The sequence below is a fragment of the Nocardia sp. NPDC041819 genome, assembly GCF_055590505.1.
Genome location: NZ_JBVJAP010000020.1, coordinates 1 through 55671, shown reverse-complemented (window position 1 = coordinate 55671; position 55671 = coordinate 1). Strand labels below are relative to the sequence as shown.

52 protein-coding genes and 1 tRNA gene (1 of these 53 only partly in view) are annotated in these 55671 nt (G+C 69.0%); 26 read left to right on the top strand and 27 right to left on the bottom strand.

Annotated elements, in window-relative coordinates; genetic code table 11:
* Together ACZ6DL_RS33950 and leuA are read right to left on the bottom strand one after the other, a co-directional pair.
* On the bottom strand, positions 1 to 1274 hold the 5' portion of the coding sequence (locus tag ACZ6DL_RS33950) for a MinD/ParA family ATP-binding protein (protein ID WP_466057334.1). Its footprint begins 355 nt before the window's first position; 1274 of the gene's 1629 nt are visible here — the first part of the coding sequence; its start codon is at positions 1272 to 1274; its stop codon lies beyond the left edge, outside the window.
* 262 nt (positions 1275 to 1536) lie between these two features.
* Complete coding sequence (gene leuA / locus ACZ6DL_RS33945; RefSeq protein ID WP_466057332.1) at positions 1537 to 3330, bottom strand: 2-isopropylmalate synthase; 1794 nt, start codon at positions 3328 to 3330, stop codon at positions 1537 to 1539.
* Positions 3331 to 3599: 269 nt separating this feature from the next.
* Between leuA and ACZ6DL_RS33940 the strand changes: the two genes are divergently transcribed.
* From ACZ6DL_RS33940 to ACZ6DL_RS33925, 4 genes are all read left to right on the top strand, one after another.
* Positions 3600 to 4367 carry a sulfite exporter TauE/SafE family protein gene (locus tag ACZ6DL_RS33940; RefSeq protein ID WP_466057330.1) on the top strand — a complete coding sequence of 256 codons (768 nt, stop codon included), beginning with the start codon at positions 3600 to 3602 and terminating at the stop codon, positions 4365 to 4367.
* Positions 4368 to 4476: 109 nt separating this feature from the next.
* Positions 4477 to 6105, top strand: a complete 1629-nt coding sequence (locus ACZ6DL_RS33935) for an alpha/beta hydrolase (protein ID WP_466057328.1) — start codon at positions 4477 to 4479, stop codon at positions 6103 to 6105.
* A gap of 76 nt (positions 6106 to 6181) precedes the next feature.
* Positions 6182 to 7801, top strand: coding sequence for a GMC oxidoreductase (locus ACZ6DL_RS33930; protein WP_466057326.1), 1620 nt, complete (start codon positions 6182 to 6184; stop codon positions 7799 to 7801).
* A gap of 122 nt (positions 7802 to 7923) precedes the next feature.
* A complete protein-coding gene (locus tag ACZ6DL_RS33925; protein ID WP_466057324.1) occupies positions 7924 to 8799 on the top strand; it encodes an ion transporter in 876 nt (291 codons plus the stop codon).
* Here the strand turns inward: ACZ6DL_RS33925 and ACZ6DL_RS33920 are convergent.
* Both ACZ6DL_RS33920 and ACZ6DL_RS33915 read right to left on the bottom strand, forming a co-directional pair.
* Positions 8777 to 9988, bottom strand: a complete 1212-nt coding sequence (locus ACZ6DL_RS33920) for a low temperature requirement protein A (RefSeq protein WP_466057322.1) — start codon at positions 9986 to 9988, stop codon at positions 8777 to 8779. The genes ACZ6DL_RS33925 and ACZ6DL_RS33920 overlap by 23 nt on opposite strands.
* A gap of 83 nt (positions 9989 to 10071) precedes the next feature.
* Positions 10072 to 10530: an SRPBCC family protein gene (locus ACZ6DL_RS33915; RefSeq protein WP_040864430.1), complete on the bottom strand. Its 459-nt coding sequence runs from the start codon at positions 10528 to 10530 to the stop codon at positions 10072 to 10074.
* A 252-nt stretch (positions 10531 to 10782) separates the two neighbouring features.
* On the opposite strand from ACZ6DL_RS33915, the gene ACZ6DL_RS33910 reads away from it, so the two are divergent.
* A complete protein-coding gene (locus ACZ6DL_RS33910) occupies positions 10783 to 11130 on the top strand; it encodes a sporulation protein (protein ID WP_466057319.1) in 348 nt (115 codons plus the stop codon).
* Between the two features lie 84 nt (positions 11131 to 11214).
* On the opposite strand, the gene ACZ6DL_RS33905 is transcribed toward ACZ6DL_RS33910, so the two are convergent.
* The gene (locus ACZ6DL_RS33905) at positions 11215 to 11406 is read right to left on the bottom strand and encodes a DUF1918 domain-containing protein (protein ID WP_040864432.1); all 192 of its coding nucleotides are present in this window, start codon (positions 11404 to 11406) and stop codon (positions 11215 to 11217) included.
* Positions 11407 to 11470: 64 nt separating this feature from the next.
* Positions 11471 to 12064: a TetR/AcrR family transcriptional regulator gene (locus ACZ6DL_RS33900; protein ID WP_466057317.1), complete on the bottom strand. Its 594-nt coding sequence runs from the start codon at positions 12062 to 12064 to the stop codon at positions 11471 to 11473.
* Between the two features lie 55 nt (positions 12065 to 12119).
* On the opposite strand from ACZ6DL_RS33900, the gene ACZ6DL_RS33895 reads away from it, so the two are divergent.
* The gene (locus tag ACZ6DL_RS33895; protein WP_466057315.1) at positions 12120 to 12695 is read left to right on the top strand and encodes a dihydrofolate reductase family protein; all 576 of its coding nucleotides are present in this window, start codon (positions 12120 to 12122) and stop codon (positions 12693 to 12695) included.
* A 30-nt stretch (positions 12696 to 12725) separates the two neighbouring features.
* On the top strand, positions 12726 to 13301 hold the full coding sequence (locus tag ACZ6DL_RS33890; protein ID WP_466057313.1) for a dihydrofolate reductase family protein: 576 nt from the start codon (positions 12726 to 12728) through the stop codon (positions 13299 to 13301).
* Between the two features lie 94 nt (positions 13302 to 13395).
* On the opposite strand, the gene ACZ6DL_RS33885 is transcribed toward ACZ6DL_RS33890, so the two are convergent.
* The gene (locus ACZ6DL_RS33885; RefSeq protein WP_466057311.1) at positions 13396 to 13809 is read right to left on the bottom strand and encodes a secondary thiamine-phosphate synthase enzyme YjbQ; all 414 of its coding nucleotides are present in this window, start codon (positions 13807 to 13809) and stop codon (positions 13396 to 13398) included.
* A 163-nt stretch (positions 13810 to 13972) separates the two neighbouring features.
* Between ACZ6DL_RS33885 and ACZ6DL_RS33880 the strand changes: the two genes are divergently transcribed.
* Positions 13973 to 15238, top strand: coding sequence for an aspartate kinase (locus ACZ6DL_RS33880; protein ID WP_466057309.1), 1266 nt, complete (start codon positions 13973 to 13975; stop codon positions 15236 to 15238).
* Between the two features lie 3 nt (positions 15239 to 15241).
* Positions 15242 to 16276 carry an aspartate-semialdehyde dehydrogenase gene (locus tag ACZ6DL_RS33875; protein ID WP_062972283.1) on the top strand — a complete coding sequence of 345 codons (1035 nt, stop codon included), beginning with the start codon at positions 15242 to 15244 and terminating at the stop codon, positions 16274 to 16276.
* A gap of 60 nt (positions 16277 to 16336) precedes the next feature.
* Here the strand turns inward: ACZ6DL_RS33875 and ACZ6DL_RS33870 are convergent, their stop codons facing one another.
* The gene (locus tag ACZ6DL_RS33870; protein WP_466057307.1) at positions 16337 to 16900 is read right to left on the bottom strand and encodes a TetR/AcrR family transcriptional regulator; all 564 of its coding nucleotides are present in this window, start codon (positions 16898 to 16900) and stop codon (positions 16337 to 16339) included.
* 84 nt (positions 16901 to 16984) lie between these two features.
* On the opposite strand from ACZ6DL_RS33870, the gene ACZ6DL_RS33865 reads away from it, so the two are divergent.
* The gene (locus tag ACZ6DL_RS33865; RefSeq protein WP_466057305.1) at positions 16985 to 17407 is read left to right on the top strand and encodes a nuclear transport factor 2 family protein; all 423 of its coding nucleotides are present in this window, start codon (positions 16985 to 16987) and stop codon (positions 17405 to 17407) included.
* Positions 17408 to 17532: 125 nt separating this feature from the next.
* Positions 17533 to 18456, top strand: a complete 924-nt coding sequence (locus ACZ6DL_RS33860; protein ID WP_357043574.1) for an aminotransferase class IV — start codon at positions 17533 to 17535, stop codon at positions 18454 to 18456.
* Positions 18457 to 18469: 13 nt separating this feature from the next.
* Here the strand turns inward: ACZ6DL_RS33860 and ACZ6DL_RS33855 are convergent, their stop codons facing one another.
* Both ACZ6DL_RS33855 and ACZ6DL_RS33850 read right to left on the bottom strand, forming a co-directional pair.
* Positions 18470 to 19819 carry a serine hydrolase domain-containing protein gene (locus ACZ6DL_RS33855; RefSeq protein ID WP_466057302.1) on the bottom strand — a complete coding sequence of 450 codons (1350 nt, stop codon included), beginning with the start codon at positions 19817 to 19819 and terminating at the stop codon, positions 18470 to 18472.
* A 244-nt stretch (positions 19820 to 20063) separates the two neighbouring features.
* Positions 20064 to 21305: an APC family permease gene (locus ACZ6DL_RS33850; protein ID WP_466057300.1), complete on the bottom strand. Its 1242-nt coding sequence runs from the start codon at positions 21303 to 21305 to the stop codon at positions 20064 to 20066.
* A gap of 574 nt (positions 21306 to 21879) precedes the next feature.
* Between ACZ6DL_RS33850 and ACZ6DL_RS33845 the strand changes: the two genes are divergently transcribed.
* From ACZ6DL_RS33845 to bla, 3 genes are all read left to right on the top strand, one after another.
* Positions 21880 to 22305, top strand: a complete 426-nt coding sequence (locus ACZ6DL_RS33845) for a Fur family transcriptional regulator (protein WP_466057298.1) — start codon at positions 21880 to 21882, stop codon at positions 22303 to 22305.
* 63 nt (positions 22306 to 22368) lie between these two features.
* Positions 22369 to 23841: a catalase gene (locus ACZ6DL_RS33840; protein WP_466057296.1), complete on the top strand. Its 1473-nt coding sequence runs from the start codon at positions 22369 to 22371 to the stop codon at positions 23839 to 23841.
* A 103-nt stretch (positions 23842 to 23944) separates the two neighbouring features.
* The gene (gene bla / locus ACZ6DL_RS33835; RefSeq protein WP_466057294.1) at positions 23945 to 24859 is read left to right on the top strand and encodes a class A beta-lactamase; all 915 of its coding nucleotides are present in this window, start codon (positions 23945 to 23947) and stop codon (positions 24857 to 24859) included.
* A 125-nt stretch (positions 24860 to 24984) separates the two neighbouring features.
* Here the strand turns inward: bla and ACZ6DL_RS33830 are convergent, their stop codons facing one another.
* Complete coding sequence (locus ACZ6DL_RS33830) at positions 24985 to 25122, bottom strand: hypothetical protein (RefSeq protein ID WP_466057292.1); 138 nt, start codon at positions 25120 to 25122, stop codon at positions 24985 to 24987.
* Positions 25123 to 25541: 419 nt separating this feature from the next.
* On the opposite strand from ACZ6DL_RS33830, the gene ACZ6DL_RS33825 reads away from it, so the two are divergent.
* Both ACZ6DL_RS33825 and ACZ6DL_RS33820 read left to right on the top strand, forming a co-directional pair.
* Entirely contained in the window at positions 25542 to 26768 is a 1227-nt protein-coding gene (locus ACZ6DL_RS33825; RefSeq protein WP_466057290.1) for a cytochrome P450, read from the top strand.
* A gap of 42 nt (positions 26769 to 26810) precedes the next feature.
* Entirely contained in the window at positions 26811 to 27401 is a 591-nt protein-coding gene (locus ACZ6DL_RS33820; RefSeq protein ID WP_466057288.1) for a TetR/AcrR family transcriptional regulator, read from the top strand.
* Positions 27402 to 27467: 66 nt separating this feature from the next.
* On the opposite strand, the gene ACZ6DL_RS33815 is transcribed toward ACZ6DL_RS33820, so the two are convergent.
* From ACZ6DL_RS33815 to ACZ6DL_RS33800, 4 genes are all read right to left on the bottom strand, one after another.
* Complete coding sequence (locus ACZ6DL_RS33815) at positions 27468 to 28697, bottom strand: FAD-dependent monooxygenase (RefSeq protein ID WP_466057286.1); 1230 nt, start codon at positions 28695 to 28697, stop codon at positions 27468 to 27470.
* A gap of 160 nt (positions 28698 to 28857) precedes the next feature.
* On the bottom strand, positions 28858 to 30585 hold the full coding sequence (gene atzF, locus ACZ6DL_RS33810) for an allophanate hydrolase (protein WP_466057284.1): 1728 nt from the start codon (positions 30583 to 30585) through the stop codon (positions 28858 to 28860).
* Positions 30586 to 34134, bottom strand: a complete 3549-nt coding sequence (gene uca, locus ACZ6DL_RS33805; RefSeq protein WP_466057408.1) for an urea carboxylase — start codon at positions 34132 to 34134, stop codon at positions 30586 to 30588. It lies immediately after the preceding gene.
* Between the two features lie 72 nt (positions 34135 to 34206).
* The gene (locus ACZ6DL_RS33800) at positions 34207 to 34914 is read right to left on the bottom strand and encodes a GntR family transcriptional regulator (RefSeq protein WP_466057282.1); all 708 of its coding nucleotides are present in this window, start codon (positions 34912 to 34914) and stop codon (positions 34207 to 34209) included.
* Positions 34915 to 35118: 204 nt separating this feature from the next.
* Here ACZ6DL_RS33800 and ACZ6DL_RS33795 point away from each other — a divergent pair, with 204 nt between their 5' ends.
* Entirely contained in the window at positions 35119 to 35577 is a 459-nt protein-coding gene (locus tag ACZ6DL_RS33795) for a hypothetical protein (protein WP_466057280.1), read from the top strand.
* A 43-nt stretch (positions 35578 to 35620) separates the two neighbouring features.
* Here the strand turns inward: ACZ6DL_RS33795 and ACZ6DL_RS33790 are convergent, their stop codons facing one another.
* The 4 genes from ACZ6DL_RS33790 to ACZ6DL_RS33775 form a co-directional block, all read right to left on the bottom strand.
* A complete protein-coding gene (locus ACZ6DL_RS33790; protein ID WP_466057278.1) occupies positions 35621 to 36343 on the bottom strand; it encodes an SDR family NAD(P)-dependent oxidoreductase in 723 nt (240 codons plus the stop codon).
* A gap of 478 nt (positions 36344 to 36821) precedes the next feature.
* Positions 36822 to 36895, bottom strand: a tRNA-Pro gene (locus ACZ6DL_RS33785).
* Positions 36896 to 36955: 60 nt separating this feature from the next.
* Positions 36956 to 38323 (bottom strand): DUF8017 domain-containing protein, encoded by a 1368-nt coding sequence (locus ACZ6DL_RS33780; RefSeq protein WP_466057276.1) that lies wholly within the window; start codon positions 38321 to 38323, stop codon positions 36956 to 36958.
* Positions 38324 to 38634: 311 nt separating this feature from the next.
* Complete coding sequence (locus ACZ6DL_RS33775) at positions 38635 to 39597, bottom strand: metallophosphoesterase (RefSeq protein WP_062972244.1); 963 nt, start codon at positions 39595 to 39597, stop codon at positions 38635 to 38637.
* 132 nt (positions 39598 to 39729) lie between these two features.
* Between ACZ6DL_RS33775 and ACZ6DL_RS33770 the strand changes: the two genes are divergently transcribed.
* Positions 39730 to 40194: a GatB/YqeY domain-containing protein gene (locus tag ACZ6DL_RS33770; RefSeq protein ID WP_393240492.1), complete on the top strand. Its 465-nt coding sequence runs from the start codon at positions 39730 to 39732 to the stop codon at positions 40192 to 40194.
* Positions 40195 to 40249: 55 nt separating this feature from the next.
* Here ACZ6DL_RS33770 and ACZ6DL_RS33765 read toward each other — a convergent pair whose 3' ends face one another.
* Positions 40250 to 42619: a penicillin-binding protein gene (locus tag ACZ6DL_RS33765; protein ID WP_393240489.1), complete on the bottom strand. Its 2370-nt coding sequence runs from the start codon at positions 42617 to 42619 to the stop codon at positions 40250 to 40252.
* Between the two features lie 367 nt (positions 42620 to 42986).
* On the opposite strand from ACZ6DL_RS33765, the gene ACZ6DL_RS33760 reads away from it, so the two are divergent.
* On the top strand, positions 42987 to 43310 hold the full coding sequence (locus tag ACZ6DL_RS33760; RefSeq protein ID WP_014981178.1) for a WhiB family transcriptional regulator: 324 nt from the start codon (positions 42987 to 42989) through the stop codon (positions 43308 to 43310).
* 94 nt (positions 43311 to 43404) lie between these two features.
* On the opposite strand, the gene bagB is transcribed toward ACZ6DL_RS33760, so the two are convergent.
* Together bagB and bagA are read right to left on the bottom strand one after the other, a co-directional pair.
* Positions 43405 to 44544, bottom strand: a complete 1140-nt coding sequence (gene bagB / locus ACZ6DL_RS33755) for an ATPase BagB (RefSeq protein ID WP_466057272.1) — start codon at positions 44542 to 44544, stop codon at positions 43405 to 43407.
* Positions 44541 to 45578, bottom strand: coding sequence for an ATPase BagA (gene bagA / locus ACZ6DL_RS33750; protein WP_466057270.1), 1038 nt, complete (start codon positions 45576 to 45578; stop codon positions 44541 to 44543). The genes bagB and bagA overlap by 4 nt, the downstream gene beginning before the upstream one ends.
* A gap of 784 nt (positions 45579 to 46362) precedes the next feature.
* Here bagA and ACZ6DL_RS33745 point away from each other — a divergent pair.
* The 3 genes from ACZ6DL_RS33745 to ACZ6DL_RS33735 are packed head-to-tail and all read left to right on the top strand — an operon-like array spanning position 46363 to position 47831.
* Positions 46363 to 46524: a DUF4177 domain-containing protein gene (locus tag ACZ6DL_RS33745; protein ID WP_085994820.1), complete on the top strand. Its 162-nt coding sequence runs from the start codon at positions 46363 to 46365 to the stop codon at positions 46522 to 46524.
* A gap of 17 nt (positions 46525 to 46541) precedes the next feature.
* Complete coding sequence (locus tag ACZ6DL_RS33740) at positions 46542 to 47000, top strand: RidA family protein (protein WP_466057268.1); 459 nt, start codon at positions 46542 to 46544, stop codon at positions 46998 to 47000.
* A gap of 39 nt (positions 47001 to 47039) precedes the next feature.
* Complete coding sequence (locus ACZ6DL_RS33735) at positions 47040 to 47831, top strand: MBL fold metallo-hydrolase (protein WP_466057266.1); 792 nt, start codon at positions 47040 to 47042, stop codon at positions 47829 to 47831.
* 65 nt (positions 47832 to 47896) lie between these two features.
* Here the strand turns inward: ACZ6DL_RS33735 and ACZ6DL_RS33730 are convergent, their stop codons facing one another.
* The gene (locus tag ACZ6DL_RS33730; protein WP_039794544.1) at positions 47897 to 48571 is read right to left on the bottom strand and encodes a Crp/Fnr family transcriptional regulator; all 675 of its coding nucleotides are present in this window, start codon (positions 48569 to 48571) and stop codon (positions 47897 to 47899) included.
* A gap of 132 nt (positions 48572 to 48703) precedes the next feature.
* Complete coding sequence (locus tag ACZ6DL_RS33725; protein ID WP_040864458.1) at positions 48704 to 48946, bottom strand: hypothetical protein; 243 nt, start codon at positions 48944 to 48946, stop codon at positions 48704 to 48706.
* 223 nt (positions 48947 to 49169) lie between these two features.
* Between ACZ6DL_RS33725 and nth the strand changes: the two genes are divergently transcribed.
* The 4 genes from nth to ACZ6DL_RS33705 all read left to right on the top strand — a co-directional run bounded on the left by nth (position 49170) and on the right by ACZ6DL_RS33705 (position 52504).
* A complete protein-coding gene (gene nth, locus ACZ6DL_RS33720) occupies positions 49170 to 49871 on the top strand; it encodes an endonuclease III (RefSeq protein ID WP_466057406.1) in 702 nt (233 codons plus the stop codon).
* A 50-nt stretch (positions 49872 to 49921) separates the two neighbouring features.
* Entirely contained in the window at positions 49922 to 50512 is a 591-nt protein-coding gene (locus ACZ6DL_RS33715; RefSeq protein ID WP_466057263.1) for a TlpA family protein disulfide reductase, read from the top strand.
* Between the two features lie 97 nt (positions 50513 to 50609).
* Positions 50610 to 51314 (top strand): NUDIX hydrolase, encoded by a 705-nt coding sequence (locus ACZ6DL_RS33710; RefSeq protein ID WP_393240672.1) that lies wholly within the window; start codon positions 50610 to 50612, stop codon positions 51312 to 51314.
* A complete protein-coding gene (locus tag ACZ6DL_RS33705; RefSeq protein ID WP_062978082.1) occupies positions 51311 to 52504 on the top strand; it encodes a MarP family serine protease in 1194 nt (397 codons plus the stop codon). Before ACZ6DL_RS33710 ends, ACZ6DL_RS33705 begins: the two co-directional genes overlap by 4 nt.
* A gap of 53 nt (positions 52505 to 52557) precedes the next feature.
* On the opposite strand, the gene ACZ6DL_RS33700 is transcribed toward ACZ6DL_RS33705, so the two are convergent.
* The 3 genes from ACZ6DL_RS33700 to nhaA are packed head-to-tail and all read right to left on the bottom strand — an operon-like array spanning position 52558 to position 55374.
* Positions 52558 to 53493: an alpha/beta fold hydrolase gene (locus ACZ6DL_RS33700; protein WP_466057260.1), complete on the bottom strand. Its 936-nt coding sequence runs from the start codon at positions 53491 to 53493 to the stop codon at positions 52558 to 52560.
* Positions 53494 to 53538: 45 nt separating this feature from the next.
* Positions 53539 to 54045, bottom strand: a complete 507-nt coding sequence (locus ACZ6DL_RS33695; protein ID WP_063052025.1) for a phage holin family protein — start codon at positions 54043 to 54045, stop codon at positions 53539 to 53541.
* Positions 54046 to 54078: 33 nt separating this feature from the next.
* The gene (nhaA, locus tag ACZ6DL_RS33690) at positions 54079 to 55374 is read right to left on the bottom strand and encodes a Na+/H+ antiporter NhaA (RefSeq protein ID WP_466057258.1); all 1296 of its coding nucleotides are present in this window, start codon (positions 55372 to 55374) and stop codon (positions 54079 to 54081) included.
* Positions 55375 to 55671 lie beyond the last annotated feature (297 nt).

The window sequence follows — 55671 nt, the reverse complement described above, 5'->3', positions numbered from 1 at the left end:
GTGACCAGCACCAGCGAACTCGCCATATCCAGCACGCCCGCCATCGCGGAGTGCATCAAGCCGGTGCCGCAGTCGGTCAGGATGATGTTGTAGAACGACTGCAGAATGCCGATCGCTTTGCGGTAGTCCGCTTCGCTGAACGCCTCGGAGACCGCCGGATCCTGTTCACTGGCAAGCACTTCCAAGCGGCTCGGCGCCTGCGAGGTGTGCGCCCGCACGTCGGAGTACCTGGTGATGTGCTGGTCTTCGAGGAGGTTGCGCACGGTGGAGCGGGTTTGCCGCGGCACCCGGTGCGCGAGCGTGCCCAGGTCGGGATTGGCGTCGATCGCGATGACCCGGTCGCCGCGCTGCGAGGCGAAGGTGGAGCCGAGACCGACCGTGGTGGTGGTCTTCCCGACGCCGCCCTTGAGCGAGAGGATCGCGATCCGGTAGTCCCCGCGTACCGGCTGGTTCACCCGGTCGACGAGGTCCTGGTAGACGATGTCGGCCGCCGACTCGCCCGGGTTGATCATGCCGCCGGACGCCTTGTGCACGGCACGGCGCCAACCGCTGCGCGGCGCCCTGCGGGCCCGCCTGAGCAGGTTGAGGTCGTTCACCGAATGCCCCGGCTGGCCGGGCTGCGGCACATGCTGCGGTTGGAACGGCGGTGCGGACAGATGCGGCGGACCGCCCTGCCAGCTCGGCACCTGCGGGTGCCCGAGCGGCGGCGGAGGCGGCGGTTGGTAAGGGGGCGGCGGAGGCTGATGCGTTACCGGCGGGGGCGGCGGCGCCCAGCTGTAGATCGGGCCGCTGGGTTGATCCTGCTGCGGCGCACCGGATTCGGGCTGCGCGGAATCCACCGGAACCCGCCGGACCAAGCCGTCGCCGCCGATCTCCTGGCGGTACTCCCCGTAACCGGGATGGGGTCCGTCGGGAGGTGGGGCTATCGGGTGGCTACCGCTGTGACTCGGCTGCGGCTGAAATGCGCCGGTAGGGAACGGCTCCCCCGGAAACGGCGACGGAGGGGGATACGGGCCCGGGCTCGGCGGGGCGTACGAACCGTAGGGCTCGGCCGGTCCTGCCTGCGGGGGAGCCCAAGCCTGCGCCGGTGCGGCTGCTTGCGGGTAGACCGTGGTCTGCTCCGTCGAGCCTTGCGGCTCCGGCTGTTCGGGCTGTGCGTCCGGCTGGGCAGGCCCATCCGCCACGTCGGATTCCTTCGCTTCCTCGCCGCCGATCGGTTCGGCCGACGGATCGATGGCCGCTGACTCCGCGTCGCTGACTTCGGCCGTATCCACGGAATGACTCTGCAGCCAGGGCGGTGAGGTCGGATTGTGGTCGTTAGTTGTCACGGTTCCCCCATCTGCTCGGGAATTCGAGCAGAGAGCTCGGCGCTTGGAGTGCGAATCCCACGCTAGCACGGGGTTCGCTACGCCGTGTCGCGGTAGGCGTGCCGGACGTGGGGAGCGGCGCGGCCCACAAGCGGTCTGCGCCAGCGGGATCGGGCGCCGCGCGGTGAAACCGTCGCGACGCCCGTCCGAGTCCTTCCGGAATGCGCTGTCAGTGCGCCCGGTTCACCGCCGACACCACCGCGCGCAGCGACGCGGTCGTGATCGAGGTGGCGATGCCGACGCCCCACACCACCCTGTCGCCGATCGCGCACTCCACGTAGGCGGCGGCCTGCGCGTCGTCGCCCGCGGACATCGCGTGCTCGGAGTAGTCCAGCACCTCGACGTCGAAGCCGACCGCGGCGATCGCGTCGACGAACGCCGCCAGCGGCCCGTTGCCCTTGCCGGTGATCTCCTGCTCGACGCCGTCGACCTTCACCACGGCCACGATGGAGTCGACCCCGCCGTCGGTCTCCGACGCGGTGACCTTCTGGCGCATCCGCTCCAGCGGGCGGATCGGGCGCAGGTACTCCTCGTGGAAGACGTCCCACATCTCCTTGGGCGTCACCTCGCCGCCCTCGCCGTCGGTGATCTTCTGGATCGCCTGGGAGAACTCGATCTGCAACCGCCGGGGCAGCGCCAGCCCGTGGTCGGTCTTCATGATGTAGGCGACGCCGCCCTTGCCGGACTGCGAGTTGACCCGAATCACCGCCTCGTAGGTGCGGCCGACGTCCTTCGGGTCGATCGGCAGGTAGGGCACCTCCCAGACGATGTCGTCGACATCCGCCCCGGCGGCGTCGGCCGTGGCCTTCATCGCGTCCAGGCCCTTGTTGATGGCGTCCTGGTGGCTGCCGGAGAACGCGGTGTAGACCAGGTCGCCGCCGTACGGGTGGCGCTCGTGCACCGGCAGCTGGTTGCAGTACTCGACGGTCCGGCGGATCTCATCGATGTCGGAGAAGTTGATCTGCGGGTCGATGCCGCGGGAGAACATGTTCATCCCCAGGGTGACCAGGCAGACATTGCCGGTGCGCTCGCCGTTGCCGAACAGGCAGCCCTCGATCCGGTCGGCGCCCGCTTGGTAGCCCAGCTCGGCGGCGGCCACCGCGGTGCCGCGGTCGTTGTGCGGGTGCAGCGACAGCACGATCGAGTCGCGGCGGGCCAGGTTGCGGCTCATCCACTCGATCGAGTCGGCGTAGACGTTCGGCGTGGCCATCTCCACGGTGGCGGGCAGGTTGATGATCAGCGGCTTGTCCGGCGTCGGCGCGATGATCGCCGAGACCGCGTCGCAGACGTCCTTCGCGTACTCCAGCTCGGTGCCGGTGTAGGACTCCGGGCTGTACTCGTAGCGCCAAGAGGTGTCCGGGTAGCGCTGCTCGATCTCCAGGCACAGCGCGGCGGCGTCGGTGGCGATCTTCTTCACCGCCGCACGGTCGGCGCGGAACACCACCTTCCGCTGCAGGATCGAGGTGGAGTTGTAGAAGTGCACGATGACGCTCTGCGCGCCCGCGCATGCTTCGAACGTGCGTTCGATCAGCTCCGGGCGGCACTGGGTCAGCACCTGGATGGTCACGTCGTCGGGGATCGCGCCGTCCTCGATGATCTCGCGGACGAAGTCGAAATCGGTCTGGCTCGCCGAAGGGAACCCGACCTCGATCTCCTTGTAGCCCATCCGCACCAGCAGGTCGAACATGCGGCGCTTGCGGGCCGGGCTCATCGGGTCGATCAACGCTTGGTTGCCGTCACGCAGGTCGACCGCGCACCAGCCCGGCGCCCGGTCGATGACCCGGTCCGGCCAGGTGCGGTCGGGCAGCGTGATCGGCTCGACCTCCTCGGCGAACGGCCGGTACCGGAACGTGGGCATCGAGGAGTTCTTCTGTTTGTTCCACCCGGGCTGGTCGGCTGGGGCGGGCTTGCTCGGCGCGGTGATGGTGCGCGCGGCGGATACGAATGCGTCAGCAGGGGACATGGGGGTTTCTCCCGAGGATGTCGTTTTTCCCAATGGGCTGGGTCGACCGGCGCGGCAAAACCCCGCGACGGGAGCCGGTCCGATCAGACCCCGTCGCGGCGGTCGAGAAGAAGTGCCCGCTGCATGATGTCCGCGAGTTTACCGTGCCGCAGTTCGGGCGGGAAGGGAGGTCCGTCGTCGGGTGATCCGACGACCCGGCTACCGTTCGGTCCGGCAGTGGACAACGCTTGTACGGGCCCGTGGTCCGGCGGGACGTCGAAGGATTGGCTATGACCTGGCTGGAGCAACTGGCCGTCTTCGGTGCGGGCATCGCGGCGGGCGGCATCAACACCATCGTCGGCTCCGGCACGCTGCTCACGTTTCCCGTTCTGCTGGCGTTCGGCCTTCCTCCGGTGACCGCGAACGTCTCCAACACCATCGGTCTGGTCCCCGGCTCGATCAGCGGTGTGCACGGATATCGCAGGGAACTCGCAGGCCAGCGCGACCGGCTGGTGCGGCTGGGCACCGCGTCGTTGCTCGGCGGCATCACCGGCGCGGTCCTGCTGCTGGTCTTACCGGCCGGCGCGTTCAAGGCGATCGTGCCCATATTGATCATCCTGGCACTGGTGCTGGTGGTCGTGCAGCCGCGATTGGCAGACTGGGTCAAGCGCCGCAGGGAGAACGACGGCGCCCCGGCTCCCTCGCACGGCGGCCCCGTCCTGTTCGCCGCGATCTTCGCCACAGGTGTCTACGGCGGGTACTTCGGAGCCGCCCAAGGCGTGCTGCTGATCGGTTTGCTGGGCGTTTTCGTACACGACGACATCCAGCGCCTCAACGGAGTGAAGAACGCGCTCGCCCTGATCGTGAACGCGGTGTCCGCGCTGATCTTCATCGTCGTGGCGGACGTCGACTGGCGTGCGGCGGTGCTGATCGCGCTCGGCTCGATCATCGGCGGGCAGCTCGGCGCGCGGCTGGGGAGGCGGATGCCGCCGGTCGCGCTGCGCGCGGTCATCGTCGTCGTCGGCGTCATCGCGGTGATCCGCCTGATAGCGTCCTAGGGCGGGGCAGATGGCAACGACGATGCGTACGAACCGGTAGTGCCGCGGAAAATCTCAGGGTCGGATGTCAATCCTCAGGGTGACGACGCCCGCCCGCGCGGGGCACAGGATGAGTGCCGTGCCTAGCTGGAAGATCGTCATCGCCGCCGCGCTCGCCGCCGCACTGCCCGCGGTGAGCGGCTGCGGCGGACCGCCGAGCCGACACGAGTCGGCCGTCGCGGAACTGGCCGCGCAGGCCGACGCGGCGCCGACGCCGCTGCTCGAGTGGGCGCCGTGCGCGGAGCCGAAGCTGAACAGGTTCCAATGCGCGACCGCGCAGGTGCCGGTGGACTACGCCCATCCGGACGGACCGACCCTTGGGCTGGCGGTAGTGCGTCAGCAGGCCACCGACCCACAGCGGCGGATCGGCACGCTGTTCTCCGCCGTCGGCGGTCCCGGTGGGTCGGGGCTGCGTTGGGCGGAGCAAGGGGAACTGCTCGGCGGCGAGCTCGCGCGCCGCTTCGACGTGATCACCTTCGACCAGCGCGGGATCGGCCGCAGCGGACAGGTGCGGTGCTTCGCGGACACCGGACAGCAGCACCGGTTCTGGTCCGGCGCGGTGTTGGCGCCGGTGAATCCGGAGCAGGAGCGTGCGGCCGACACGGCGAGCCGTGAGCTGGCCGCCGGTTGCGCGGCACACGGCGGCGCGCTGCTCGGCCACCTGACCACCGTGGACGCGGCGCGCGACCTGGACCTGCTGCGCCGAGCCGTCGGCGATCCGCAGCTGACCTATGAAGGCGGTTCCTACGCGAGCTACCTGGGCCAGGTGTACGGCGCGCTGTTCGGCGATCGGGTGCGCGCGCTGCACCTGGCGTCGGTGATCGACCCGGACGCGTACACCAATGACACGCGAAGCGCCATCGAGAACCGCGCGGCCGGAACCGAAGAAGTGCTCGGTGAATTCCTGCGGCTGTGCGCGGACGCGGGACGGGAGCGCTGCGCCTTCGCCGCGCCGGGCGGTCATGGCGACGCCGTCGTGAGCGGAGGTGCGGGCGCTCCCGTCCGCCCCGCAGACCTCCGCACCCGCAATGATGCTGTGCTGCAACGTCTTCGCGAGGGTCCCCTCGTGGTGGGGGCCGGAGAGCGGGCGCGGACGGTCACCTATGCCGAGGTGCTGTCGTCGCACGCGCTGTTGCTGTACGACCCGGAACGGGGCTGGCCCGCCCTGGCCGAACTGCTCGTCGAGCTGGAACGCGGATCAGCGGGCAACCCCGACGCGGTGGGCGAGATCCTGTCGGCGACCGCGCAACCGGACGATTTCCTCGACTCTTTCACCGCGATTTCCTGCGCGGACAACAGCTTTCCGCGTGATCCCGGCCAATGGCCCGGCATGGCAAGAGATCTGGCCGGCGTCAGCCCGACCTACGGCGCGTTCTGGTTGTCGTTGCTCCACGCGTGCGCCTTCTGGCCGTCCCCGCCCGAGGGGTATGCCCAGCGGTATACCGGGCCGTGGATCCTGCGATCGGACACCCCGGCCGTGTTGGTCGCCAACCGATTCGACCCGGCCACTCCGCTCAGCGGCGCGCGGCGCGCGCAGCAGGAATTGGTGAACGCGCGGTTGGTCGTCGTCGAGGACGGGTACGGGCACACCCCGCTGAACGAATGCACCCGGAAGCTGCGCGAGCGTTATCTCATCGACCTACAGCTACCCGCACCCGGAGCGACCTGTCGCCCCGATGAGCTGCCGTTCGACCGATAGCAAAAACGGATATCTGTTCACAAAACGGGAATACCGGTAATCTGCGCACGCTAAGCCTGATGATGGAAGGTGACCGGTGCGTAGACGTGCCTTGTTCAAGGCGGCGGGCACCGCCGCCCTGCTCGGTGCTGTGGGGACCATGACGGGGACGAGCACGGCGTCCGCCGACCCGATGTGGGAATCCTTGTTCCGCGCCTGGGTTCCGGAGATCTTCGCTCCGATTCCCGACCCGGCGGAGCACTCGCCGGCGATCGTCATCGGCTCGGGCTTCGGCGCCGCCGTGACCGCGTTGCGCCTGGCCGAGGCCGGGATCGTCACCACCGTGCTGGAACGCGGTTCGCGCTGGCCGAACGACCCGTGGCGGGAGATCTTCACCGGCGACGACCTGCCCGACGGCCGCGGCTTCTGGCACCGCACCCAGTTCACCGGCGTCACCAAGGTGCCGATGCATTTCGCCAGTTTCGGCGGCGTGCTGGACTGCACCGAGTATCCGGGCATCGACGTCTGGCGCGCGGCGGCGGTCGGCGGCGGCTCGGTGATCTTCAGCGGGGCCATGATCGCCCCGCAGCGCCGCTTCTTCGACCACGTCTTCGGTGGCACCGTCGATTACGGCGAGATGGAGCGCGTCTACTACCCGCGCGTGCGGGACATGCTGCGGCTGAGCCCGATGCCCGCGGACATCTACAACTCCTCGCCGTTCACGCATTCCCGTGCCTGGGACGACCAGGTGCGCAAAGCCGGCTACCAGCCGCAGGCGAACGACTCGATCTTCAACTGGGACATCCTGCGCGCCGAACTCGCGGGTGGCGCGAAGCCTTCGGCCACGGCGGCCAGGAGCAACCTGGGCAACTCCAACGGCGCCAAGTTCGACCTGAACCAGAACTACTTGGCCTACGCGCAGGGCACCGGACGGTGCGGGGTCTTCCCCGGCCATCGGGTGGACGCCATCGCGCAGGAATCCGGCGGCCGCTACGCGGTCACCGTGACGAAGCTGTCGCCGACCGGTGAGGTGCTGTCCACCCGCACCCTCACCTGCGATCGGCTCTTCCTCGGCGCCGGATCGATCGGCACCTCCGAACTGCTGGTCCGCGCCCAGGCCACCGGCGCGCTGCCGAACCTGAACGAACACGTCGGCGACGGCTGGGGCACCAACGGTGATGTGGTGCTCGCCCGCGGAGCCAGCGCGCTCGCCGGTCACGGCCAAGGCGTGCCGAGCGCGAGCCGTATCTTCGACGAATCCGGCGTACCGCTGACCCTGGAGAGCTGGTACATCCCCGGGATCCCGTTCGAGACCGGCGCGCTGGCCTCGCTCGGCATGGTGCTCGACCCGACCCGTACCCGGTTCGGCTACGACCGGGCCGCGAACCGGGTCGGGCTGAGCTGGTCGGCCGAGAACCGGGAGGACACCGTGGCGGCGGCCAGGGCGGTCGACCACCGGATCGCCGAACGAGCGGACGCCCTCGTCGAGTACAGCGCACTCGGCTACGACGCGAACGCGCTGTTCACCGCGCATCCGCTCGGCGGAGCGGTGCTGGGGCGGGCCACCGACGGCTACGGCCGCGTGCACGGTCATCCCGGCCTCTACGTGATGGACGGCGCGGCGATCCCGGGCAGCACGGGGACGGTCAATCCGTCGCTCACCATCGCCGCGCTGGCCGAACGCAATATCGAGGCGATCGTTCGCGCCGGTCGCTGAGCACGCGGCATCCGGGCGGAGCGTCCGTCCGGGTGCTGCTTCCAGGAGTATCGCCAACCGTGCCGAGCATGCTTTCGGCGTACTAATGTCGGCGGCACCGTTCGGCGTCGAAGGGATTCGCAGTGTCCGCTCCCGCTTCCAGCTCGGGCATCGAGAGTTCTTCCGCCGATCGATACGGGCTGCGGGAATCGCCGCAGCCGCAGGACTATCCGCGCAAGCCGCCGATGCTGTGGACCGATTTCGTGATGCTCGCGCTGGCCGTCGTGTCTGTGGCGCTGGTCGCGTGGATCACCTTCTTCCCGGTCTCAGGGCACACCTACCACGCGGTCGTGGTCGCCGACTGGTCCTTGTGCGCGGTGTTCGCGCTCGAGTTCCTGTGGCGCTGGCGCCGCGCGGGCTGGCCGTGGACCTTCCCGCTCGTGTACTGGTACGAGGTCCTCGGCATGATCCCGGTGACCAGCCTGTTCTTCCGCGGCTTCCGGCTGTTGCGGATCGTGGTGATCGTCGTCCGGCTCGCCCGGGTGGCCGATCGCCTGTTCGGCGACCGGGTGACGGCCGCGGTGGTGAACCGGTTCGTGGCGACCATCGTCGACACCATCCGCCGTCCGATGACGATCGCGGTGATGGACGAGGTGGCGCAGGTGCTGCGCACCGGCCACTACACCCGCAACATCGCGGCCGCTCTCGAGGAGAACCGCGCCGAACTGGACGAGATGATCCTCGAGCTGATCAAGAAGGACCCGCAGGCGGGCCGGGTGCGCTACATCCCGTTCCACGACGAGATCATCCGGCTGATCGCCGACACCACCTTCCGCATCGTGTTCCAGGTGCTGGAGGATCCGCGCACCGACGAACTCGTCGCGGACGTGCTGCGGGAGAACATCGATCAGATCCGCGACGCGGTCCGCGACGGTGTGCGGGTGCCGCCGTCCGCGTACGGACCGACACCCGACGAGGACTGCGTGCGGCATCGCGTCACTCGGGCACCGCGTGCCTGATCGCGTCCCGCGGCTGTGCCAAACGCACGGTCTCCCAAGTGATCAGCGCGATCAGGACGACACACAGCAGGGCCAGCGACGCCAGCGCGGGCAGAGCGCAGGCCAACGGGATGAGCGCCAGCAGCACGGCCACGGCGACTACGCGGGGCATCGTGACGGTGCCGGTGGCGAAGTGCTTGAACCCCACCAGCGCGATCAGATACAAAACGACGCCGCCGTAGAGCGCGTACAGCGGGATGCCGTACAGCGCGTCCTTCAGGGTGTGGTGCGAGGAATCCCCGACGTAGTAGAGAACTTTCTTCAGCCCCAGTGACAGCGCGATGATCCCGACGATCATCGGGAAATGCCAGAAGGTGTAGGAACCTTGCGCGATCTTGATCTGCCGCCTGCCCTCGGCGTGGACGAGTTCGTGCTCCACCGCCAGAGCGGCGACGTCGAAGTACGCCCACCACAGCAGACCGGAAATGGCCAGGCCGAGTAGCGAGCCGAGAGCGATCGGCCAAGAGATCGGCAGGCCGGCCACCCCGATGCCGATCGAGACGATCGATTCCCCGAGCGCGACGATGACGATCAGCCCGTAGCGCTCGACGAAATGCCTGGCCGAATTCAACCGCCAATCGGTGCCTGCGAACAACGTCCACAGGTAGTCGCCCGCGATCGCGGCGATCCACAGCGCGATCTGCACCCGGCCGGTGGTCAGCGCGGCGACGACCAGCAGCGTGGTGCCGAGGGTGATCGAACCGAGCGCCCAGCGCAGCAACTGGCCGCGCAATTGCGGATCATCGGCACTGGCCAGCCAGAACATCCCGAGGTGCACCAATCGCACCACCAGGTAGGCGACGGCGAAGACCAGCGGCCCGAACCATCCGCCGGTCTTGTCGTCGAACGCCTCCGGGATGGTGAGCGCGGCGAGGAACGCGCCGCCCATGGCCGCGAACATCGCCACCCGTGCGAGGCCCTCGTCGGCGCGGACCACATTGCCGAGCCAGGAGTAGGCGATCCACAGCCACCACATCACCGCGAGCACCAGCGCCGCGCGCAGCGCGTTCTTCGCGCTGGTGTCGTCCGCGATCAAGCCGGTGACCATGGTGAACGCGAAGACGAGCACCAGGTCGAAGAACAGCTCGAGCTGGGTCACCGAGGCGTCTTCGGCCATCGGCTGGAACCGCACTCGTTTGGAACCGATCATGCCGCTCATCGTCGCACCCCGATCGGTTCGGCGCCGGTTCGCTGCCGCGCCCGCCCGCCGATTTCGCGCAGAGCGCAGCGCGGCTACACGGGTTGATAGGTCTCCGTTTCGGGGAACCGCTCGGCGAAATCGATGAAACACTCCGCGACCACTTCATTGGCCTTGCGGAAAGTGCGTTTCAGCAGAAATCCGGGAACAGGGAGGGGCAGATAGAGCTCGACGTGGTACCAGACGTGCGTGCCGTCGACGCTGTCGGACACTTCGAAAAAGCCGCCACCCCGGACGCCCCGGGTGCTGTCGGCGACAACCCAGGAGGACCGGTCGTCGGTCCAATCATATTCGAGCACTTGCAGATCCGAGCTGCCGAGCAGTTCCGCCTTGAGGAAGACGCGCCGCGGCCTGCGCCGGGCGTCGCGGGTGGCGACCCGCACGTCGCTGTAGGAGGACGACCATTCCGGAAGCGATTCGACGGCTGTCAGGGCATCCATGACCTGTTCGGGATCGGTATCGACGAAGAATCGGATATCCGTTTTGGTGCGCATGGCATACCTCCGACCCCCGGTTGGACAAGTCGGCCGATTGTCTCCGCGATTTGTCCGGTTCGTCAACCTGACTGTGCGAGACCACATCTCGGCTAACCGGATAACGTGCCGTTATCAGGTCGAGATCGGCGATCGGCTACCGATGGAACAACTTCCGGACGGAAGGATGGGGTCGGCCGCAGGTTCGCGCGCCTACGATCGGATCCGAATGGGCGCCGGTCCGCGGCGCCGTCGGTCGGGCGGGAGGATGTCATGAAATACGCCGAACTGCTGGCGCAGGCGCGGGACGCGATCACGGTGCGCCGGGTCTACGGGGACCCCTACGAAGCCGGTGGGGCGATAGTCATTCCCGCCGCCTCGGTCGGCGGCGGTGGTGGCGGCGGCGGAGGCGGCGGGAACAGTCCGGACGGGGAGGGTGCCGGGGAAGGGGCGGCGTTCGGAGTAGGCGCCAAGCCCGTCGGCGCCTATGTGCTCCGCGACGGGCGATTGACCTGGCATCCGGCCGTGGATGTCAACGCGATCATCGAGACGGCGGGCAAGGTGCTGATCGCGGGGGTGCTGGCCTTCGCGCTGACCCGCTACGCCAAACGCCGCGCCTGACCGGCGCGGCGAGCGGCGTCTCCCGTCGGCGAGCACCGGACCGAGCGCGGGCGAGGCCGCCCGGCGCGCGATCCGGCGCGGCGTTCATTCCGATGTGGCGGGCTCGACGATCGCGTCGGGCCCTGGATACACCAGCGACTCGTGACCGTCGGAGAAGCGCACCACGTAGGGCGGCGTCCCCTCCGGCCCGCGGACCTCGATGATCTCGGCCAGGTGATCCACTTCTCCCACCACGTGTCCGTGCACGCAGAGTCGATCTCCTACATGTGCGATCATCGCCCCATTATCGAACGCCAGTGGTGCGCGTCACAACCACTCGGGCGAAGGCAGCGGATCCGATTCAGTCGTCCGCACTGATCACGCGCTCGACCGCGGCTTCGATCAATGCCCGGCTCTGCTCCTCGGTGAACACGTCGGGCAGCGTCATCCGGTCGACGATCAGCCAGTTCAGTGCGAGGTAGAGCAACAGCACCGACTTCTCGTCACCGGGCAGCCCCGCCGCCAAATGGTTGCGCACGTTGTAGTCGATGTCCTCGCGCACCCGCTCGGTCAGCACCGCGCGTAATTCCGGCCGCCGGGTCGCCTCCAGGCGCAATTCGAGCAGCGCGAGGTAGCCGGTGCGGAACGCCTCGATGCGTTCGACCGTCTCCGTCATCAGCTCGACGATATTGGCGCGGGTCTTCGGCCCGTCGGTCAGTTGGGTCATCGTGGCTTCGCTCGGCTGTAGCCGCTCGTAGAACCGTCGGCCCGCCTGGGTGAGCAGGTCGTCGCGGTTGGCGAAGTAGTTCGACGCCGTGCCCGCGGGTACCCCGGCCTCCTTGTCCACCGCGCGGAAGGTCAGTCCGCGCGCCCCATCGCGCGCCAAGACCTCGATCGCGGCATCGACCAGCGTCTGTCGTCGCTCCGGATTGGTCCGCACTTGACACCACTCCATTCGTAGTACTATCTTCCAATCACTACATGCAGAGTACTACAAGTGAGGTGCTGGTATGCGAAAGCTGGTCTACTACGTGGCTGTGTCGCTGGACGGCTACATCGCGGGCCCGGCGGGGGAGTTCGACTTCTATCCGTCCGACGCCGAAATGACCGCGTGGCTCAACGGCCGGTATCCGGAATTCGTGCCGAGTCACTTGCGTCCGCTCGTGGGGATGGCGGTGGACGAACCGAACAAGCGGTGCGACACCGCCGTGATGGGCCGCCGCAGCTACGAACCGGCCCTGTCCGAAGGCGTGACCAGCCCGTATGCGCACCTGAAGCAGTACGTGGTGTCCAGCACGCTCGGGCGCATCGACGATCCGGCCGTCGAACTGGTCGAACGCGACCCGCTCGGCCTGGTGCGGGAGCTGAAGCAAGCCGAAGGCGGGGACATCTGGCTGGTCGGCGGTGGCGAACTCGCCGCCCAACTGCTGGGCGAGCTGGACGAGATGATCATCAAGAGTTACCCGGTGGTCGCGGGCGGCGGAATATCCGCGTTCTCCCGCGCGTTCCGTCCCACTTTGTTCGCCCCGGTACAACGCAAAGAGTTCGACAACGGTGCGCAGGTCACCTGGTTCACGCGGGCCTGAGTTCCCGATCTTCCCTCCGAAAGGTGCTTCATGCGAAAACTCGTCTATTTCGTCGGCCTCTCCCTCGACGGCTACATCGCGGGGCCGAACGGTGAGATCGACTTCTTCCCGGTGGGCGATGAGATGTGGGAGTGGCTGCGCGCGGAGTATCCCGAGACGCTGCCCACCCACGCGCGGCCGCATATCGGACTCCCCGTGGACGCGCCCAATCAGAAGTTCGACACTCTCGTCATGGGGCGCGGTACCTACGATCCCGCGCTGGCCATCGACGTGACCAGCCCGTACGCCCACATGAAGCAGTACGTGGTGTCCAGCACGCTCGGCCGAATCGAGGACCCGGCGGTAGAACTGGTCGAGCACGACCCGGTGGGGCTGGTCCGCGAACTGAAGCGGCAGGACGGTAAGGACATCTGGCTGGCGGGTGGCGGCCTGCTCGCCGCCGCGCTGCTGGAGGAGATCGATGAGCTGGTGATCAAGAGCTATCCGGTCGTCGCGGGCACCGGGGTACCCGGCTTCGCGGGCGAGTTTCGTCCGACGCTGTTCCGGCCGACCGAGCGCAAGGCCATCGGCGACGGTGTCCAGGTCAGCTGGTTCACCCGGGCCTGAGCCTGCGCCCGGCCTCGGGGACGCGGCCGGCTCGGTGGTCGAGTCGGGAGCGATCTGCCCGTTGCCGCCTGCGCTCCGCCCGGAGAGACCCGGGTCAGCTCGCGTCGGTGAGGAACGACAGTCGCACCTGCCGGTCCGGGTTGTCGACATTGAGATCGACCAGCGCGATCGATTGCCAGGTGCCGAGGGCGAGCTTCCCGCCGATCACCGGAACGGTCGCGTACGGCGCGATCAGGGCGGGCACGACGTGGGAGCGTCCGTGTCCGCGCGAGCCGTGCGCGTGCCGCCACCGGTCGTCGGCGGGCAGCAGATCGCGCAGCGCGGCCAGCAGATCGTCGTCGCTGCGCGCGCCGAGTTCCATGACCGCGATCCCCGCGGTGGCGTGCGGCACGAAGACGTGCAGCAGCCCGTCACCGCCGGCTGAACGCGCGAAAGTCGCGCACTGCGGCGTGATGTCCTGTACCACTTCACTGTGGCCTGTTCGCACCTCGAGCAGTGTGCTCTTCATGTGCACATCGTCCCTCATCCGTCGCGGCCTTCGCGGTGCTATCGGGATGGGATGCGGCTGTGGGCTTTTCCACAAGCCGGGTAGGTAGCGGCAAAACCGCTGGCCTCGGCCGGTACCCTGAATGACTGTTACCAGTTTGTTGTCGATCTTGGAGGACCCTGTCGTGGCTCTCGTGGTTCAGAAGTACGGAGGATCCTCGGTGGCGACCGCCGAGCGTATCCGGCGCGTCGCTGAACGGATCGTGGAGACCAAGAAGCAGGGCCACGATGTGGTGGTCGTCTGCTCCGCCATGGGTGACACCACCGACGAGCTGCTCGATCTCGCGCAGCAGGTGGCGCCGTCGCCGCCCGCCCGCGAGATGGACATGCTGCTCACTTCCGGTGAGCGCATCTCCAACGCGCTGGTCGCCATGGCCATCCACTCCCTCGGTGCCGAGGCCCGCTCGTTCACCGGTTCGCAGGCGGGTGTGATCACCACCGGCGCCCACGGCAACGCGAAGATCATCGATGTGACCCCCGGTCGCGTCCGCGCCGCACTGGACGAGGGCCTCGTCGTCCTGGTCGCGGGCTTCCAGGGCGTGAGCCAGGACAGCAGGGACGTCACCACGCTGGGTCGCGGCGGCTCGGACACCACGGCCGTCGCGCTGGCGGCCGCGCTGCAGGCCGATGTGTGCGAGATCTACACCGACGTGGACGGCGTCTTCACCGCCGATCCGCGGATCGTGCCCGACGCGCAGCGGCTCGAGCAGGTCTCCTACGAGGAGATGCTGGAACTGGCGGCCTGCGGGGCAAAGGTGCTGATGCTGCGCTGCGTCGAATACGCCCGCCGCTACAACGTGCCCGTGCATGTGCGCTCGTCCTACACCGACAAGCAGGGCACCTACGTTTACGGATCGATGGAGGACATCCCCTTGGAGCAAGCAATCCTCACCGGCGTCGCGCACGACCGCAGCGAGGCCAAGGTGACCGTGGTCGGGCTGCCGGACGAACCGGGCTACGCCGCCAAGGTGTTCCGCGCCGTCGCCGACTCGGAGATCAACATCGACATGGTCCTGCAGAACATCTCGAAGATCGAGACCGGCAAGACCGACATCACGTTCACGCTGCCGAAGTCCGAGGGCGCCCGCGCGGTCGAGATGCTGACCAAGCGCCAGGCCGAGATCGGCTTCTCCCAGGTGCTCTACGACGATCACATCGGCAAGGTGTCGCTGGTAGGCGCGGGCATGAAGAGCCACCCGGGCGTCACCGCCACCTTCTGCGAGGCGCTGGCCGAGGCGGGGGTGAACATCGACCTGATCTCCACCTCGGAGATCCGGATCTCCGTGCTGGTCAAGGACACCGAACTGGACGAGGCCGTGCAGGTGCTGCACAGGGCCTTCGATCTGGGCGGCGACGAGGTCGCGGTGGTCCACGCGGGAACGGGGCGATAGGTCATGGGAGTTCGAGTAGGAGTCGTCGGCGCGACCGGGCAGGTCGGCGCCGTCATGCGGAAACTGCTGGACGAGCGCGACTTCCCGGCCGACGAGCTGCGGTTCTTCGCCTCCGCCCGTTCGGCGGGCAAGACGCTGCCCTGGCGCGGTCGCGAGATCGTGGTCGAGGACACCGAGACCGCGGATCCGTCCGGTTTGGACATCGCGCTGTTCTCGGCGGGCGCCACCATGTCCCGCGTGCAGGCGCCGCGTTTCGCCGCGGCGGGCGTCACGGTGATCGACAATTCCTCGGCGTGGCGCAAGGACCCCGAGGTCCCGCTGGTGGTCAGCGAGGTCAACCCGGAGCAGACGCGCAACCTGGTCAAGGGCATCATCGCCAATCCGAACTGCACCACGATGGCGGCCATGCCGGTGCTCAAGCCGCTGCACGACATCGCCGGTCTGCGCCGTCTGATCGTGTCCAGCTACCAGGCCGTCTCCGGCAGCGGCCTGGCCGGTGTCGAAGAGCTGGCGAGCCAGGCCCGCGCGGTGATCGGCGACGCCGAGAAGCTGACCCACGACGGCCGCGCCGTGGACTTCCCCGCCCCGAACAAGTACGTCGCCCCGATCGCGTTCAACGTGCTCCCGCTGGCGGGTTCGCTGGTCGACGACGGCTCCGGCGAGACGGACGAGGATCAGAAGCTGCGCAACGAGAGCCGCAAGATCCTCGGCATCCCGGATCTGGCCGTGAGCGGCACCTGCGTTCGCGTGCCGGTCTTCACCGGCCACTCGCTCTCGGTGAACGCCGAATTCGCCGAGCCGCTCTCGGTCGAGCACGCGAAGGAGATCCTGGCCAAGGCGCCCGGCGTGAAGCTGGTCGACGTGCCGACCCCGCTGGCCGCGGCGGGCATCGACGAGTCGCTCGTCGGTCGCATCCGCCAGGACCCGGGCGTTCCGGACGGCCGCGGGCTCGCGTTGTTCATCTCCGGTGACAATCTGCGTAAAGGCGCTGCCCTCAACACCATTCAGATCGCCGAGGTGCTGATCGGCGACCGCTGAGACGGATCGATCGAACGGGCCGCGGACTTTCCGCGGCCCGTTCGTCGTTTCCGGAACCGATCAGCGGGCGCGCAGTCCGTCGAAGACGACGGCGAAGGCGCGGTCGCGCTGCGCGGGCGTGGCCGTGCTGCCGTGGGTGGCGAGGAACGCGCCCTTGACCAGGCGCATCAGGTCATCGACATCGATGTCGGTACGTACGCCGCCCGCCTCCTGCGCGCGGGTGAGCAGCGTGCCGATCACCGTGTTCAGTTCGTGCACCGGCCGCAGATACGCCGGGGCATCCGCGCCGCCCACCGCATCGGCGAGATCGCGTTTGACGCTGCCCTCCGCCACGAGCCGGGCCAGGAAGTCGAAGAACGCGGGCACCGGGTCGGCGGCGTCGGCCAGTTCCCGGGCCGAGGCGATGATCCGGTCGACTCGATCCACGATCGCCGCCTCGAACAGCGCCTCCTTGGTCGGAAAGTGCCGGTAGACGGTGCCCGCGCCGACACCGGCCCGCCGCGCGATCTCGTCCAGCGGCACCGCGAGCCCCTCCGCCGCGAACGCTTCTTGCGCGGCTGCCAGCACCCGCTCGCGGTTGCGGCGGGCGTCGGCGCGCAGCGGTCGGCGCTCGGGCTCGGTCATGAGGGACGAGTTTACTGTTGACAAGCGGGGCGATCGTTCCGGATGATAAGCGGGTCGTTCGTTCCGCTTATTCGGAGGTGTGTGATGACTCTCGACTCGTCCGTCGAAAGCCCGCGTGAGCTGGTCGAGCGGCTGTTCGGTGAGCTACGCTCCCGCGACGCGGCGGCGTTCGTCGCGCGGTTCGCGCCCGACGCCATCTTCGAGATTCCGTTCACCGTTCCCGGGCTCCCGGCCCGCTTGGAAGGCCGCGAGGCGATTCGCGAGCACTTGGCGCAGCGGTGGTCGGGACTTTCCGGAATCGAAGTGCACGCCATCCATCCCCAGGTCTACGAGACCACCGACCCCGAGGTGCTGCTCGTGGAGAACGAGGTCGACATGACCGTCCCTGGATCCGGCCGCGCTCGAGTTCGCACGTCCGTCAACGTCGTCCATGTCCGCGACGGCGAGGTCGTGCTCTTCCGCGACTACATGGACACCACCCGCTTCGCCCGCTCCGCGAACCGGTGAATGAGGCGTTGGCTCCGAACGTCGCTCTTGCGGGACCCTGCAGTTGTCGGATGAGTGCGACTGACCTCGGTCTGCCCGCCGAAAAGGCCTCGCTCGGCGCACGGCGCGGCTGTTAGCCTGCGCCGATGGCGAACCCTCATCCTCATGTGTATCTCGGCGACCGGATCGTCGCGGCCGATGCCGCCACGGTGGGCGTCGCATCGTCGGCGGTGTTGTACGGACTCAGCGTCTACACCGTTTTCCCGGTGCATGTGGATGGAGCAGCGCGTACGGCATTCCGCCTGGACGACCATTTCCGCCGGCTCGAGGAGTCCTGCAAGATCATCGGAATCGATCGGTTCGCGGCGGAGTGGGATTTCGAGCGGTTCCGTGCGACCGTCGTGGAACTGATCGCGGTGAACGCTCCGCGCGAGGACGTTTTCGTCCGGGCGACGGTGCATGTGGTCGAGTCCATTCCGGGCACCCGGGTGCGGGGCTGCGCGATTCAGGTCAGCATGTTCGTCTACGACGCGGTGCCCATCGTCCCGCAGGACGGCATGCGCCTGAAGTCGAGTCCGTGGCGGCGCATTCCGGACAACGCGATTCCCTCCCGCGCGAAAGTCAACGGGGCGTATGTGAATTCCGTGCTTGCCAAGCAGGACGCGATCGACAGCGGTTACGACGACTGTGTCTTCCTCGATGGCAACGGGCACGTCTGCGAACTCAGCGCGGCCAATATCTTCCTGGTCCGCAACGGCACACTGATCACCCCCGATGTCTCCTGCGACATCCTCGACGGCATCAACCGCAGGACCGTACTCACCTTGGCGGCCGAGGACGGCATTCCGGTGGTCGAACGCACCGTCGATCTCACCGAGTTGTACATCGCCGATGAGGTTTTCGTGACCGGAACGTCGGCAGGCGCTGCGCCGGTCGTCGAGGTGGACGGCCGCGTCGTGGCGAACGGCGTGCCCGGTCCGATCTCCCAGGGGCTGCGCAAACGCCACTACGCGGCACTGCGTACCGACAACGTGCACGGCTGGGTCACGGATTTGTCCGCGGCCCGGTAGTCCACCGCGCCGCTCAGCGGATGCCCGGGGTGCGCGGGTCGGGTCCGAGACAGACCAGGATGGCGCACCCCGGAGGGGTGTCCGCGAACGGCGGGTCCAGCGAGTGATTCATGCAAGCGAAGACATTGCAGCCCGGATAGGCGGCGGGACCGAGCCCGAACACTGCGATCAGGATGTCCGTGTCGACGAAGCGGCGGGGGTCCAGCCGCAGCGGCGGCTCGACGTACGGCCCGGGGTCGGGCACCGGCCGGTCGTCGAACGCGTCGAACACCTTACGGAAGAACTCGTAGGGCAGTTCCTGGGTGTTTTGTACGACGCCCGACACGCCCTGGCTGCTGACGTTTCCGAAGACGCCGGTCCACACCACCGTGAGATCGAGGCTCGGAATGACGAAAACGTTCTGCAAGCCGAGCCCGGCCATCGCGTACACGTCACCGGGCAGGAAGTCGGCGATCTCGGCGCAACCGCTGCCGAGCCAGAACAGGTAGCCGTAGCACGCGTTCGTGGGCGACGGCGTGCGTGCCATGGTCAAGTAGTCGGTGGAGACGATCCGCTGCGCGCCCCAGCGCCCGTCGTTGCCGACCAGCAGGCCGAGTTTCGCGAAGTCGTTCGGTGGGATCATCAGGTGCGCGTAGCCGTAGGTGTGCCCGGAGCGGTCGCGCGCCCAGTAGTAATCGCTGCGGAGAATGCCGAGCGGATCGAACAACTCGCGCTGCGCGAACCGTTGCAGAGGCTCGCCGACGGCCAGCTCCAGCACGTAGGCCAGCAGGTCGACATTGCGCTGACTGTAGGTGAAGACGGTGCCCGGCGGATTGTCCAGCGGCACGCCGAGCGCTTGCACCGCGCTGTCCGGATCGACCGGGATCACACCGGTGACGCCCTCGGTCAGCACGCCGACCCGCATGCCCGAGGTCTCGGTGAGCAGGTTCTCGACGGTGATCGACCGGTGCGCCGCATCGCCGAGCCCCGCGGGCAGATAGCGGTCGATCGGTGCTCGGAGATCGAGTTTTCCTTGGTCCCAGGCGATTCCGGCGAGCAAGGAGACGACGCTCTTCGTCGAACTCCAGATGTTCCAGGCCACGTTGCCGGTCTGGTCGTTCGTCGGTCCCTCGCCGATGAGGCAGTTGTGCCGGAACACCTGCACGTTGAACCGGTTTCGACCGGACGCGAAGGTCAGTGCGTCCTGGAGTTTCACGGAATCCAGACCGACCTGTTCCGGCGCCGCCCGCTCCAGATCGCGTCCCGAGCTGACCGCGCACCGCACCTGCTCGCCGGGCGCGGCCACGGCGCTTGCGGCGAACACATTGCACGCCACCAGCGAAACTGCCGCGATTCCCGCCAGGAATCCACCGAAACGCCCCATACGAAAGAGGCTAGCGCCCTTTCGCCTGATCACACGGGCAACAGGCGGGAACTGGACGTCCGATATCCGCGCGGGTCGGGCCGGACTACGGAGCCTCGTCGTTGAAACTCGATCGGCGGACACCCTTATCGCATATCCGCTGCGCAAAGGGGCGAGCGTGCCGAGCGATCGGGGACGCGCGGGCGCTATCGGCCTGCGGAGCACGTGCGGTCTCAGCCGGGGTCTGTGCCGCGACGGCCGGGCGTCATCGGCGGGAGCGCCTGGCCAGGCCATACAACGCGGTGCCGAGTGCCAGCGCACCGAGCCCGGCGAGCACGGAGCCGAGGGGCAGGGAGAACCCGACGACGACGCAGCCCACCGCGCCGACCACGGGGACCCACCAGGGCGGGCGGTTCTCCTCGGTGGTCAGGGTGGCGGCGGAGATGTTGGCGATCAAGTAGTAGAAGAGCACGGTGAACGAGGAGAATCCGATGGCCGCGCGCAGATCGAACAGCGCGGCGACCACGGCGACCATCGCGCCGACCACCAGTTCCGCGCGGTGCGGCACCCCGAACCGCGGATGCACGGCGGCCAGCGCGCCCGGCAGATAACGGTCCCGCGCCATGGCGAGCACCGTGCGTGACACGCCGAGGATCAACGCGAGCAGTGATCCGGTCGCCGCGAGTACCGCGCCGATCCGCACCACCGGAGCGGCCGCGGGGACGCCTGCCGCATCGACCACTCGCGCCAGTGGATCGGTGGCCTGGGCCAGTCCGGCGGAGCCGAGCACGCTCAGCGCCGCGACCGCCACCAGCGCGTAGACCACGAGGGTGAGTCCGAGCGCGATCATGACGGCTCGGGGAATGGTGCGTCGCGGTTCGCGTACCTCCTCGCCGAGCGTGGCGATGCGGGCGTACCCCGCGAACGCGAAGAACAGCAACCCCGCCGCCGTGAGCACCTCGCGCGGGCCGATCCGGTCGGGCAAGGCGGTTGCCGCCGAGTGCGTTCCCGCCAGCCCGATCACGATGACGATGGCCAGCACCGCGAGCACCACCGCGACGAGCACCCGGGTCACGAACGCCGACTTCTGCACCCCGGTGTAGTTGACGGCGGTGATCGCCACCACCGCCCCCACCGCCACGGCATGCGCCTGCTGGGGCCAGGCGTAGCTACCGACGGTCAGCGCCATCGCCGCACACGAGGCGGACTTGCCCGCGACGAATCCCCACCCCGCGAGATATCCCCAGAACGGCCCGAGCCGCTCCCGCCCGTAGACATACGTTCCACCGGACACGGGATACCGCGCCGCGAGCCGTGCCGACGACGTCGCATTGCAGTACGCCAGCACCGCCGCCACCGCGAGCGCCACCGGCAACCAACTCCCTGCCGAAGCAGCCGCGGGCGCCAGCGCCGCGAATATCCCCGCCCCCACCATCGCCCCCAACCCGATGACCACCGAATCGGTTAGTCCGAGCCTGCGGTGCAAGGTCCCGTCCTGCGACGCCATGAAGGGCATCCTCCCGCATCGCCCCCGCCGCCGCAGAGCGAGTACGACTCGGTGAAGAACTCCGTCGGTGGCACATGGCTGCGGCGAAACGCGAGAAGCCTCCCGCTCAGGTGCGACTCGACCGATGTGGTCGGAAATGACAACGCCGCCGGATTCGCGAGGAATCCGGCGGCGCCGCGAGCTCGGACACCATATCGGTGTCACAACCGTCGACGTCCCACAAGCGCCTCTCGGCGGGTGGTCGCTCGTAGCGACAAAAGGGGTGCGGCCCGGGGCTGTCCGGACGCCGGCGGTGGGTGTCGACGTCCCACAAGCGCCTCTCGGCGGGTGGTCGCTCGTAGCGACAAAAGGGGTGCGGCCCGGGGCTGTCCGGACGCCGACAGGGGGTTCAACCACCGGCTCCCGCAAGCTATTCCGGGGCAGATTTGTGACGTCGGCCACTTCGGGGCGGTCGTGTTCGAGGTCGTGCTCGGCGAGTCGCGGCTGGTAGACGCGGTCTTCGGGCCGAAAACCTTTCTTGAATGGTTCCAGATTATTTTCTTGACTTATTCCAGAAAAGAGCCAGAATCGAAGCATGCACACCAACGGCGCCGACCCACGTGAGTGGCTGCGAGCAGCGGGTTTGCGGGTCACCGCCCCGCGGATCGCGGTGCTTGACGCGGTTGCCGCGCGGCCGCATTCGGATGCCGACACGGTGGCCGCCACCGTCCGGGACGCGCTGGGCTCGGTGTCCACGCAGGCTGTCTACGACGTCTTGCGCGCTTGCGTGCGCGCCGGGATCCTGCGGCGGATCGAGCCCGCGGGCTCGTCCGCGCGATACGAGACCCGGATCGGTGACAACCACCACCATCTGGTGTGCCGAAGCTGCGGTGCGGTCGCGGATGTCGACTGCGCCGTGGGCGAAGCCCCATGTCTGGCCCCTTCGGAGGCTCACGGATTCGTGGTCGATGAAGCCGAGGTCGTCTTCTGGGGGCTGTGCCCGACCTGCCGTTCCGAGTAGCGGTCCGCCCCTTGCCACCCTGGGTAGCACTCCCGGGACGATGTTCACCAGCCGAGGAGTCCGATGACCAAGCCGACCACCACGAACACCGGTATCCCGGTAGAGAGCGACGACGAATCGCTCACCGCGGGCGCGCAAGGCCCGATCCTGCTGCACGACCACTACCTCATCGAGAAGCTCGCCCAGTTCAACCGGGAACGGGTGCCGGAACGCATCGTGCACGCCAAAGGCGCCGGTGCTTACGGCGAACTGGTCGTGACCAACGACGTCAGCAGGTACACCAAGGCGAAACTGTTCCAGCCCGGCGCACGCACGGAGTCGCTGGCGCGATTCTCCACCGTGGCCGGTGAACAGGGCAGCCCGGATACCTGGCGTGACCCGCGCGGATTCGCGGTGAAGTTCTACACCGAGGACGGCAACTACGACCTCGTCGGCAACAACACGCCCATCTTCTTCATCAAGGACCCGATCAAGTTCCCCGACTTCATCCGGTCGCAGAAGCGCCTGCCCGGCAACGGTCTTCGCGATCACAACATGCAGTGGGATTTCTGGACCCTGCGCCCGGAGAGCGCGCACCAGGTGACCTGGCTGATGGGCGATCGCGGCATCCCGAAGACCTACCGGCACATGAACGGCTACGGATCGCACACCTATCAGTGGATCAATGCCGCGGGCGAGCGCTTCTGGGTCAAGTACCACTTCAAGACCGATCAGGGCGTCGAATACCTGCCCCAGGCCGACGCCGACCGGATCGCGGGCGAGGACGCCGATTACCACCGCAAGGACCTGTGGGAGGCGATCGAGCGCGGCGACTTCCCGAGCTGGACGGTGTACGTGCAGGTCATGCCGGTCGCGGAGGCGGAAGGCTACCGGTTCAACCCGTTCGACCTGACCAAGGTGTGGTCGCACAAGGACTACCCCTTGCTCGAGGTCGGCAAGTGGACGCTGAACCGCAACCCGCGCAACTACTTCGTCGATATCGAGCAGGCCGCGTTCGAGCCGTCGAATGTGGTTCCCGGCATCGGCTTCTCGCCGGACAAGATGCTGCTCGGCCGCGTCTTCGCCTACGCGGACGCGCACCGCTACCGCATCGGCACGAACTACGCGCAGTTGCCGCCGAACCAGGCCAGGGCGGCGGAGGTGAACTCCTACTCCAAGGAGGGCGCCATGCGGTACCACTACAACGAGCCGAATGTGCCGGTGTACGCGCCGAATTCGTTCGGTGGGCCGCACGCCGCCCCGGAACGGGCGCCCGACGGCGGCATCTGGGACTTCGACCCGGCCATCGTGCGGGCAGGCTACCTCCGGCACGCCGAGGACGGTGACTTCACCCAGGCGGGCACCCTGGTCCGCGAGGTGCTCGACGACGCGCAACGCGAGCGGCTGGTGCGCAACATCGTCGGCCACGTGCTCGGCGGTGTGCGGGAACCGGTGCTCGGCCGGGTTTTCGAGTACTGGAAGAACGTGGACGCCGACCTCGGCAAGCGGGTCGAGGAGGGCGTGCGCGCCGGGCTCGACGACAGCTCGCAGGGCTGAGCGCCCGCATCGAAGGCAGGTGTGCGTCATCGCGCGCACCTGCCTTCGGCGTGTCCGGCCGATCCTGTTTGCCCGGTAGGTGCCCGGGTGCCAGAGTGATGGCATGTCTCGGCTGACACGCGGCCACCGGGTGGCGCTCGCCGCCGCATTGGCCCTGCTGGCCGGATGCGGTACGGGAACGGATGCGGCGCAGCCGGGTTCGATCACATCCAGCGTCCGAGTGAGTCCCGCCGCGAGCACGAGCGTGGCGGACCTGGAGGCTCGTTACGGCGCGCAGATCGGGCTGTTCGCGGTGGACACCGGCACCGGCAGGACGGTGACCCACCGCGCCGACGAGCGTTTCCCGTTCCTGTCCACCTTCAAGGCGCTCGCGGCGGCCGCCCTGCTGCGCTCGCATCCGCTCGACACGGGATATTTCGATCGAGTGATCCGGTTCAACGAAGCGGAGCTGGTCGAGCACTCGCCGGTGACCAGTGCGGGAGTGGTCGACGGGATGACCCTGGCGCGAGTGGCCGAGGCCGCGATCACCCGGAGCGACAACACCGCGGGCAACCTGTTGCTGCGCGAGATCGGCGGGCCTGAGGGGCTCACGGCATTCCTTCGCACGCTCGGCGATCCGGCGAGCAGGCTCGACCGCTGGGAAACGGAACTCAACACCGCGATCCCCGGTGACGAGCGGGACACCACCACGCCCGCCGCGCTGGCGGCGGACTACCGCGCTTCGGCGCTGGGCGGCGCGCTCGGCGCGCCCGAACGCGATCAGCTGGTGGCCTGGCTGAAGGCGAACACCACCGGCGGCGAACGCATCCGCGCGGGGTTGCCCGCGAACTGGGTGACCGGCGACAAGACGGGTACCGGCTCCTACGGCTCGGCCAACGACGTCGCGATCGTCTGGCCGGAGGGTGGCCGGGCGCCGATCGTGATCGCGATCATGAGCCGCAAGTCCGACGCGGACGCCGAGGCGAACAACGACTTGCTGGTGGAAGTGACGAAGGTAGCCGTAGAACGTCTACGGTGACCCACGGCGCCCGCCTCATCGAACCGATCGGCGTCGCAGGCTGCGCGCTTCCGTCGCCGCGGTGCGCCGGACCTAGCGGGGACTGTAGTGGACCTGGCCGGGTTCGGGCGGCCAGGTTCGTACACCTACAGCAGGCCCCACCAGTACAGCAGGCTGGCCAGAATCCAGACCACCACGGTTTCCATCGTCGCTCCCAATCGTTCGGCGCACTCGTCACCATCATCCCGCGATCCGGGTCCGCGCGGTAGGAGCTTGCCGGGCACCGCTTGGTAAAGGTGCGCTCACCTGCGGTTTCGATCTTGCAAGGTGTTCTTAAGTGCGTGCCAAGCGCCGGCCTGCATTGTTTGTCTCGCGGGAGGAACAAGCCCAGCACCGAAGGTGCGAACCGGGGAACGACCTGTCTCGAGGGGTGACAGGCCGGACCTCGGGGGTGGTGTCCGCCGGGCCGGTCTACGAGGGGTGGCCGGCCCGGTGGACGCGGATGCGGAGCGGACGCTCGCACCGGCTCTTCCTGGAGCTGACCGGCAACGACACGGTGGGTTGCCGCTGCCGAAGGTAACCGATGAGTGCGCGGCACCGGGTCCGCGGCGGGAAGGTGCGGCTGGGCTGGTCGCGACGGTGATCGGCCCGCCTTCTGGAACCTGTTCTAGACAGATGTGCGATTCTGTCTTACGGTCGATACATGGTGAACGTTGCGTATCGGTCGGCCCCGGTGTTCGAACTCCGTTCCGGCCCCACTTGGGCATCGCCTTGGGAGATGTACGGGGCGCTGCGTGAGCACGATCCGGTGCAGCACGTCGTACCGGCATCGCGCCCGGAGAACGACTACTACGTGCTCACCCGGCACGAGCACGTGTACGCGGCGGCACGCGACAGCGAAACGTATTCCTCTCGCGACGGGCTGACGGTGGAATACGGCGAACTCGACGAACTCGGCCTGACCGACAACCCCCCGCTCGTGATGCAGGACCCGCCGCAGCACACCGACTTCCGCAAACTGGTCGCTCGCGGGTTCACCCCGCGTCAGGTCGGGGAAGTCGAGCCGGTGGTCCGCCGGTTCGTGCGCGACCGGCTCGACCACCTCGGGGCACAGGGCGGCGGTGACATCGTCGAGCAGCTGTTCAAGCCGCTGCCGAGCATGGTGGTGGCGTACTACCTCGGGGTGCCCGAACAGGACCGGGCGAGGTTCGACGGGTGGACCGACGCCGTCGTCGCGGGCAGCATCGACCGGACGAACACCAAGGCGCAGGCGGCGTCGGCGGAGATGATGGGTTACTTCGCCGGGCTGATCGAACGCAGGCGCTCCGATCCCGGCGACGACACGGTGTCACTGCTGGTCCAGGCGGGAATGGCGGCCGACGACACGGACGTGCGCGGGCTGATCCAAATCCTCGCCTACGCCTGGACCATGGTCGCGGGCGGCAACGACACCACCACGGGCCTGCTCGGCGGCGCCGTGCAACTGCTGCAACAGCACCCGGACCAGCGCGCCGCGCTCGCCGCGGAGCCGGACCGGATTCGCGTCGCGATCGAGGAGTTCGCCCGGCTCACCTCGCCGGTGCAAGGGTTGGCGCGAACCGCGACGCGCGATGTCGAACTGGCCGGGAAAACGGTGCGAGCGGGGCGGAAAGTACTGCTGGTGTTCGGGTCCGCCAACCGCGACGAGCGGGCGTTCGGCGCGGACGCCGCCGAACTGGACATCGACCGGAACCCGCAGCGCATCCTCACCTTCGGGCACGGGCCGCACCACTGTCTCGGTGCGGCGGCGGCGCGGATGCAGGCCAGGGTCGCGCTCGAGGAGCTGCTCGATCGGTTCCCCGAGTACGTGGTCGACATCGACGCGGTCGAGTACGCGAGCGGTCCGTACGTTCGCAGGCCGACTACTGTGCCGTTCCGGTGCAGGGGCTGAGCGGCGAGGTGGCGCGACCCGGACCGTAGGAGAGGACACGGCATGAGTGGCGATTGGCTGGCCGACGGCCGCACCGAGCTGGCTGGTGAGCGCATTCTCGACGCGGTGCGCGCGCTGTTCATCGACAAGGGCGTCAGCGGGGTCGGCATGGCCGAAGTCGCCGACGCCGCAGGCTGTTCCAGGGCGACGCTGTATCGCTACTTCGAGAATCGGCAGGCGCTGTATGTGGCCTTCGCGGGGCGGGAGGCGCGGCAGCTGATCGAGCGAGTCTGGCGCGACCGCGCGGTGCCCGCGAGCGCGGAGCCGGGGGAGCAGTTGCTCGACACGTTGACCGCGCTGCTCGCCGAGGTACGGAAAACGCCGCATCTGGCGGTCTGGTTCGAACCGTCCAACGCGGGCATCGTTGCCCAGCTGGCGAATTCGGCGGGGGTGGTGGACGCGCTGGCCACGAACTTCGTCGCCGGATTCCGCCCCGGGCTGCCGGCCATCGCCGCCGAGCGCGTCGGTCGGTGGGTGGTGCGTGCGATGGTGTCGTTGCTGACGCTGCCCGGTGCGGGGGAAGACGAGGAACGGGCGATGCTGCGCGACTTCGTGCTGCCGTTCCTGCTCGACGACCGGACGGTGATCGCCTGATCCGGCACGTCGTCGACCGGAGCCGCGCGGGACTCCGGTCGAAGCGCGATCCCGCCGCGCGTGGGCTCAGACCGTCGCGGTCGAGTAGTCGGGCAGGTCGTAGCTCTCGGTCTTGCTCAACATCCGCATCATCACCGGGCGCATCGCCTTCGACATCATCAGCTTGCTGAGGGCGTGGCCCGCGCGAATGCCGAAGCGAGACTTGGGCGTCATGGCGTTCAGGCCGCCCGGCTGCAACTGCTGGGCCGTCTTCACGAAGGGGCGCAGCACTTCCTGGTAGCGGGCCAGGCCCCGGCCGGGGTTGTCGGCGTGCGCGGCCAGCTCACCGGCGAGGACGTACGCGCCCACCAGCGCCATCGCGGTTCCCTGGCCGGTGAGCGGTGAACCGCAGTAGCCCGCGTCGCCGAGCAGGACCACTCGGCCCTCGACCCAGCTCGGCATGTCGATCCGGGCCAGCTCGTCGAAGTAGAAGTCCGGCGCCTCGGACACGGCCGCCGCGATGCGAGCCGATTCCCAGCCGCCGCCGGCCAGGCGGTCGCGGATGAACTGCTGCTGTGCGGCGACATCCCGGCGCAGCGCGGGATCGGCGGCCGCGCGGATCACGACGAGCGCCTTGCAGGTGGCCGGGTCGGCGTCGGGGCGCATGCCCAGCCCGGTGGCGCCAACCAGCGAATGCATCGTGAACCAGTGCGGCTCCAGGTCTTCCGGGCGCGGCAGCGTGAAGAACGACATGTATCCGCCCAGGTACGTCGCGAACTGTTCCTCGGGGCCGAAGACCATCCGGCGGGTGGCGGAGTGCAGCCCGTCGGCGCCGATCACGATGTCGAACCGCTCGGTCGCGCCGGAGGCGAACGTGGCGTCGACGCCCGCGTCGTCCTGCCGGATCTCGGTGATCCACTCGCCGTACCGGTAATCGACGCCGCTCTCCGCGGCGAGCAGGTCGAGCAGCACCTGGTTGAGATCCCCCCGGGTGATCTCGATTTCGGCGACCGCGCCCTTGCCGTCGAAGAGTTCGGCGGACATGCGGAGGATCTCGCGGCCCGCGTCGTCGACGTACTTCATGCCCCGCTCGTCGAGCTGGTAGTCGCGGATGCCCGGCATCATGCCCATCCGCTCGGCCACCTCGCGACTGGGCCCGCGCAGGTCGACGGCCTGCCCGCCGGGCCGAGGCGCCGCGGCGCGCTCCACGACGGTGGCCCGGATGCCGGACCGGAGCAGTTGCAGCGCAACGGCATTGCCGCCGATGCCGCCGCCGGCGACGAGCACGCGGAGCTGGCTTACGGATTTGGCGCTCATGATTTTCCTCGACTCCCACTGGATTGACCAAATGTCTTAGACATATGTCTAACACAGACTGACACAACTGTCTAGCACAAATGTCTAACCACTGGACAGAGCGATGGCCCATGGCGGCGAGGAGCCCTCGCGGCCATGGGCCAGCGGTGAAAAGCGCGACCTAGGAACGACGTTGGAGGTAGGTGCGCCAGCTCGCCAGATGGGTGATGTCGCTAGCGGCGCTCGCGGCATCGTAGGTGCAGGTGAAACCGACGACCTCGCGGCCGTCGGCGAGTTCGATGCTGGTCAGGGCCATGGGAGCGGGAAGCTCGGCGAGGAACGCACCCAATCCGGCGGCGGAGACGCGGAACAGTTCTCCCTCGATCGGGGCGCCGCGGCCCGGTCCGTGCCGCACCAGTCCCGGCTTGGGCGGCGTGGTGTCGAGAGCGGTCAGCCGGTAGGCGTCGGTGGTCCGGATCTCGCCGAGAAAGCGGGCGCCGAGTTGCTCGAGCTGGAAGTGCAGCGGCTGCCCACGCAGGTGTGCTCCGAAGACGGCAAGGTCGACACCGCGATCGACCAGCAGCGGCGAGCTCTTCGAACCGAGCAGGCGGGCGGCGAGGTCGACGGCCACCTGATCGGCGAAGGCGAGGGTGACCAGCATGACTCCGAACGGCGCGCCGTCGGCGGTGGACGCGCCGGGGACGGCGACGGCGGCCATGTCCAGCAGATTGCAGAAATTGGTGTATGTGCCCATCCGCCGGTTGATTCCGATCGGATCGGCTCGCACCGCCGCGATGCTGGGGTGTTCGGTGGTCGTCGGCAGCAGCAGTGCGTCGAAGCCGTGCAGCAGTCCGGCGGCCGTCGCCTTCGCCCGGGCCAGCCGCTCGAGATCGGCGGCGAACGCCGTGCCGGTCTTCTCCCGCGCCGCGCCGATGATCGCGGTGACCGTGGGGTCGGCGCCCGCGGGAGCGGTGTCCAGGAACGCGCCCACCGCGGCATAACGCTCGGCGACGAGCGCACCGTCGTAGAGCAAGAGCGCGGCGTCGATCAGGACGGAGATGTCGATTTCCTCGGTCTTCGCGCCGATATCGGCGACGTCGGCGACGGTGCGGGCGAACGCTTCCCGATACGGCTCGCCGAGGGCGGTCAGGTCCTCCGGGCGCGGCACGGCGATGCGCGGCGCGAGCGGGGCGGCCAGCCGGACGTCGGCGGGCCAGGTCCGGCTGCGCGGGTCGCGCGGCTCGGGGCCCGCCATCACCGCGGCCGCGGACACCGCCGAGTCGAGGTCGGCGGCGAAGACCGTGACGGCGTCGTAATCGGCGCAGGCGGGCACGGTCCCATGCGCCGGGATCACCCCCAAGGTGGGCTTGATGCCGACGATCCCGTGCAGTGCCGCGGGCACGCGGCCGGACCCGGCTGTGTCGGTGCCGATGCCGATATCCGCGATGCCGAGTGCCACCGCGGCGGCGGAACCGGAACTGGAGCCGCCCGCCACCAGCTCCGGATAACGGGCGTTGCGCACCGCGCCGTACGGGCTGCGCGTCCCGACCAGCCCGGTCGCGAACTGATCCAGGTTCGTCTTTCCCAGCACCAGCGCCCCGGCCGCGAGCAAGCGCTCGATCGCCGCCGCGGTCACCTCCGGCAGGTAGGCGAACTCCGGGCAGGCCGCGGTGGTCGGCAGGCCCGCCACATCGATGTTGTCCTTCACCGCCACCAGAACTCCGGCCAGCGGCAAGGACTCTCCGGCGGCGAGCCGCCGCGCGAGGGTGGCCGCTTCGGCGGCGACCTCGGATTCCGGTCGCAGGGTGATCCACACCTCCGGCCGATCGACCTCGGCGATCCGCCGATAGGCGGCCGCGACGCGTTCGACGGGGTCGGCCGCCGTATTGCCTAGGACGCCTGCGGGCATTCAGTCGACTCCGATCACTACCAGTGGCGTGCCCGGCTCCACCTTGGCGCCGGGTGTGGTCAGTACCTTCAGCACGGTGCCCGCGCTCGGGCTGTGCACGGGTAATTCGAGTTTCATCGCCTCCAGGACGGCCACCGGCGCACCGGCCGCGACCTGCTGACCCGGTTCGACTTCCACTCGCCAGACATTGCCGATCATCGGTGCCGCCACCACGGTCGCGTCGGCGGGCAGCCCGGCGAGCGGGTCGTCGATCGGCGCGGCGACGGGCGCGACGGCGCTGCGCTCGAATTCGCCCGCCGCGCGCCACGCCTCCTTCTCCGCCTCGAACGCGGCGGCCTGCCCGGCCTCGAACTCGGCGATGGCGTCGGCCTCGGTGCGCAACAGGCGCAGGTGGTCGGCGAGCGCGAAACTGCCCTCGCTCACCTCGGCGTCGAATCTGCCCGCCTCGGCCGCGCGGCGGTACTCGAGCAACTGTTGCGCGCCGACCGGTTCCCACACGATGCGATCGAAGAACCGGAACAGCCAGGGCGTCCCCGGTTCGAACGGCGCGGACTGCCGGTAGCTGGACCAGATCGGCACGGTGCGGCCGATCAGTTGATAGCCGCCCGGGGAGGCCATTCCGTAGACGCACAGGTACTTGCCGCCGATGCCGACGGCATCCGACGGGGTCCAGGTGCGCGCCGGGTTGTATTTGGTGGTGACCAGGCGGTGCCGCGGATCCAGCGGAACCGCCAGCGGCGCACCGAGGTATACGTCCCCGAGTCCGAGCACCAGATACTCGGCGTCGAAGACGGTGGTGCGTACATCGTCCACGTCGGCGAGCCCGTTGATACGGCGGATGAACTCGATGTTCGACGGCAGCCATGGCGCGGTGTCGCGCACACCGCTGCGGTAACGGTCGATGGCTTCGGCGATGGACGGGTCGTCGAACGACAGCGGTAACCGGATGGTGCGGCTCGGCACCACCAGGTCGGTCGTGGCGGGCAGCTCGAGTTCGAGTTCGGTCAACGTGCCGAGCAGCCGATACAGCGGCAGCACCGCGGGGTCGAAGTGGATGTGCAGGGACCGGACGCCGGGCGTCACGTCGAGAATGCCGGGCAGCCGGACGCCCGCGAGGCTTTCGGCCAGCGCGTGCACCCGCATGCGCAGCCCGAGATCGAGCACCATCTCGCCGTATTCGACCAGGACGTTGTCGTCCCCGGCGCGCAGGTAACGCACCCGCGGACGGTCCCCCGCCGCCTCGAGTCCGCCGAGAACACCGCGATCACGCAGGGCCGCGGCAGCATCGGGGATCAGCTCCGGCACGCGACCGCCACCGGACGAACGCAACGCGGCCGCCTTGTCGTCGTCGACCGGCACGAACCGCACCGAGTCGCCGGGACGCAACTGTCCCATCCGCCAGCGATGCGCGGACACCACCGTCAGCGGACAGGCGAATCCGCCGAGGCTCGGGCCGTCGGGCCCGAGCAGGATGGGCGTGTCACCGGAGACGTTCAGCGCGCCCACGCTGTAGGGGTTGTCGTGCAGGTTGGACGGGTGCAGCCCGGCCTCGCCGCCATCGGTGCGCGACCAGGCCGGTTTCGGGCCCTCCAAGCGGATGCCGGTGCGATTGGCGTGGCTGCCGACCCGCCACGGGTGCGTGCAGAACTGGATCATGTCGGCGTCGGTGAAGTACGCGGAGGTCTGCGGGCCGACGCCTACCGCGAGCTGCCACTCGTGGGTGAAACCGGGCCGCTCATCCGGCGGCACCGCGGCGGGTGGGCCGAGTGCGCTCGCGTCGGCCGGGGCGATGCCGAGCACGTCGCCGGTGGTTACGGCGCTACCGGTCACCCCGCCGAATCCGCCGAGGGTGAAGGTGGCCGCGCTGCCGTGATAGAGCGGCGCGTCGATGCCGCCGCGCACCGCCAGATAGGTGCGCAGGCCGGTGTCGGTGGGTGCGCCGATGTCCAGCACCGCGCCCGCGGCCACCGTGACGGGCTCCCACATGGACACCGAGTGGCCGTCCACCGTCACCGGAGCAGGCGCACCGGTCACGCACACGACGGTGATATCGGAGAAGCGCAATCGCGGGCCCTCCAGGGTGCATTCGAGCGCGGGGGCCCCGGCCGGGTTGCCGACCGCGGTGTTGGCGAGGGTGAAGGAGAGGTCGTCCATCGGGCCGGACGGCGGAATGCCGACGTTCCACAGGCCGATCCGACCGGGGTGGTCCTGCACCGTGGTCATGGTCCCGCCGCGCAGTACGTCGATGCGTCGGCCGGCCGGCCGGATCTCGGCCAGCGTTGTGGTGGTGTGCTCGGTGCGCAGGACCCGGCCTTCGGCCGTGGCCTGGCGCAGCTGCGGCAGGTTCGTCTGCACGCCGTAGATCCGCGTGGCGGCGAGCGCGGTGCGCAGTGCGGCGAAGGCGTCCGCTCGGGTCTCGCCCGCGCTGATCACCTTCGCCAGCAACGGGTCGTAATACGGGCTGACCTCCGAACCGGTATCGACCCACGTGTCCACCCGTACGTCGTCCGGGAAGCACGCGGCCGTGATCAGGCCCGCGCTGGGGCGGTAATCGTGGCCGGGATCTTCCGCGTAGACGCGGGCCTCCACCGCGTGACCGATGATCGCAGGACCGCTCTCGGGCAGTTCGTCCACCATCGAGGTGTCCCCGCCGGCCAGGCGCAGCATCCACTCCACCAGATCGACGCCGGTGACCGCCTCGGTGACCGGATGTTCCACCTGCAAGCGGGTGTTCATCTCCAGGAACGACGCGGCGCCGTTGTCGGCGTCGTAGACGAATTCCACCGTCCCGGCCGAGCGGTACCCGACCGAGCGGGCGAGTTCCCGGGACGCGGCGAGCAGGCGCTCCGACAGTCGCGCGGTGAGTCCCGGCGCGGGCGCCTCCTCGATCACCTTCTGGTTGCGGCGTTGCAGCGAGCAGTCCCTGGTGCCGAGGCTGACGACGCGGCCGTGGCCGTCACCGAACAACTGCACTTCGACGTGCCTGGCCCGCGCGACGAAACGTTCCAGGAAGACCCCCGCCGAACCGAAGTTCGCCGCCGCGATGCGCTGCACGCGCTCGTAGGCCGCGCGCACCTCGTCCGGGCCGAAGCAAGCCTGCATGCCGATGCCGCCACCGCCGCCGACCGCCTTGAGCATCACGGGAAAGCCGATCCGCTCCGCCTCCGCCACCGCGTGATCGGCCGCTTCGAGCAGGCCACTGCCCGGAATGAGCGGTACGCCGACCGCACGCGCCGCCGTACGGGCGGTGTGCTTGTCGCCGAAGACGCGCAGCTGCTCGGCAGTGGGGCCGACGAACGCGATGCCCGCCTCCTCCACCACGGTGGCGAACTCCGCGTTCTCCGAGAGGAATCCGTAGCCGGGATGAATGGCCCCGGCCCCGGTCGCCAGCGCCGCGTCGACCACCAGGTCGGCGCGCAAGTAGGACTCCGCGGCCGGGCCCGGACCCAGACGAACGGCGACGTCGGCCATCTCGACGTGCGCCGCGCCGATATCCGCGTCGGAGTACACCGCGACCGTCTTCAGCCCGAGTGCCCGGGCGGTACGCATGATGCGGCACGCGATCTCGCCGCGGTTCGCGACGAGCACCGCATCGAATTCCAGTCCCACTATCGCTCCCCGCTAATCCGTGGCCAGCGACATCGCCGCGATCGCGCGGGTGACCCGTTCGAGCACCACGTCCAGCGATTCACCGATGTGCGTGTGCAACAGCCGATACGCGAGCGGGAGATCGTCCGCCAGCACGGCGTCGAGGATGCCCAGATGCTCGGCGATGGTGGTCTCGATCCGGTTGTTGACCATGAAGTCGTACATGCGCACGTGGCGGATGCGGGAATTCACCGCTTTGAGCGCCCGCACCAACTCGGTGTTGCCCGCCGCGGTGAGCAGCGTGACGTGGAATTCCTCGTCGCGCACCACGAAACCGGGCTCCTGTTCCGGAGGGTCGGCGCGCAGTTCCAGCCAGGCGGCGCGCTCGGATTCCAGCAGCTCACGGTCGTGCGCGACCGCGGGGTTGGTCATCGCGCGCTGAAGACCGCCCAGTTCCAGGGTGATTCGCAACTCGTACAGGTCCCGGATCAGCGGGATGCTCGGCCGGACCGGACTGAAGCCGTATTCTTCGCGTTGCAGCAGTCCGTCCGAGCACAGGACGGTCAGCGCTTCGCGGATCGGAGTGCGCGAAATGCCGAATCGCGCGGAGAGTTTCGGCTCGGTCAGACGTTCGCCGAACTTGATGTCTCCGTTCATGAGCTCGCTGCGCAGTGCCGCGTACACCACGTCGCGTAGGGATTTGCCCGCCGCGTCCGCCAAGGTCGCTATCCGTGTCGACATGGCTGTATACGCTATTGACCTCGCATGTCGATGGGGTGTCCGTAAGTTATCGCCGCGTTAGCGTCTGCTCACCGCGCCGCGCGGGGGGATGTGTCCGGACGACCGGCCGGTGGCGGCCCGGCGAAACGGAATCCCGTCCCCGGCCGACAGACTCAGCAGAGTCATCGGGCCGGTTGTCCATCAGCGAAGCAACAAGGAGACGATATGAAGCGCAGCACGAAGTTCGCCGGAGCACTCGCCGCGGTGGCGGCGGCGCCGATCCTCGCGGCCGGTAACGCCCAAGCGGACCCGGGCACGGTCTACTTTTCGGTGGGCAGCATGAACTGCGCGATTTTCGCGAACGGCTCGCTCGGATGCGATCTCGCCTCCCCCATGTATATGAGCTACTACATCGGCGACACGTATGTGCCGGTGCCGGTGCCGGTGAACGAAATAGCGATCGACCAGCCTTGGCTGCCCGCGCATCCCACCTTCGACCCGGGCACGCCGTATACCCTGCCGGGTGGCAATCCCCGCATCGACGACGTGAAGACCGGCTCGGGACCGTGGGGTCCGATCATCGAACACGCCGGTGCGTCGTGCCAGGTCGGTTTCCACGGCAGCTTCACCTGCCAGGCGCTTGGCCGGGGGTTCAGTACCTACGGCAGCACGATCGTCGCGTGATCGTGCGGCGGCGCGCCCGCGGACGAGGGGGTGCGCCGCCGGGCTACCGGCCGCCGGTGCCCTTGAGCCGGATCACTTGCGCGTTCACCGTGCTCGCCGCGTCACCGGCCAGATAGGCGACCACCGCGCCCGGCTCGGCCGGCTCGAGCGCGGCGAGGGCGGTCTCGAGTTCCACGTTGTCGGTGGTGCCGACGCCGTAGCTGACCGTGTTGACGGTGATCCGCCGCGGCACGAAGTCCGGGGCCACCGCCTGGCCGAGCTGCTCGACCGCGCCGCGCGTCGCGTCGTGCACCGCGCTGCCCGGGTCGGCGGGATCGCAGACGGTGATGATCCGGCCCTCGTCGGCCAAATGCTGCAAGGCCAGCTGCAGGCCGTGGAACACGCCCTTCACCGTCGCCGCGAAAGCGCTGTCGAACGCCTCCGAGCTGAGCTTCGGGAACGGCTCGGACTCCGGTACCGCCGCGGTGTTGACCAGCACGTGCCAGCCGCCACATTCGTCGAGCAGCGCCTGCACCAGTTCCTCGTACTCGCCGCGATCGGCGATGTCCGCCGCCAGTGCCAGCGCCGAGCCGCCTGCCTCGGTGATCTCCTTCACCACCTCCGCGGCGGGCTCGGGAAAGTGCGGATGGTGCACCACGACCTGTGCACCCTGCGCGGCAAGCGTTTTCGCGATCGACCGGCCGATTCCGGTGTAGGCCGCCGTAACCAGGGCGGTCTTCCCGGACAGCGGTTTGTCCGCGGGCACGCTATCGACGGGCTTGCTCATCTGCCCACCTTTCGTCGATTGCGGAAATAAGGCTCCAGCGATGATATTCCCGCATACCAGCCGTCCAACCTACGACGGACCGCCGACCGTCATCGTGTCGGGTTCGTCGGCAATGGCGGGCGGCGCAATGCCCGCGGGACGGGCAGCCCCAAGTTCGGTCGCGCGCAGGCGTGCATAGTGCCGAGCCTACGCATCCGGATCGGGCCACTTCACGAAAGCTGCTGGTGCACTGACGCATTCGGGCCAATGCGGATAGCTGTGCGGCGGTGAACGGGTCGTCGGCCATTACGGGCGTCGGATCGACGCGGTGTCGGCGCAGGTAGGAGGGTCGTCACGGCGAACCCCATGCGGTCGCGGCCTGCGTTCGACCCTGCTTTCGCTGCCCTCCGGTATCGGCGTCGCCACCGCTGTCCTCGATAACGAGGAAGGCCCCCGACCGTGAACCGGTCAGGGGCCTTCCCGTCGTCTCAACCACGAGTCGGGGTGACAGGATTTGAACCTGCGACCTCTTCGTCCCGAACGAAGCGCGCTACCAAGCTGCGCCACACCCCGTGAAGTGGACCTGGAGTAGCTTACAACAGGGCGGCCCGAGACGTTAAACCGGCAGGTCAGTCAGCCTGCGAGGGGACGGATGCTGGTGAAGATGCGCTTGGCGGTGTCGGCGTCGAGTGCGTGCGGGACGCCGGTGTCGGCGGCGATCACCATGACGAAGTTCCCGTTGTCGTTGGGGAACGCCGCGGTGTACACGGAGTACGCCTTCGCGCAGCCGGGCTTGGCGTCGGTGACGGTGCCCTTGGTCTCCACGAACATGCCGTGCTGCGAGCCGTCCAGCGAAGCCAGCGGCATGGGCAGAGCGGGTGTGCCGCCGGGCGTCGCCTTATAGGCGAGTGTGGCGGTCTTGACGCCGAGTTCGGTGGCTGCCTTTCCCGGGTCGGAGGTCCCCGAGCCGGTGAGGAAAGCGACGGTGCGGGTCGATCCGGGGCAGTAGCCCTTGCCCTCGCTGGCCAGGCCTTTACCCGCGACGGCGTTCGGGGGCTCGCCGAAGCCGCCGATGGTGCCTTGCGGCGCGATCGTCCAGTCGCCGGGCACGTCGTATGCGGCGCCGCTGTCGGGTGCTTTGACGACCTGGTATCCGGGGATCACCGGTGTCTTGTCACCGGAGCCCCGCGCGGTCGTCGTGGGGGCCGCTTTGGTCGTGGTCCGGGCAGGCGCGTCCACCGTCGTGGTGGTGAGGGCGTTCACCATCGAAGGAGCGGTGTCCCGAGCGGAGTCATCGTCCGTCTTCATCGTGCTCAGGGCTACTACCCCGGCCACGAGACCGGCCACCAGCAGCACCGCCAGGCCGGCGGACAGCACGAGCTTTCCTCGGCCGCTCCCCTTCGGAGGGTTCGGTGGTGGTCCTCCGAATCCGCCTTGCGGGCCGTAGCCGGGCTGATACCGGCCATCCGGCGGGGTGCCGTACTGCACCGGGCCGCCTGCGGGTTGCCACTGCGAAGCCTGGACCGGCTGACCGAACGGATCGGCGCCCGGATAGCCGAGCTGGGGCGGCGCCTGGCCACCGGGGCCCGGCATCCGGTTGCCGAAGGGGGCGGGCTGGTCGAGTGCGCCGAGCGGCTGTCCGAGCATCGTCGGATCGTTGCGCCCGTGGACGAGATCCGGCGAGGTCTGCGGGGGCCACTGGTCGGAGGGCGTCTGCCCGAGGGATGGGGCGGACCTGGTGGGATCGTCGCGGCCCGGGGTCCCCGGCCGTCGGCTGACCCACTCGGCGAGCACGGTCGGCTCGGCCGGTGTGGGCGGGTGCGAGCCCGAGTCGCCGTCCGACAGCCGAGATGTCGGTGGGTCGCTCTGGCCGCCGGGTTGCCATTGGAGGGTCGGGGCGGGCTCTCGGTTCGGCTGCCACTGCGTGGCGGGGTCGGCCTGCCCCGGATTCAGCGGCTCGCCGCCGTCACCTGTCGCGGCTCCCGGTTGCCACGGGGACATCTGGGCGGGCCCGTTCGAGGTCGGCTGCTCCGGTGCGCCCCGCTGCCAAGGTGTGACAGGCGGGCGTGCGGGTTCGTCGTATCCGCCCGGTTGCCAGGGGGACCACTCTTGGGGGCTATCGGCTCCTGCCTCCGCTGGCCGGGCGCCGGCATCGTCTCCCGCCGGAGGAAACACGGAATGCGGTGCGCGGAAGGGCTGTTGCCGAGGATCCGGCGGCCCGGCGGGCCGTCCCATGATCGTCGGGTCGTCGCGCCGGTCGTCGAATCCACTCACAGTTGTCCCCTACCTGCCACACGTCTCGGCAGGGGACCTTAGCGGGCGACGGCCTCCGATGCCGACACTCCGTGGCCCGTGTCGGCTCCCGGTCGCTTCGGCGGCGCGGCGACCAGCGTCAACAAGGTCGCCTCCGGACGGCAGCAGAAGCGGTACGGCGCCCACGGGGAGGTGCCGACACCCGCGGAGACGTGCAACCGGGTGTGCTCGCCCCACTTCGAGGAACCCTTCACCCGGGACCGGTCGATTCCGCAGTTGGTGACCAGCGCGCCGTAGCCGGGCAGGCACAACTGGCCGCCATGGGTGTGCCCGGCCAGCACCAGGTCGTACCCGTCCTCGGCGAAGCGGTCCAGCACTCGGGGCTCGGGGGAGTGGGTGAGGCCGAGCCGCAGATCGGCCAGCGGGTTCGGGGCGCCCGCGACGGTGTCGTACCGGTCGCGCTGCAGGTGCGGGTCGTCGACGCCGGCGGTGGCGATGCGGATACCGGCCACCTCGAGGTCGCGGCGCACGTGCGTCAGGTCGAGCCAGCCGCGCTCGGTGAAGGCCGCGCGCAGGTCTTTCCACGGCAGCGGAGCGCCGTAGGTGCGGCGGTGGTCCTTCTTGAAGTACTTCAGCGGGTTCTTCGCCACCGGCGCGAAATAGTCGTTGCTGCCGAAAACGAAAAGCCCCGGGCGGGAGAGCAATCCGCCGAGGGCCTGGACCACCGCGGGCACCGACTTCTGGTGCGAGAGATTGTCGCCGGTGTTGATCACCAGGTCCGGCTCCAGCCGGTCCAGTTCCCGCAGCCACTGCTGCTTGAGCTTCTGCCCGGGCGTCATGTGCAGGTCACTGAGGTGGAGCACCCGCAGCGACGACGACCCCGGCGCCAGCACAGGCATGGTCGCCTCCCGTAGGACGAAGGCGTTGCGTTCGACCAGCGAGGCGTAGCCGATTCCGGCCACCGCGGCCCCGGCGGCTCCCAGCGCGGTCGTGCGTACAGCAGAGGTCGAGATCACGGGCATTTGCCCAGCATAGGTGACCTCGCTCAGGAGCGCCGAGTGTGTTTCCGCACAAGCGCCCTTTTCTCGGCGGGAAATCGGGCCGCGCGGCAAATGTAGTGGGACCACCGCCCCGGAGCCGCTACCGTGATCGGCATGTCGGAACTCAAATCGCAGCTGCGAGCGGATCTCACCGCCGCGATGAAAGCCAAGGACACGCTGCGCCTTTCCACGTTGCGGATGTTGCTGTCGGCGATCCAGACCGCCGAGGTCGCCGGCACCCAGGCGCGTGAGCTCACCGACGCCGAGGTCGTCTCCGTGCTGCAGAAGGAGTCGAAGAAGCGCAGCGAATCCGCCGAGGTATACACGCAGGCCGGGCGCGGCGAATTGGCGGCGAACGAGCACGCCGAGGCGCGCGTCATCGACGAGTATCTGCCGACCCAGTTGACCGACGCCGAAGTCGCCGACCTCGCCGACACCGCCATCGCACAGGTCGCCGAGGAGATCGGCGAGCGTCCCGGCATGCGCCAGATGGGGCAGGTCATGAAGATCGCCACCGGGCTCGCCGCGGGCAAGGCCGACGGCTCGCGCATTTCGGCCGCAGTGAAGGCGCGGCTGTAGGACCGCGACGAGAAAAGGGGCCGCGAACCGTGTGGTTCGCGGCCCCTTTCTCCTGTCAGCGCGGGATCGGGATCGGAATCGGGATCGGTGGCAGCTGCGGCGGTAGCGGCAGTCCCGGGATGCCCGGCGGCGGGGCGGGCGGCCCGGGCGGCGGCGCGGCCCGGACGGTGCCGTCGCTGATGTACAGCGTGATCACCGAGCCGGGGATCGCCGACCCGTTCGGCGCGGTGCCCATCACGGTGCCCTTGGGGCGATCGCCTGCCCCGGTCACCGGCGACACCTGGAAGCCGGCGGCCACCAGCGCCGCGGTGGCCTCGCCCTGGGTCTTGCCGACGACATCGGGCACCTGCGCGTTGTTCGCGCCGCGCACGTACTTGTCGTCCAGCGGGGGCAACCCGGGCGGCGGGAACAGCGGTATCACCGGTTTGATCGCGTTGAACCAGGTGCGGGCTGGCTCGTTACCGCCGAACAGGTTGCCGTCGCCGCAGTTGCGCAGCGGGAACGAGCAGATCTCGCCGGGGGTGGGGCTGTCGCCGTAGGCGTAGACCGCGGCGGCCAGTGCGTTCGTGAAGCCGAGGAAGGCCGAGGAGCGGTGGCTCTCGGTCGTACCGGTCTTGCCCGACATCGGGAAATTCCAACCCACCGACTGGGCCGCGGCCGCCGCCGTGCCCGAAGTGTCGTCTTTGCTCATCGCGTTGGCCAGCGTGTTCGCCAGACCGGGCTCGACCACCTGCTCGCAGGCCTGCTGGGTCAGCGGCACCTGCTTGCCCTCGCGGTCGATGACCTCCTTGATCGGGTTCGGCGGGCACCACCGGCCGCCGGAACCCAGCGTCGCGGCCACGTTGGACAGCTCCAGCGGGTTGATCGCGACGGGGCCGAGGGTGAACGAGCCGAGGTTCTGGTCCTTGATCATGTCCGCCAGGCTCTGGTTGCCGTGGCCCGAGGTGCCCGCTTCGGTGAACGAGCGCATGCCGAGCCGGACGGCCATGTCGACGGTGGGGGTGACCCCGACGGCCTGGATCAACTTGACGAACGCGGTGTTCGGCGAGGTGGCCAGCGCCTCGGTCACCGACATGGGCGACTTGTACCGGCCCGCGTTCTCCACGCAGTAGGTGGCGGCCGGGCACCCGCGGGCGCCACCGTTACCCATGCCCTTGGCCTCGAACCGCCCAGGCACCTCCAGCTGGGCATCGATGCCGAGGCCCTTCTCCATGGCCGCGGCGGTGGTGAAGATCTTGAAGATGGAGCCCGCGCCGTCGCCGACCATGGAGTACGGCTGCGGCTGCACGGTCTCGTTGGCGTCCCGGTTCAGGCCGTAGGTGCGGCTGCTGGCCATCGCGAGCACCGGATGCGTGTCCTGGCCCGGCGCGACCACGGACATGACCTCCGCGATGTTGTCCAGGTTCGGGTTCGCCGCGTCGGTCACCGCTCGTTTCACCGAGTCCTGCACGGCGGGATCGAGGGTGGTCCTGATCAGGTAGCCACCCTTCTCGATCTGTTCGCGGCTGATGCCGGCGTTGGCCAGGTACTGCAGCGCGTAGTCGCAGAAGAAGCCGCGGTCGTTGGCCGCGATGCAGCCGCGCGGCAGGCCCTTGGGCTCCGGCAGCACGCCCAGCGGCTTGGTCTTCGCCTCGCGGAACTCCTCGGCGCGGCTGGGAATGTTCTGGATCATCGTGTCCAGCACCGTGTTGCGCCTGGCCAGCACGCCGTCCGGGTTGGTGTAGGGATTCAGCTTGGACGAGCTCTGCACCATGCCCGCCAGCATCGCGGCCTGTGAGACGTTCAGATCGGCCGCGTCGACGCCGAAGTAGGTCTTCGCGGCGTCCTGGATGCCGTAGGACGAGTTACCGAACGGGACGAGGTTGAGGTACCTGGTGAGGATCTCGTCCTTGGTCAGCTCCCGGTCCAGCGTGAGCGCCATCCGGATCTCCCGGATCTTGCGGGCCGGAGTGGTCTCGATGGCGGCGCGGCGCTCGGCGTCGGTCTTGGCCACCACCAGTAGCTGGAAGTTCTTCACGTACTGCTGATCCAGTGTCGAGGCGCCCTGCTGGACCTCGCCGCTGGCGCTGTTGGTGAGGAACGCGCGCAGCGTGCCCTGCCAGTCGACGCCCTCGTGGTCGGCGAAGCGACGGTCCTCGATGGACACGATCGCGAGTTTCATGTCGTTGGAGATCCGGTCGCTGGGGACCTCGAATCTGCGCTGCTCGTACAGCCAGGCGATCGGATTGCCCGCCGCGTCGACCATGGTCGAGACCGCGGGCGCCGTGCCCTCGACCAGCTCCGAGGAGACGTTGTCGACGGCGTCGGCGGCACGGTTGGAGACGAACCCGAAGCCGCCGGCGAGCGGGAACAACAACCCGGCGACGAGCACGGAGGCCAGCACGCAACTGCCGGCCAGCCGCGCGAGCGTATGTGTGATCGGCACGAAACAAGACTACGGGTTGCCGTTCGAGCCTTCTTGGCGGCATTTGTCCGGAGGTCGTAACTGGTTGTTCGCGAACCGGAATGGGCGTGTCGCGCGATCGGGGGCGGCGTGTCGCATGAGGGCGCGTACGCAATCTGCCTGCCCGTCCAGTGCGCGCCCCGCTTTGCAGGGACGGACGTACCAAAAAATCTCGAGGTGGTCTTGCGCAAGCGCCATACCTTTACCTAGATTGAGAACCCAGTGTGATAGAGCTAACACTCAAAGTGGAATGTGGTGCACTTCGCAGCGGGGTTTGGGTGCTGCGCGGTGGCAACGCGATTCTGGAGCGCCGTTGACCCGGTGTTCGGACTGCAAAGGGGCACACCAAATGCACATGACAACCCCCATCGCTCGATTGGACGTGGAGCAGGCCGAAGCAAGGATCGCCTGGGTAGCCCAGGCCCGATGCAAGGAAGTGGATCCCGATCAGTTGTTCGTCCGCGGCGCGGCGCAGCGCAAAGCGGCGACGATCTGCAGGCACTGTCCCGTGCTCATGCAGTGTGGTGCCGACGCGCTGGACAACCGCGTCGAGTTCGGTGTGTGGGGCGGCATGACGGAACGGCAGCGTCGCGCCCTGTTGAAGCAGCATCCGGAAGTGACCTCGTGGGCCGATTTCTTCCAGGCCCAGCGCCAGCATCAAGTGGCGATGTAATCCGGCCACATCGAAACGGAGCCCGCGCGAGCGGGCTCAGTTTCGTTTCAGGAGCAATATTTCCGTTCGGAGCAATAGCGGATACGCCTAAGTATCAAGCGGTCGCGCGCGCCGTGCCGGTGAGCTGATCGCCGACGACGCGCAGCGCGTCGAGATCGGACACCTCGAACGGGAGCGCGGTGACCGAGACGATCGGCACCCGCGGATGCGCGCCGGTGAAGCGGTGCAGCAGATGCTGCTCGCGTTTATCGGTGACGACCCGGCGGGCGTGCACCCGCAACACGGCCGCGGTGAGCGGATCGGAATCCGCCACCTGGTCGGCGGCGGTGAGCGCGTGATCGGCGGGCAGCGAACTCAGCACCGGATGGGTGCGGTTGAGCACCAGCCCCGCCAGCGGCATCCGCTCGGTGGAGAGCCGGTCGACGAAGAACGAGGCCTCCCGCAGCGCGTCCGGTTCCGGCGCCGCCACCACGAGGAAGTGCGTACCCGGCTTCGACAGCATGGCGAAGGTCCGCTCGGCCCGCTCCTGGAAGCCGCCGAACAGCGACTCCAGGGATTGCAGGAAGTTCGACGCGTCCTTGAGCATCTGCCCACCGACGACGGTGGACACACCCCGCACCGCCAGGCTCATCGCGCCGGTCACGAGACGGGTCACGCCCCGGCCGGGCGCCATGATCACCCGGATCATGCGGCCGTTGAGGAAGTTGCCCAGCCGCTTGGGAGCATCCAGGAAGTCGAGGGCGTTGCGCGAAGGCGGGGTGTCGACCACGATCAGGTCCCACTGGCCCCGGTGGGCCAGCTGCCCCAGCTTCTCCATCGCCATGTATTCCTGTGTGCCGCCGAAGGAGGAGGCGACCGTCTGATAGAAGGGGTTGGCGAAGATCTGCTCCGCTTTCTCCCCGCTGGTGTGCTCGAGCACCATGTCGTCGAAGGTGCGGCGCATGTTGAGCATCATCGCGTGCAGTTCGCCCTTGGCCTCGGGGCCGAGCGCCACTCGCTGCGGGTTGTTGCCGAGGTCGGCGACGCCCAGTGACTGGGCCAGCCTGCGCGCGGGGTCGATGGTGAGCACCACGACCTTGCGGCCTTCCTCGGCGGCGCGCAGCGCGAGGGCGGCGGCGGTGGTGGTTTTGCCGACGCCACCGGAGCCGCAGCAGACCACAACCCGGGCGGACGGGTCGGCGATGATCCGCGAAATATCCAGCGGGGCAGCCGTGGGATGGGTCGGCGTGCTCATCGGACTCCCTGTGCGGTGAGGTGTTCGGCTAGTTCGTACAGTCCGCCCAGGTCCATCCCGTCCGGGAGGGCGGGCAGGTAGAGCCGGGAGATGTCGACCTTGGCCAGTTCCTCGGCGCTGTCGTCCTGTGCTTGCAGCGTGGCGGAGTGCTCGATCGTTTCGGTGAGCAGCCCCTGGAAGTCACCGTCGGTGAGGGTGATGCCCGCGGAGGTGAGGCCGGCGCGGATGGCGTCGGCGTCCAGTTCGCCGCGAGCGGCCCGGGGGCCCAGCTCGGGCGGGAGCTGGCCTTCGGTCGCGCGGTTCACGATGACGGTGCCGATGCGCAGGTCGGCGGCGGTGAGTTCGGCGACCGCGTCGGCGGTCTCCTGCACCGGCAGCGCCTCCAGCAGCGTGACCAGGTGAATCATGGTCTGATCGGAGTGCAGCAGCTGCGACACGCCCTCGGCCTGCGAAGCGATCGGCCCGCCCTTGGCCACCTCGGCCATGGCCTTGGTGACGTCGAGGAAGCCGGCGATCCGGCCGGTGGGCGGTGCGTCGACCACGATTTCGTCGTAGACCCGCTTACCGGACTTGTCCACGCGAACCGCGCATTCCTTGATCTTGCCGGTCAGGATGACGTCGCGCAGACCGGGCGCGATCGTGGTGACGAACTCGATGGCCCCCATCCGGCGCATGGCGCGGCCCGCGAAGCCGAGGTTGTAGAACATGTCGAGGTATTCGAGGAAGGCGTGCTCGATGTCGAGCGCCAGCGCGACCACTTCGCCGCCGCCGTCGGCGGTGGCGATCCGTGTCTCGGTCGGCGGCAGCGGCGGCAGGTCGAACAGCTGCGCGATCGATTGTCTGCTCTCCACCTCGACCAACAGCACCCGGCGCCCGCCCGCGGCGAGCGCCAGGGCCAGCGCTGCGGCAACCGTCGACTTGCCCGTGCCTCCCTTGCCGGAGACGTAGTGCAAGCGGGCCTGCTCAGCGCGCTTCGGCCACCTTGTGTCCAGTCCCGGCTCCGCCGAAAGCGGCCCTGCAGTTGGTACTCCCACGATCGCGAGCCTATAACTGGTCCGCCACAGCGGGGCACCGGCCGTACCAGACGGGTGGGTCGCGCGGGCCGGTCTCAGCTCCTACCCCCGCCGCCGCTCGAGTCCCGGCACACCCGGGTTTCCCTTACGAATCGCCGTCGCGCCACGCGAAGCCACTGGGATGACCCGGATCCGTTTCCCACTCCACCGTCCCCAGTCTTCGCAGCTAGGCCACACCGAGCAGCGTTCGTACGCGGGCCGGGTGCCGAGCTGCCATGCCTGCGACGAATGACGAACGGCCCGGCCGACCGCCGCCCGCCCCCACGCGGCGCACCCACCGGTCTCGGGTGACGCGTACAACAACGCCTATCCGCCGTTAGCGGTCGCGGGTCGGCTGCGGCGAACTCGGCGGCTGCACCGGCGCAGTGCCGTGAAGCCAGGTCTTTCGAGCGAAGCGAGCCCGTGCATCCCCGCTGACGTCGGCAAATCAACACAGCCCTCGCATGCGAGAGCGGCCGCACTTCCAGAACAAACCATCCCGCACCGGTCGGGATGATGATCCACTCGCTCCAGCCGCATGCCCCGTGTCCGGCACCCGAATACCGACGCGCCCAGCGCACCTCAACTCTCGGTTTCGAGCGAAGCGAGACCGAGCATGCGCCGTTCGCGGCCCGGCTCGCGTTTGCGCGGCCGTCGCGTCCGCGACGAAGTCGCCAGCGGCGGTCGCGCACACGCGAGCCACAAAGGGGCCGCGAACACGCCGCGACGCAGTCGCGGCAATCAGACAGAGCTACGCTTCTCGCTCATGAGTGATACGACCCTGTGGGAGTACGCGACCGTGCCGCTGCTGACGCATGCGACCAAGCAGATTCTCGATCAGTGGGGAGCCGACGGCTGGGAGCTGGTCACCGTGCTGCCCGGTCCGACCGGTGAGCAGCACGTCGCCTACCTCAAGCGGCCCAAGTAGCGAAGGACGGTGACGCGATGACCCAGTGGGAGAAGAACCTCGCCGAGCTCGGAATCACCCTTCCTCCGGTCGCGGCCCCGGTCGCGGCCTACATTCCCGCGATCCGTACCGGGTCGCTGGTCTACACCTCCGGTCAGTTGCCGTTCGTGAACGGCCAGTTGTCCGCGGTCGGCAAGGTCGGCGCCGAGGTCTCGATCGAGGAGGCCGTGGAGGCTGCCCGGCTGTGCGCGCTGAACGCGCTGGCGGCGGTGCACGACCTGGTCGGTCTCGACGCGGTGGTGCGGATCGTGAAGGTGGTCGGATTCGTCGCCTCGGCACCCGGATTCGGCGATCAGCCGGTTGTGATCAACGGCGCGTCGGAGTTCCTCGGCCAGGTCTTCGGTGACGCGGGTAAGCACGCGCGCTCGGCCGTGGGAGTCTCCGAACTTCCCCGCAACACTCCGGTCGAAGTCGAACTGATCGCCGAGGTGCGCTAGACCGGAACTGTCGGCTCCGTTTCTATCCGAGGTTTTGCGATGACGTTGACTCACCCCGCCTACGGGCAGCTCCGGCAGGTCACCGAGACGGCGGCGGTGCTGCTCGCCGCCAATCCGGGGCAGATGACCTTGGACGGAACCAATACCTGGGTCCTGCGCGCGCCGGGACGGTCGGACTGTGTGGTGGTGGACCCGGGGCCGAAGGACAAGTCGCACACGGCCGCGATCGCCGAGGCCACCGGTGGCCGGATCGCGCTGACGCTGATCACCCACCGCCATCACGACCACACCGGCGGTATCGATCGGCTGGTCGAGGTGACCGGGACGCCGGTGCGCGCCAAGGACTCCGGCTTCCTGCGCGGCTCGTCCGCTCCCCTCGTCGACGGCGAGGTCATCGAGGCGGCTGGCCTGCGGATCACCGTGCTGGCCACGCCGGGTCATACCGGTGACTCGGTGAGCTTCGTCCTCGACGACGCGGTGCTGACCGGCGACACCATCCTCGGCGCGGGCACCACCGTGCTGGACTCCAGCGACGGCACGCTGGCCGACTATCTGTCCTCGCTGGACCGGTTGGTCGAGGCGGGCCGGGGCAAGGCGTTGCTGCCGGCGCACGGCCCGGATCACCCGGATCTGGAGCCGGTCGCCCGGTATTACATCGCCCATCGGCACGAGCGCCTCGGTCAGGTGCGGGAGGCACTGCGGGCGCTCGGCGCGGACGCGGGCGCGATGGCGGTCGTGCGGCGCGTGTACGCCGACGTGGACAAGCGGCTGTGGCCCGCGGCGCGCAGTTCGGTGCAGGCGCAGCTGGAATACCTGCGCGTGCACGGCTAGCCGGAACGACAGAACGCCGGGTTCAGTGGAGCGCTGAACCCGGCGTTCGGCGTGGAGTCCGTGCGTTACCGGGCGCGACGGGCCAGGCGCTCGGAATCGGAGATGAGCACGCTCTTGCCCTCCAGCCGCAGCCAGCCGCGATGCGCGAAGTCGGCGAGCGCCTTGTTCACGGTCTCGCGGGAGGCGCCGACCAGCTGGGCGATCTCCTCCTGGGTCAGGTCGTGGGTGACCCGCAGCGCGCCCGCCTCCTGAGTGCCGAAGCGCTGTGCGAGCTGCAGCAGCGCCTTGGCGACCCGGCCGGGGACGTCGGTGAAGATCAGGTCGGCCAGGTTGTTGTTGGTCCGGCGCAGGCGGCGGGCGAGAACGCGCAGCAACTGCTCGGCGATCTCGGGCCGCTGGTCGATCCAGGTCTTGAGGGCGTCGCGGTCCATCGTCACCGCACGCACCTCGGTCACCGTGGTGGCGGTGGAGGTGCGCGGGCCCGGATCGAAGATCGACAGCTCGCCGAACATGTCGGACGGGCCCATGATGGTCAACAGGTTCTCGCGGCCGTCGGGCGAGCGGCGTCCGATCTTCACCTTGCCGGACGTGATGATGTACAGCCGGTCGCCCGGCTCACCCTCGTTGAAGATGACATGACCGCGCGGGAAATCCACCGGCTGAAGTTGCTTGGCGAGGGCGGCCACCGCAGTGGGCTCGACGCCCTGGAAGATGCCTGCTCTGGCGAGGGCCTCGTCCACGAATGTGCTCCTTAGGGAAATGGCTCTGTACTGGACCGAAGCGACTCGGCCAACAGCGCAGTCTACGCGGCGTCACCACAGCGTAGTGACGGACACCACGTAACGAGTGGATTGCGCGGCGCGCACGCCGGGTCAGCTCGCGCGGGCCACGTCCATCTCGTCACCGCGGGAGCGACGCCTGCGCATCCGGGCCACGGCGGCGGGCAGACCGAGCTTCGTCAGCTCTTTCACCTCGGCGTTACTGGCCTTGTCCAGGTACTGCTGAACCTCTTCGTCGGGTTCGAGAAGCTTGCGGAGCCGGTTCTCGACCCGCTCCATACCCAGTGCGAACAGCATCAGCACCACTGGGAAGAGCACCACAGCGAGTCCTTGCATGACGAGCAGTAAACACCGTCGAGGTCTCAGATGGAACACGGCAACTGAACTGGAAGGGCAACGTTGTCTGCCGATTCCGTATGGTGGACACGTGCGCGTCTCCCCCTCCACCGCCGCCGGGAACGGGCTTGCCCCCGGCTCCGATCCCAACGGAACGCCGCCGGTCGCCGCCGCGGCTCCACAACGGAAAACCAGGGCGCGACAGGCGGAAACCCGACTCGGGCTGGTCCGCCGCGCGCGCCGGATGAACCGCGAACTGGCGACCGCTTTCCCCCACGCGCATTGTGAGCTGGATTTCACCACGCCGCTCGAACTGGCGGTCGCGACAATACTTTCGGCGCAGTGCACCGACGAGCGGGTGAATCTCACCACGCCCGCGCTGTTCGCCCGGTACCCCGACGCCCGCGCCTACGCCGAGGCAAACCGCGCGGAGCTGGAGGAATACATCCGGCCGACCGGCTTCTTCCGGAACAAGGCCGCCTCGCTGATCGGACTCGGCCAGGCGCTACTGGAACGATACGACGGTGAATTGCCTCACACCCTGACCGAACTCGTCCAGCTGCCCGGCATCGGGCGCAAGACCGCCAACGTCATCCTCGGCAACGCGTTCGGGGTGCCGGGCATCACGGTCGACACCCATTTCGGCCGTCTGGTGCGCCGCTGGGGATGGACCGACGAGGAGGACCCGGTCAAGGTCGAGCACATCGTCGGCGCGCTGATCGAGCGCAAGGAATGGACGATGCTCTCGCACCGGGTGATCTTCCACGGACGGCGGGTCTGCCATTCCCGCAAGCCGGCGTGCGGCGCTTGTGTCCTGGTCAAGGACTGTCCGTCGTTCGGTATCGGGCCGACCGATCCGGAGGCCGCGGCCAAGCTGGTGAAAGGGCCGGAGCGCGAGCATCTGCTGGAGCTGGTGGGCCGGTGAGCTCGGAGCCCTCGGGCCGAAGGAGGAGGGGGCATGCGTGGCGCTGGGCATTGGCAGGTCTGATCGTGGTGGTGGCGCTGGCGGTCGCGGTGTGGCCGCGCGGCGACGACGCGGCGGAGGAGCCGCAGTCGCCCCCCGCCGCCTCCGGCGTCTCCGATGACCTGCGCGCTGCCGCCCATTTGCCCGACTGCCCCAGCGGCGCCGCCACCGGCAGCGGGCCGCTGGCCGGGATCACGCTGGATTGCCTGGCGAACGGCAGGCCGGTGGACCTGGCCGCCGCGCTGGCGGGCAAGCCCGCTCTGCTGAACCTGTGGGCCTACTGGTGCGCACCGTGCGCCCAGGAGTTGCCGTATTTGCAGCAATACGCCCAACGCGCCGGGAACGCGATTACCGTGCTGACCGTGCACAGCGACCCTGATGAGGCCAAGGCACTGTCCCGGCTGCGTGGGCTGGAGGTGCGGTTGCCCGGCGTTTCGGACGCCGATGCGCGAGTGCGTACGGCCGTCGGGGCCCCCGCGGTGTTGCCGATCTCGGTGCTGGTGCGTGCCGACGGCTCCGTCGCCGACGTCGTTGTGCGGGCTTTCGGCGGGGTGGATGACATCGCGAATACGGTCGCGGGCAAGCTCGGAGTGGCCGCGTGACAATGCGGGTGGACGAATCAATGGTGGAGGTGACGGTGCGGGCGTGCACGCGGGCCGGTGAGCGAATGCGCGGGGGAGGTGTGTGTTGAGCATCGAAATGCCGCCCGGCATCCCGGAATGGCTGACCCGCTCGGCCGAACCGGCTACGGAGAACGCCGACACCCTGACCAGGGAGCGTGTGCTGCGCCGCGCCCTGACCCTGACTTCGAAGCCGCGGCAAGCGGCGGTGCTCGTGCTGTTCGGCGGCTCGCCCGAGCCGGACCCGGCCGCGCCCGGCGGACTGCCCGCCGACGCGGAGGTGCTGCTCACCCAGCGCGCCTCCACCATGCGCCAGCACCGAGGCCAAGTGGCTTTCCCCGGCGGTGCGGTCGACCCGGGCGACGCCGGGCCGATCGATACCGCGCTGCGCGAAGCGTGCGAGGAGACCGGCCTCGACCGTTCCGGTGTCGAGCCGTTCGCGGTGCTGCCGAAACTGTTCGTGCCGCCGTCTCGCTTCGACGTCACGCCGGTGGTCGCGTACTGGCGCACGCCGGGCGCGGTCGGGGTGGTCGACCAGAGCGAGACCGAGCGCGTCGTGCGCGTCCCGCTCGCGCAGCTGCTGGATCCGGCCAACCGCTTCCTGGTCCGCAGCCCCATGGGTTATCAGAGCCCGGCGTTCCAGGTCGACGGGATGCTGGTCTGGGGTCTGACCGGCGGCATCCTCGCCGGGATCAGCAAGGCCTGCGGCTGGGACCGAGCGTGGGACCACGGGGACGTTCGTGATCTGGAGACCGCACTCGCCGCCGTGGGGATGACGTTATGAGTTCGTCGGCCTGGCTCGACATCGCCGTCGTGCTGCTGGCGCTGCTGGCCGCCTCCTCGGGATGGCGCCAGGGCGCGGTGGCCTCCGCGCTCGCCTTCCTCGGTGTGGTGCTCGGCGCGGTCGCGGGCATCCTGATCGCGCCGCACATCCTGGTGCACGTCGACGAGGGCCGCACCAGAGTGCTCACCGGTGTGCTGCTGATCGTGGTGCTGGTGATCGTCGGTGAGGTCGCGGGCATGGTGCTGGGCCGCGCCGCGCGCAGCGGCATGCGTCATCCGTTCACGCGCAGCGTGGACAGCGCGGTCGGCGCGGTGTTGCAGGCGGTCGCCGTGCTGGTCACCGCGTGGCTGCTGGCGCTGCCGCTGGCCACGTCGTCGCAGCCGGCCATCGCGACGGCGATCAACGGCTCGCGGGTGCTCGCCGATGTCAACGACGTCGCGCCGAACTGGCTGCGCAGGCTGCCCAACGAGTTCTCCAAGCTGCTCAACACCTCCGGCCTGCCGGACGTGATCGGGCCGTTCGGGCGGGCGCCGATCGCGGCTGTGGAACCCCCCGATCCGAGCGTGCTGGCCAGCCCCGTCGCCGCCTCGCTCCAGCAGAGCGTGCTGCGCATCCGCGGGGTCGCGCCGAGTTGCCAGCGGGCGCTGGAGGGCTCGGGTTTCGTCATCGCGCCCGAGCGCGTGATGACCAACGCCCACGTCGTCGCGGGCACCACGAGCGTCGCGGTGGACACCCCGCGCGGCCCACTGGACGCGAACGTGGTCCTGTTCGACCCGTCCAAGGATGTCGCGGTGCTCGCCGTCCCCGGTCTCACCGCCCCGGTGGTCCCGCGCGCGCCTGCGCCCGCGCGGTCGGGCGACAGCGCGATCGTGCTCGGCTACCCCGGCGGCGGCCCGTACACCGCGAGCGCCGCCCGGGTGCGCGAGACCCTGGATCTGACCGGTCCGACCATCTACCGCAACGGCACCGTCGAACGCGAGGTCTACACCGTCCGCGGCCAGGTCAGGGCGGGCAATTCCGGCGGGCCGCTGGTGGATACCGACGGGCAGGTGCTCGGCGTGGTCTTCGGCGCCGCCGTCACCGACGACGACACCGGTTACGTGCTCACGCTCGCGGAGGTCCGCGCGCAGCTCGACGCGGCCGAACGGGTCAGCGCCGCGGTGGACACCGGCGCCTGCGTACTCAGCTGAATCGGCGTCCCCGGCCACGGGCAATCCGTGGCCGGGGCGGCATTCCCCGCGGCTCAGGCCAGAAGTTTGGCCAGTTCCGTCGTCACGGCGTCCGGGTTCTCCTGGTGGGTGAAGTGCCCCGCCGCCGGGATGGTGACCAGTCGCCGCTCCGGTGCGAGATGAGGATCGCGGCGGAAGGTTCCCGCCAGCACGTACGGGTCCAGATCGCCGCGCATGGCCAGGACCGGGATATGGATGGGTTCGCGCATGGTCGCCATGAACCGGCGGCCGTCCGGACGCCACTGACTGCGGAAGGCCCAGCGCTGGTACTCCAGCGCACAATGCGCGGCGCCGGGAATCCGGATCGCCGAACGCATCCGCTGGGCGGTGTCGACGAATTCGGCGGTGCCGGTCCATCCCACGCTCACCCGCTGACGCAGCAGCCGCTCGACCTCGAAGCCGTCGGCGGTGGTCAGCAAGTGCTCGCCGTACCGGGGCAGCTGGTAGCGAAGGAAGTTCGGCAGCCAGGCCGCGCGCTGGCGGCGGTTGCGCAGCACGGAACTCTTCAGCGCCGACGGATGCGGCGAGCCGACCAGCGCGATCGAGCGAACCAGTCGCGGATGCAGCACCGCGGTGGTCCAGCAGACCAGTCCACCGTCGGCGTGCCCGACCAGCGTCGCCTCGGTGTAGCCGAGCGCCCGGATGAGGCCGGCGACGTCACCGGCGAGCGTCCAGCCGTCGTAGCCGCGCGGCGGCTTGTCGCTGTCGCCGTAGCCGCGCAGGTCGACGGCGACAACGCGGTAACCGAGCTCGGCCAGGCCGGTCAATTGGTGACGCCAGGACCACCAGAAGTCCGCGAAGCCGTGCAGCAGCACGACCAGCGGAGCGTCGGCCCGCTCGGGCGCCGCGTCCACGACGTGGAATCGAATGCCGTTGGCGTGCACGTCCCGATGCGTCCACGGTCCGTCGTAACGGACGCTGGACGGATCCGGAAGCAAGTTCGCCGACACGGCGACCGAGCCTAGTAGCCGTCGTACCGGCTCGCGCACGCGCGCCTAGGAAGCGGGCTTCTCCAGGGCGAGACGGTCGTCGTGCGCGGACGCGCCCAAGCTGTGCGGCAGCACCGTGCGCGCCTGCTTGAGCGAATCGATCGTCTTCTCCGGCGCGCGCAGTTTCTTCACCCGCCGGTATCCGAGGAACGCCAGTGCCGCGGTGGCCACGACCATCAGCAGGAAGACGATCAGGAAGGCCGCCCAGCGCGCCAGCCACACGTCGAGCAGTTCGCCCAGGAAGAAGAAAAAGAAGAAGGTGCTGAACAACAGCACGGTGAGCGCGAGGATGAAGTAGACGCTGCCCTGCAGGCCCTTCTTGATCTCACCGGTGACCTCGGCCTTGGCCAGTTCGACCTCGGCGCGGACCAGGGTCGACATCTGCTCGGCGGCGTCGCGGACCAGGCTCCCGAAGCTCGCGGAGCCGAGCGGATCGGCGTCCGTGAGGGGAATGGAGGTGACCGTACGACCGCGCTCCGCGCCGCTCCCGTTACCGCCGTGGTTGAAACTCACTTGGTCGACCCTTCTCCCTGTCCCGGCACTGCTTCAACTCCCGTTCGATCGGCGGCGCTCCCGGTGCCCTCCGTGGTCACGCAGGCTACCGCCTCCGGGCGGATCGCTCGTGCCGCCGTACTGTTCACGTTCTAGCGCACGGGCGTCCCGCCGAGCCTGGTGGACACGCCCACGCCGCAACAGTAGCGCCGAACCGGCGAGCGACGCCGCCATTGATGTGACCAACACAGCGGCTTTCGCCAACTCGACGTCCGCGACATCGGCGAGCGCGAGTTCCGCCACGAGAAGGCTAACCGTGAAGCCGATCGCGCCGAGCACCGACAGGGCGAACATGTCCCGCCAGCCGAGCCCGCTGGGGCGCTTCGCGACGCCCAACCGAATTGCCACCCAGCTCATCCCGAAGATCCCGAGGGGCTTGCCCACGAGGAGCCCGAGAATCACGGCGAGCGCGAGCCGATTGGTGTACAACTCGCCGAACACCGTGGGATTCAACGGAACCCCGGCGGCGAACAGGGCGAACAGCGGAACGCAGAACCCGGCGGAGACCGGCTGGAAGAGGTGCTCGAGCCGGGCGGCGGGCGCTCGACGTTCCCCGGGATCCGGGCGCACCCGGGTGAGCAGGCCGAGCGCGACGCCCGCCAACGTGGGATGGATGCCCGCCTCGTGCAGCGCGTACCAGGACACCAACGCCAGCGGGACATAGAGCCAGGGCGCGCCGATCCGCGCGCGTTGCCCCATCGACCATCCGGCGAAGCATCCGGCCGCGACGAGCAACCACAGCAGCGACACCGCGGTGGTGAACAGCACCGCGATCACGACGATCGCCATCAGATCGTCGACCACCGCGAGACTGAGCAGGAACACCCGCGCGCCCGCCGGGATGCGCGAACCGGTCAGCGCCAGCACGGCGAGCGCGAACGCGATGTCGGTGGCGACCGGGATGGCCCAGCCGCGCTCCATGCCGGGGATGCCGAACCCGACGACCGCCGCGATCAGCGCGGGGGTGACCACGCCGCCGATCGCCGCGATGACCGGCAGGGTGGCGCGTCTGCGGTCGGCGAGTTCGCCGACGACCAGTTCGCGTTTGAGTTCCAGTCCGGCGACGAAGAAGAACACCGCCAGCAGGCCGTCCTCGGCCCAGCCTGCCAAGGTCAGGTCCAGGTGCAGCGGCGGGATCGCGACGACCGTCTCGGTCATCGACACATAACTCGCTGCCCAGGGCGAGTTCACCCACAGCAATGCGATCGCGGCCGCGATCAGAAGCAGTGCGCCGCCGAAGGTTTCCGTGCGGAGGTAGCGGGACAATTCCGAGTGCACTCGCGTGATCACGGGAAACCTTTCGGGCGGCGATCGGGCAGCACTGCGGCGGCACCCACCGGAACCGGCTCAACGGGTGCGCGACCGCTCGCCGACCAGACTTCCCGGCACACCTCACGCAATCTTAACGGGTGCGGCCGGTGACAGGTCCGCCACCGGCCGCACTCAGCGCTGCTCGGTCAGTCCTTGCCTGCCCGGATCGCCTCGAAGACGCTCGGGTCGACGAGGGTGGAGGTGTCGCCGAGTTCGCGTCCTTCGGCGATGTCGCGTAGGAGGCGGCGCATGATTTTGCCGCTGCGGGTTTTGGGG

Bases quoted from the DNA above. Each gene is read 5' to 3' on its own strand.
- leuA (WP_466057332.1), bottom strand. From the start codon at position 3,330: ATGTCCCCTGCTGACGCATTCGTATCCGCCGCGCGCACCATCACCGCG.
- ACZ6DL_RS33940 (WP_466057330.1), top strand. From the start codon at position 3,600: ATGACCTGGCTGGAGCAACTGGCCGTCTTCGGTGCGGGCATCGCGGCG.
- ACZ6DL_RS33935 (WP_466057328.1), top strand. From the start codon at position 4,477: ATGAGTGCCGTGCCTAGCTGGAAGATCGTCATCGCCGCCGCGCTCGCC.
- ACZ6DL_RS33920 (WP_466057322.1), bottom strand. From the start codon at position 9,988: ATGATCGGTTCCAAACGAGTGCGGTTCCAGCCGATGGCCGAAGACGCC.
- ACZ6DL_RS33915 (WP_040864430.1), bottom strand. From the start codon at position 10,530: ATGCGCACCAAAACGGATATCCGATTCTTCGTCGATACCGATCCCGAA.
- ACZ6DL_RS33910 (WP_466057319.1), top strand. From the start codon at position 10,783: ATGAAATACGCCGAACTGCTGGCGCAGGCGCGGGACGCGATCACGGTG.
- ACZ6DL_RS33905 (WP_040864432.1), bottom strand. From the start codon at position 11,406: ATGATCGCACATGTAGGAGATCGACTCTGCGTGCACGGACACGTGGTG.
- ACZ6DL_RS33900 (WP_466057317.1), bottom strand. From the start codon at position 12,064: ATGGAGTGGTGTCAAGTGCGGACCAATCCGGAGCGACGACAGACGCTG.
- ACZ6DL_RS33895 (WP_466057315.1), top strand. From the start codon at position 12,120: ATGCGAAAGCTGGTCTACTACGTGGCTGTGTCGCTGGACGGCTACATC.
- ACZ6DL_RS33890 (WP_466057313.1), top strand. From the start codon at position 12,726: ATGCGAAAACTCGTCTATTTCGTCGGCCTCTCCCTCGACGGCTACATC.
- ACZ6DL_RS33885 (WP_466057311.1), bottom strand. From the start codon at position 13,809: ATGAAGAGCACACTGCTCGAGGTGCGAACAGGCCACAGTGAAGTGGTA.
- ACZ6DL_RS33875 (WP_062972283.1), top strand. From the start codon at position 15,242: ATGGGAGTTCGAGTAGGAGTCGTCGGCGCGACCGGGCAGGTCGGCGCC.
- ACZ6DL_RS33870 (WP_466057307.1), bottom strand. From the start codon at position 16,900: ATGACCGAGCCCGAGCGCCGACCGCTGCGCGCCGACGCCCGCCGCAAC.
- ACZ6DL_RS33865 (WP_466057305.1), top strand. From the start codon at position 16,985: ATGACTCTCGACTCGTCCGTCGAAAGCCCGCGTGAGCTGGTCGAGCGG.
- ACZ6DL_RS33860 (WP_357043574.1), top strand. From the start codon at position 17,533: ATGGCGAACCCTCATCCTCATGTGTATCTCGGCGACCGGATCGTCGCG.
- ACZ6DL_RS33855 (WP_466057302.1), bottom strand. From the start codon at position 19,819: ATGGGGCGTTTCGGTGGATTCCTGGCGGGAATCGCGGCAGTTTCGCTG.
- ACZ6DL_RS33850 (WP_466057300.1), bottom strand. From the start codon at position 21,305: ATGGCGTCGCAGGACGGGACCTTGCACCGCAGGCTCGGACTAACCGAT.
- ACZ6DL_RS33845 (WP_466057298.1), top strand. From the start codon at position 21,880: ATGCACACCAACGGCGCCGACCCACGTGAGTGGCTGCGAGCAGCGGGT.
- ACZ6DL_RS33840 (WP_466057296.1), top strand. From the start codon at position 22,369: ATGACCAAGCCGACCACCACGAACACCGGTATCCCGGTAGAGAGCGAC.
- bla (WP_466057294.1), top strand. From the start codon at position 23,945: ATGTCTCGGCTGACACGCGGCCACCGGGTGGCGCTCGCCGCCGCATTG.
- ACZ6DL_RS33825 (WP_466057290.1), top strand. From the start codon at position 25,542: ATGGTGAACGTTGCGTATCGGTCGGCCCCGGTGTTCGAACTCCGTTCC.
- ACZ6DL_RS33820 (WP_466057288.1), top strand. From the start codon at position 26,811: ATGAGTGGCGATTGGCTGGCCGACGGCCGCACCGAGCTGGCTGGTGAG.
- ACZ6DL_RS33815 (WP_466057286.1), bottom strand. From the start codon at position 28,697: ATGAGCGCCAAATCCGTAAGCCAGCTCCGCGTGCTCGTCGCCGGCGGC.
- atzF (WP_466057284.1), bottom strand. From the start codon at position 30,585: ATGCCCGCAGGCGTCCTAGGCAATACGGCGGCCGACCCCGTCGAACGC.
- uca (WP_466057408.1), bottom strand. From the start codon at position 34,134: ATGCGTACCGCCCGGGCACTCGGGCTGAAGACGGTCGCGGTGTACTCC.
- ACZ6DL_RS33800 (WP_466057282.1), bottom strand. From the start codon at position 34,914: ATGTCGACACGGATAGCGACCTTGGCGGACGCGGCGGGCAAATCCCTA.
- ACZ6DL_RS33795 (WP_466057280.1), top strand. From the start codon at position 35,119: ATGAAGCGCAGCACGAAGTTCGCCGGAGCACTCGCCGCGGTGGCGGCG.
- ACZ6DL_RS33790 (WP_466057278.1), bottom strand. From the start codon at position 36,343: ATGAGCAAGCCCGTCGATAGCGTGCCCGCGGACAAACCGCTGTCCGGG.
- ACZ6DL_RS33780 (WP_466057276.1), bottom strand. From the start codon at position 38,323: ATGTCCCCGTGGCAACCGGGAGCCGCGACAGGTGACGGCGGCGAGCCG.
- ACZ6DL_RS33775 (WP_062972244.1), bottom strand. From the start codon at position 39,597: ATGCCCGTGATCTCGACCTCTGCTGTACGCACGACCGCGCTGGGAGCC.
- ACZ6DL_RS33770 (WP_393240492.1), top strand. From the start codon at position 39,730: ATGTCGGAACTCAAATCGCAGCTGCGAGCGGATCTCACCGCCGCGATG.
- ACZ6DL_RS33760 (WP_014981178.1), top strand. From the start codon at position 42,987: ATGCACATGACAACCCCCATCGCTCGATTGGACGTGGAGCAGGCCGAA.
- bagB (WP_466057272.1), bottom strand. From the start codon at position 44,544: ATGAGCACGCCGACCCATCCCACGGCTGCCCCGCTGGATATTTCGCGG.
- ACZ6DL_RS33745 (WP_085994820.1), top strand. From the start codon at position 46,363: ATGAGTGATACGACCCTGTGGGAGTACGCGACCGTGCCGCTGCTGACG.
- ACZ6DL_RS33740 (WP_466057268.1), top strand. From the start codon at position 46,542: ATGACCCAGTGGGAGAAGAACCTCGCCGAGCTCGGAATCACCCTTCCT.
- ACZ6DL_RS33735 (WP_466057266.1), top strand. From the start codon at position 47,040: ATGACGTTGACTCACCCCGCCTACGGGCAGCTCCGGCAGGTCACCGAG.
- ACZ6DL_RS33725 (WP_040864458.1), bottom strand. From the start codon at position 48,946: ATGCAAGGACTCGCTGTGGTGCTCTTCCCAGTGGTGCTGATGCTGTTC.
- ACZ6DL_RS33710 (WP_393240672.1), top strand. From the start codon at position 50,610: ATGCCGCCCGGCATCCCGGAATGGCTGACCCGCTCGGCCGAACCGGCT.
- ACZ6DL_RS33705 (WP_062978082.1), top strand. From the start codon at position 51,311: ATGAGTTCGTCGGCCTGGCTCGACATCGCCGTCGTGCTGCTGGCGCTG.